The 45786-nt window shown below is 69.7% G+C and carries 43 protein-coding genes, 1 tRNA gene and 1 pseudogene (1 of these 45 cut by a window edge); 15 read left to right on the plus strand and 30 right to left on the minus strand.

What is annotated here, in order from left to right:
- The 10 genes from LW587_RS07110 to LW587_RS07150 all read right to left on the minus strand — a co-directional run.
- Nucleotides 1-56, minus strand: partial view of a hypothetical protein gene (locus LW587_RS07110; protein WP_232628887.1) — the beginning only. Its footprint begins 607 nt before the window's first position; only the first 56 of its 663 coding nucleotides appear in the window; its start codon is at nucleotides 54-56; the stop codon falls past the left edge of the window.
- Nucleotides 57-104: 48 nt separating this feature from the next.
- Nucleotides 105-551 carry a hypothetical protein gene (locus LW587_RS07115; protein ID WP_232628888.1) on the minus strand — a complete coding sequence of 149 codons (447 nt, stop codon included), beginning with the start codon at nucleotides 549-551 and terminating at the stop codon, nucleotides 105-107.
- Nucleotides 538-822, minus strand: coding sequence for a hypothetical protein (locus LW587_RS07120; protein ID WP_232628889.1), 285 nt, complete (start codon nucleotides 820-822; stop codon nucleotides 538-540). Before LW587_RS07120 ends, LW587_RS07115 begins: the two co-directional genes overlap by 14 nt.
- On the minus strand, nucleotides 819-1265 hold the full coding sequence (locus tag LW587_RS07125; protein ID WP_232628890.1) for a MerR family transcriptional regulator: 447 nt from the start codon (nucleotides 1263-1265) through the stop codon (nucleotides 819-821). The genes LW587_RS07120 and LW587_RS07125 overlap by 4 nt, the downstream gene beginning before the upstream one ends.
- On the minus strand, nucleotides 1262-1633 hold the full coding sequence (locus LW587_RS07130; RefSeq protein ID WP_232628891.1) for a hypothetical protein: 372 nt from the start codon (nucleotides 1631-1633) through the stop codon (nucleotides 1262-1264). Before LW587_RS07130 ends, LW587_RS07125 begins: the two co-directional genes overlap by 4 nt.
- Before the next feature lie 615 nt (nucleotides 1634-2248).
- Complete coding sequence (locus LW587_RS07135; protein WP_232628892.1) at nucleotides 2249-2656, minus strand: hypothetical protein; 408 nt, start codon at nucleotides 2654-2656, stop codon at nucleotides 2249-2251.
- A gap of 2 nt (nucleotides 2657-2658) precedes the next feature.
- Nucleotides 2659-3018 carry a hypothetical protein gene (locus LW587_RS07140; RefSeq protein ID WP_232628893.1) on the minus strand — a complete coding sequence of 120 codons (360 nt, stop codon included), beginning with the start codon at nucleotides 3016-3018 and terminating at the stop codon, nucleotides 2659-2661.
- Nucleotides 3015-3155, minus strand: a complete 141-nt coding sequence (locus LW587_RS07145) for a hypothetical protein (RefSeq protein ID WP_232628894.1) — start codon at nucleotides 3153-3155, stop codon at nucleotides 3015-3017. Before LW587_RS07145 ends, LW587_RS07140 begins: the two co-directional genes overlap by 4 nt.
- 146 nt (nucleotides 3156-3301) lie before the next feature.
- Nucleotides 3302-3430, minus strand: coding sequence for a hypothetical protein (locus tag LW587_RS24005; RefSeq protein ID WP_269780303.1), 129 nt, complete (start codon nucleotides 3428-3430; stop codon nucleotides 3302-3304).
- 84 nt (nucleotides 3431-3514) lie between these two features.
- Nucleotides 3515-3676 (minus strand): hypothetical protein, encoded by a 162-nt coding sequence (locus LW587_RS07150; protein WP_232628895.1) that lies wholly within the window; start codon nucleotides 3674-3676, stop codon nucleotides 3515-3517.
- A 642-nt stretch (nucleotides 3677-4318) separates the two neighbouring features.
- On the opposite strand from LW587_RS07150, the gene LW587_RS07155 reads away from it, so the two are divergent.
- The gene (locus LW587_RS07155) at nucleotides 4319-4600 is read left to right on the plus strand and encodes a hypothetical protein (protein ID WP_232628896.1); all 282 of its coding nucleotides are present in this window, start codon (nucleotides 4319-4321) and stop codon (nucleotides 4598-4600) included.
- A 346-nt stretch (nucleotides 4601-4946) separates the two neighbouring features.
- On the opposite strand, the gene LW587_RS07160 is transcribed toward LW587_RS07155, so the two are convergent.
- Genes LW587_RS07160 through LW587_RS07170 form a run of 3 tightly spaced genes read right to left on the minus strand, consistent with a single transcriptional unit; the run spans nucleotide 4947 to nucleotide 7209 of the window.
- Nucleotides 4947-5153 carry a DNA-binding protein gene (locus LW587_RS07160; protein WP_232628897.1) on the minus strand — a complete coding sequence of 69 codons (207 nt, stop codon included), beginning with the start codon at nucleotides 5151-5153 and terminating at the stop codon, nucleotides 4947-4949.
- Nucleotides 5154-5200: 47 nt separating this feature from the next.
- A complete protein-coding gene (locus LW587_RS07165) occupies nucleotides 5201-5941 on the minus strand; it encodes a hypothetical protein (protein WP_232628898.1) in 741 nt (246 codons plus the stop codon).
- Nucleotides 5938-7209 carry a tyrosine-type recombinase/integrase gene (locus LW587_RS07170; protein WP_232628899.1) on the minus strand — a complete coding sequence of 424 codons (1272 nt, stop codon included), beginning with the start codon at nucleotides 7207-7209 and terminating at the stop codon, nucleotides 5938-5940. The genes LW587_RS07165 and LW587_RS07170 overlap by 4 nt, the downstream gene beginning before the upstream one ends.
- Before the next feature lie 169 nt (nucleotides 7210-7378).
- Between LW587_RS07170 and LW587_RS07175 the strand changes: the two genes are divergently transcribed.
- A tRNA-Lys gene (locus tag LW587_RS07175) sits at nucleotides 7379-7451 on the plus strand.
- A gap of 284 nt (nucleotides 7452-7735) precedes the next feature.
- Here LW587_RS07175 and LW587_RS07180 read toward each other — a convergent pair.
- Nucleotides 7736-8110 carry a response regulator gene (locus tag LW587_RS07180; protein WP_232628900.1) on the minus strand — a complete coding sequence of 125 codons (375 nt, stop codon included), beginning with the start codon at nucleotides 8108-8110 and terminating at the stop codon, nucleotides 7736-7738.
- Nucleotides 8111-9066: 956 nt separating this feature from the next.
- Here LW587_RS07180 and LW587_RS24010 point away from each other — a divergent pair.
- A complete protein-coding gene (locus tag LW587_RS24010) occupies nucleotides 9067-9195 on the plus strand; it encodes a hypothetical protein (protein ID WP_269780304.1) in 129 nt (42 codons plus the stop codon).
- Nucleotides 9196-9454: 259 nt separating this feature from the next.
- Here the strand turns inward: LW587_RS24010 and LW587_RS07185 are convergent, their stop codons facing one another.
- On the minus strand, nucleotides 9455-9610 hold the full coding sequence (locus LW587_RS07185; protein WP_232628901.1) for a DUF3309 domain-containing protein: 156 nt from the start codon (nucleotides 9608-9610) through the stop codon (nucleotides 9455-9457).
- Between the two features lie 95 nt (nucleotides 9611-9705).
- Nucleotides 9706-10029 (minus strand): PsiF family protein, encoded by a 324-nt coding sequence (locus LW587_RS07190; protein ID WP_232628902.1) that lies wholly within the window; start codon nucleotides 10027-10029, stop codon nucleotides 9706-9708.
- 673 nt (nucleotides 10030-10702) lie between these two features.
- Between LW587_RS07190 and LW587_RS07200 the strand changes: the two genes are divergently transcribed.
- From LW587_RS07200 to LW587_RS07210, 3 genes are all read left to right on the plus strand, one after another.
- A complete protein-coding gene (locus tag LW587_RS07200; RefSeq protein ID WP_269780305.1) occupies nucleotides 10703-16579 on the plus strand; it encodes a hypothetical protein in 5877 nt (1958 codons plus the stop codon).
- Between the two features lie 351 nt (nucleotides 16580-16930).
- Nucleotides 16931-17233, plus strand: coding sequence for a hypothetical protein (locus LW587_RS07205; RefSeq protein ID WP_232628903.1), 303 nt, complete (start codon nucleotides 16931-16933; stop codon nucleotides 17231-17233).
- 95 nt (nucleotides 17234-17328) lie between these two features.
- Entirely contained in the window at nucleotides 17329-17541 is a 213-nt protein-coding gene (locus tag LW587_RS07210) for a hypothetical protein (RefSeq protein WP_232628904.1), read from the plus strand.
- A 162-nt stretch (nucleotides 17542-17703) separates the two neighbouring features.
- Here LW587_RS07210 and LW587_RS07215 read toward each other — a convergent pair whose 3' ends face one another.
- Entirely contained in the window at nucleotides 17704-19491 is a 1788-nt protein-coding gene (locus LW587_RS07215; protein ID WP_232628905.1) for a M10 family metallopeptidase, read from the minus strand.
- Nucleotides 19492-20003: 512 nt separating this feature from the next.
- Here LW587_RS07215 and LW587_RS07220 point away from each other — a divergent pair.
- Nucleotides 20004-20336 carry a hypothetical protein gene (locus LW587_RS07220; protein WP_232628906.1) on the plus strand — a complete coding sequence of 111 codons (333 nt, stop codon included), beginning with the start codon at nucleotides 20004-20006 and terminating at the stop codon, nucleotides 20334-20336.
- Between the two features lie 47 nt (nucleotides 20337-20383).
- On the opposite strand, the gene LW587_RS07225 is transcribed toward LW587_RS07220, so the two are convergent.
- The 7 genes from LW587_RS07225 to LW587_RS07255 form a co-directional block, all read right to left on the minus strand.
- The gene (locus LW587_RS07225) at nucleotides 20384-21247 is read right to left on the minus strand and encodes a type 1 glutamine amidotransferase (protein WP_232628907.1); all 864 of its coding nucleotides are present in this window, start codon (nucleotides 21245-21247) and stop codon (nucleotides 20384-20386) included.
- A gap of 165 nt (nucleotides 21248-21412) precedes the next feature.
- The gene (locus LW587_RS07230; protein WP_232628908.1) at nucleotides 21413-23545 is read right to left on the minus strand and encodes a protein-disulfide reductase DsbD family protein; all 2133 of its coding nucleotides are present in this window, start codon (nucleotides 23543-23545) and stop codon (nucleotides 21413-21415) included.
- A 203-nt stretch (nucleotides 23546-23748) separates the two neighbouring features.
- Nucleotides 23749-25572 carry a glycoside hydrolase family 15 protein gene (locus tag LW587_RS07235; protein WP_232628909.1) on the minus strand — a complete coding sequence of 608 codons (1824 nt, stop codon included), beginning with the start codon at nucleotides 25570-25572 and terminating at the stop codon, nucleotides 23749-23751.
- Nucleotides 25573-25676: 104 nt separating this feature from the next.
- Nucleotides 25677-25943, minus strand: a complete 267-nt coding sequence (locus LW587_RS07240) for a hypothetical protein (RefSeq protein ID WP_232628910.1) — start codon at nucleotides 25941-25943, stop codon at nucleotides 25677-25679.
- A gap of 65 nt (nucleotides 25944-26008) precedes the next feature.
- Nucleotides 26009-27166, minus strand: coding sequence for an N-acetylglucosamine-6-phosphate deacetylase (nagA, locus tag LW587_RS07245; protein ID WP_232628911.1), 1158 nt, complete (start codon nucleotides 27164-27166; stop codon nucleotides 26009-26011).
- Nucleotides 27163-28179 (minus strand): SIS domain-containing protein, encoded by a 1017-nt coding sequence (locus tag LW587_RS07250; RefSeq protein ID WP_232628912.1) that lies wholly within the window; start codon nucleotides 28177-28179, stop codon nucleotides 27163-27165. Before LW587_RS07250 ends, nagA begins: the two co-directional genes overlap by 4 nt.
- Entirely contained in the window at nucleotides 28176-29072 is an 897-nt protein-coding gene (locus LW587_RS07255; RefSeq protein ID WP_232628913.1) for an N-acetylmuramic acid 6-phosphate etherase, read from the minus strand. Before LW587_RS07255 ends, LW587_RS07250 begins: the two co-directional genes overlap by 4 nt.
- A gap of 368 nt (nucleotides 29073-29440) precedes the next feature.
- Here LW587_RS07255 and LW587_RS07260 point away from each other — a divergent pair, with 368 nt between their 5' ends.
- From LW587_RS07260 to LW587_RS07270, 3 genes are all read left to right on the plus strand, one after another.
- A complete protein-coding gene (locus LW587_RS07260) occupies nucleotides 29441-30259 on the plus strand; it encodes an endonuclease/exonuclease/phosphatase family protein (RefSeq protein ID WP_442919097.1) in 819 nt (272 codons plus the stop codon).
- 68 nt (nucleotides 30260-30327) lie between these two features.
- On the plus strand, nucleotides 30328-31398 hold the full coding sequence (locus LW587_RS07265) for an asparaginase (protein ID WP_232628914.1): 1071 nt from the start codon (nucleotides 30328-30330) through the stop codon (nucleotides 31396-31398).
- 386 nt (nucleotides 31399-31784) lie between these two features.
- Nucleotides 31785-32390 (plus strand): phosphatase PAP2 family protein, encoded by a 606-nt coding sequence (locus LW587_RS07270; protein WP_232628915.1) that lies wholly within the window; start codon nucleotides 31785-31787, stop codon nucleotides 32388-32390.
- 284 nt (nucleotides 32391-32674) lie between these two features.
- On the opposite strand, the gene LW587_RS07275 is transcribed toward LW587_RS07270, so the two are convergent.
- From LW587_RS07275 to LW587_RS07285, 3 genes are all read right to left on the minus strand, one after another.
- A complete protein-coding gene (locus LW587_RS07275; protein ID WP_232628916.1) occupies nucleotides 32675-34219 on the minus strand; it encodes a phospholipase D-like domain-containing protein in 1545 nt (514 codons plus the stop codon).
- Nucleotides 34216-34968 (minus strand): TVP38/TMEM64 family protein, encoded by a 753-nt coding sequence (locus LW587_RS07280; RefSeq protein ID WP_232628933.1) that lies wholly within the window; start codon nucleotides 34966-34968, stop codon nucleotides 34216-34218. The genes LW587_RS07275 and LW587_RS07280 overlap by 4 nt, the downstream gene beginning before the upstream one ends.
- A gap of 105 nt (nucleotides 34969-35073) precedes the next feature.
- The gene (locus LW587_RS07285) at nucleotides 35074-38295 is read right to left on the minus strand and encodes a PAS domain S-box protein (protein ID WP_442919098.1); all 3222 of its coding nucleotides are present in this window, start codon (nucleotides 38293-38295) and stop codon (nucleotides 35074-35076) included.
- 364 nt (nucleotides 38296-38659) lie between these two features.
- Between LW587_RS07285 and LW587_RS07290 the strand changes: the two genes are divergently transcribed.
- Nucleotides 38660-39256: a pyridoxamine 5'-phosphate oxidase family protein gene (locus tag LW587_RS07290; protein ID WP_232628918.1), complete on the plus strand. Its 597-nt coding sequence runs from the start codon at nucleotides 38660-38662 to the stop codon at nucleotides 39254-39256.
- Nucleotides 39257-39348: 92 nt separating this feature from the next.
- Here the strand turns inward: LW587_RS07290 and metC are convergent, their stop codons facing one another.
- Nucleotides 39349-40536, minus strand: a complete 1188-nt coding sequence (gene metC / locus LW587_RS07295) for a cystathionine beta-lyase (RefSeq protein WP_232628919.1) — start codon at nucleotides 40534-40536, stop codon at nucleotides 39349-39351.
- A 443-nt stretch (nucleotides 40537-40979) separates the two neighbouring features.
- Nucleotides 40980-41153: a ribosome modulation factor gene (locus LW587_RS07300; RefSeq protein ID WP_232628920.1), complete on the minus strand. Its 174-nt coding sequence runs from the start codon at nucleotides 41151-41153 to the stop codon at nucleotides 40980-40982.
- A 148-nt stretch (nucleotides 41154-41301) separates the two neighbouring features.
- Here LW587_RS07300 and LW587_RS07305 point away from each other — a divergent pair, with 148 nt between their 5' ends.
- The 3 genes from LW587_RS07305 (at nucleotide 41302) to LW587_RS07315 (ending at nucleotide 43545) form a co-directional block, all read left to right on the plus strand.
- A complete protein-coding gene (locus tag LW587_RS07305) occupies nucleotides 41302-41616 on the plus strand; it encodes a hypothetical protein (protein ID WP_232628921.1) in 315 nt (104 codons plus the stop codon).
- Between the two features lie 70 nt (nucleotides 41617-41686).
- Nucleotides 41687-42559 (plus strand): EamA family transporter RarD, encoded by an 873-nt coding sequence (gene rarD / locus LW587_RS07310; protein WP_232628922.1) that lies wholly within the window; start codon nucleotides 41687-41689, stop codon nucleotides 42557-42559.
- Entirely contained in the window at nucleotides 42556-43545 is a 990-nt protein-coding gene (locus tag LW587_RS07315) for a P1 family peptidase (RefSeq protein WP_232628923.1), read from the plus strand. The genes rarD and LW587_RS07315 overlap by 4 nt, the downstream gene beginning before the upstream one ends.
- Before the next feature lie 132 nt (nucleotides 43546-43677).
- Here the strand turns inward: LW587_RS07315 and LW587_RS07320 are convergent, their stop codons facing one another.
- Nucleotides 43678-45351, minus strand: a complete 1674-nt coding sequence (locus tag LW587_RS07320; protein WP_232628924.1) for an electron transfer flavoprotein-ubiquinone oxidoreductase — start codon at nucleotides 45349-45351, stop codon at nucleotides 43678-43680.
- 216 nt (nucleotides 45352-45567) lie between these two features.
- Between LW587_RS07320 and LW587_RS07325 the strand changes: the two are divergent.
- Nucleotides 45568-45786, plus strand: a pseudogene (locus LW587_RS07325) (uracil-DNA glycosylase); the annotation flags it as partial.

Below are 45786 nucleotides of genomic sequence, written 5' to 3' on the forward strand. Positions count from 1 at the left end.
ATGTCGGCGACGGTGAGGCCGATGCGGCCGGGTCGGAAATCTGGAATCGCGAGCATGTCGCGAAGTTGCGCCCGCGCTCATGCCATGAAAAGGCCGAGCCGCTGTCAGTTTTCCCCAGCGGACAGGATGCGCTGTAATTGCCGTTCGCTGAGAATTATCTCGTGAACGCGCAAAATGTCGAATTGAATCTCGCGTTCCGTGCCGAGATAATTCGAAGGCGGCTCGGATTTCGTCCTGTCGAAGCGCCAGGCCGTGGCCGCATACCGCAACAGCCCGGCGCGGATCTCCGCCGCTTGCCGGGCTACGGGGCGGCCGCCGTGATGCCGCCGCGCCAGCAAGCGGAGCGCTGCATCCCGCCGCCCGGTTGCCTCCCGCCGCCACCACGGCGAGCCACCTGGGCAGACGCTCAGGCCGAAGCAGTCGTCCAACGTCAGGCCCTTTTCCGCGGTCTCGAGATAGAGCTGAAGCCGAGCGGCGATTTCGACCCGGTCCTCGTCGGTCTCGCGCCGGTCGGCCACGCGGCGCAGTAGCTCGAGCTCAGGCCAGCGCATCGGCACGCGTCATCGCCGCGCCGAGTGCCGCCGCGGCGGCGTTGGCCCACGCTCTCGCGTCCTCGGCCGGCATACCGTCGGCGACGTGCGCCATCGCGGCCGCGTCGACCGCGAAGACGGAGCGCCTCGCGACCTCTCGTAGCTGCTGGTCCCTGACCGCGACCTCAGCGAGGGTGAGGCCGATCTGTCGAATCTCGGCCCGGGCACATTCCGCTATCTCGCGCCCGAAGATTTCTGGATCCCGGATCGGCTTCTGCGTAGGATTCGTCATGCAGCCCTGCTCCTCTTGTCGGCCGTGATCTCGATCGCCAGCGCGGCCAGCCGCTGGCACGCGGCCGGATCGGTGAGCGCCCGCTCAAGTGCGGCGCGCGCGGCGGTAGGCAGGTGCTCGAAGTTGATGGCTGGCTGCGGTCCGGCAGGTGCCGGTGCTGCGCCGGGAGGCTCACACCCTGCCGCTGCCGCCCGCACGTGGCTGATGCCTCGATCCCGGAGCAGCCGCTGCACGCCGCGGATCGAATAGCCCTCGACGTGCAGCAGGACGCGGATGCCGAGAAGCAGTTCCACGTCTTCCGGCCGATACCGGCGCCGGCCGGTCTTCGACCGAAGCGGCCGCACCTCGCCGATGCGGGCCTCCCAGAACCGGAGGACGTGCTGCGGGACGTCGAGCGCCGCGGCGACCTCGCCGATGGTGCTGAAGGCAGAAGGGGCCTTCACGCCGGTGCCCCCGCGCCGAGGAAGCGCAGGGCGGCTTTCGCTGCCGTCACGCTGAACGGCCGGCCGTCGCCCGTTGCGGAGCGCAGGATCTCGATCCTAACGTTCACGCTCGCCATCGCCCGACCCGCGGCGATATCCGGCGCATGCCATTCGCCGAGCATGGCGGCGGGAATTCCGAGGACGGCGGAAATCTCCTCATCGCGAGCGCCGTAGGCGGCCATCGCGAAAGCGGTGCGGTTTCTCAGCCCAGCATCACCGGCCGGCATGGCGCCGAGGCGCTGCACGAGGTTCTGAGCCGGCTTCGGCTCGATCAGTGGCGCCCGCTTCCGCCCGGCGCCAGGCCGCTTTCCGCCGCGTCCTTTCGGCATTTCTCTGCCCTCGGTTTGATTGTGGAGTCCGGCACCGAAAAAGTTTTGCGCACGTGAGGTCCCCTGCGGTCCGTCCCCCCTCATCCCCTGGACTTTCGACCCGGTTACCCCCCCTCGACCGGACCGAGCAGGCACAGGCGACAAAGCGGCGAGGTGGGCAGACCTGCGGCCTCTACGCGGCCCGCGGAGCGTTCGCCGTGGCAGCCGCCTGCTCAGCGCGGGCTGTGAGCGCCCTTACGGCGGCGTCGATGTCCGCGAGCTGACCGAGCGGCTCGCCATCCGGCATCCTGACGATCACGGTTCCCGGGCCGCACCGAGTGACGGTGCCAATTCGAATTCCGTCGGCAATTATCTCGATGACCATGGCCGGACTCCATTACGCAACACGCCGCAGACTTAGCACGGAAACTGAGATTTGTCGCTTGCCGTTCCGGTGGTGACTCGACCGTACTGGAGATATCGATTTCGACATCTCGCTTGCCGTTAATTAATGGGGGCACGCATTTCCGAACCGCTCGAAATGGCATCGCACGGTATCGGCTTGGAGCGGCCCACCTCAAATCAAATTGAGCGGATCAGCCAGGACATCAAATCGGGCTTGAGGCCCTGATGCTGTCAGTGCAGGTTGCGGACGAATGGCTCGAGCACCGCGAACGCAGCTCGGTATCCGCTGGCGTAGGCACCTCGAACACCGCCGCCATATCGACCGTGGATGTAAGCGCTGAATTCGCCGAGCGGCGCCGCGGCCGCGGCAGGCTCACGCTGGACGAACGCGCATGCCTGGATCTGGCGTAGAAACGGCACCGGGCCGGAGCGCCGCGCCTCGCTCAACGCCAAGAACTCCTCACGGCTCGCGATCTGGTGGAAGGCTACGAAGCTCGCCTCCTGATATCCGAATTTGAACTCTTCGGCCGGCGGCCCCGGCGGGTCGGTCGAAATGACGAGCTCGGATTTCACCTTCGGCTCAGCCGGCTGCGCATAGGCGGTGGATCGCTTCCGCGGGAAATCGATGACGGTGCCCACGATCAAATCTCCTTCTGAACCGGCTTGCCGCGGCGGCGGCGCACCTCGACGATGACCTTGCGAGCGCCTTCAGGTGGGTCCGTGGGCGGTGTGCGTTCCGTCTTGATCGGGCCAGGGCGCGGCTTGCGCCGGACGACCGGCCTCGCCTCTACCGGCGGCGGCACCGCGAAAATCTGCCGAAATACAGCGGCCGGTAATTTCGAACTGATCGATAGGCGCTGAGCCTCAGCGAGCGCTTCGTCGAGGCTGGCGTGCTCGGGAAGCTGCTTCCCGCGCGGCGGTCTGATGCGACCAGACCCCTTGAACCGGGCGAATACGACGAACTCGCCAGCGCCTCCCGAAGGCGGCTTACGGCTGCTCATGATCTGAATTCCCCAGCGTCGAGCCGATCGAGCAGAGCGATATCCGCCTCGATCCGCTCGGCGATGGCATCGCGCAACGCCTGAAGTTCTCGCCGTTCCGGTGTGTCCGGCCGCATCGCTCGCAGCGCGGCCGTCACGGGGCCAACCTGCCGAGGGCATTTCCGGGAATTGTTCGCCGTGGTATTTCGGTTATCGACCATGGGTGTCCTCGCTGGATTTCCATCGGAGGCCGAGGGGCGGTGGCAGCCGCTTCCTCGGCCGTTTCAATTCTCAGGTGGCGAATTCAGGCGGCCGCATCGGCGGCGCGATCCACATCGAGATCGGCGCGCAGCTCGTCCCCTCTGTCGACGATCTCCTCCAGGAGCTTTTCTGCGCTCGCTGGATCCGACCAGAAGCCGACCTGGCGCAGCACCTCGGATTGGAATTCGGTCAGCCGGTAGCTGATCTCTTCTGTGTCGCAGTGCTCTGCCCAGCGCTGCAGCAGGGCGGGGTGGATCTAGGACACCGTAGAGGCGAGCCGCTCGAGCGTTTCCGCGGCGTCGAGGTTGCGGGCATCCTTCGGGAACTCGACTGCCTTTTCGCGGCGCCACCGCGCGGTCTCGAGCAGCGTGTCGTACAGCGCCTGCATCGCATCATCGAAATATTGGACTTCGGACATAGCTTCGCTCCCTCCGGATAGCGCCGGGCCGCACAGCCGCTCGGTGCAGCCGATTCTGTAGTACGGTGTAAATATTGAGGCGGCCTGTATGATCAAGGCAGCCTTATAACTTAGATATTAGTCATTTGCGCGCGCTTGTAAATAGTCTTTTAATTAAATTAAATAAGGAGATTTCTTGAATATCGATATTCGTGAAATTCAAGAAATTCGGGAAATTCGGCGAACGCCTGTCGCTTCGGAAGAACTACGAGCTCGCTGCCGATCGGCCTCGGCTTGCTCGTTCACGGTCTGATCCCCATCGTGTCGCAAGTCTGTCCGCTCACCCTCTATAGATAGAACGTGCGTGGACAGACTTGCGACAGCGCCCTGTCGGCGTTCCCAAGTGCGTCGGCAGACCCCCTCTGCCTTCCAGGGTGCGGTCGCAGTAAGCGATGCCGCCTCGTAGAGCGCGCGCGGGACGCAGCCACGCTGAGCCCGCTTACGCTCCGCATCGCGAGCGCGCCGTTCTGTGGTCAGCCGAGCCTGTCGAGCCTCACGACATTCATCAATCGCATCGATTGTCCGCAGCCGGAACGCTTCCCGCTCCGCAGCCGTGACTTGCAGCAGCGCACCGAGCTTTGCCGGCCGGATTAGGGTCGATCCATGCGCCGCCTGTCCGCGCTCAATATCTCGGATGATCGTCACCAGCTCATCGGCCGAGAAAGCTCCGACCTCCGCGCGCTCAACAGCGTGCCGAAGCGATTCCACGTTCAGGCCATGCCAACGCAACATCCGCTGGCGTCGAGCGATCGGGTAAGGCCCTGGTGCCGCAGCTGCCAGCGTAGCAGCGAAACACCAAGCGAACAGGTGCGGATCAACAACGAGCCCAAATTCCCGGCGACCGTGAGCAAGCCGAGAAATCTCAGCAAGCCGAATTGCTGCTGAAGAGCGCCTCGCCTTCACGTCACGAGGGAACTTCGTGACTATTGCCGGCACGTCTGTTCCGGGGTATTTAGCTTCAACCTTCCCCAAGGTATCCGCCTTATCGATCGGGCCGGCGTTATCAGCGCCGGCCCTTTCTATTTTCCGGGACGTGCTCATTCCCTATCCTCCCGCGATGCTGTTGCGCGGGCAGTGAGAGCGTCGCGTGCAGCCTTCACTGAAGAAAAGGCGCCGAGGCTATCGCCATCAGGCCCGAAGGCCATGGCGCCTCCGACTGAGGGGCGCACGAAGCCGACAAGACGTCGGCCGGCATAGACCGCCTGATCGCCGCGGCGGGTACCGGGCGCGATCATGCTGCTCTACGACGCGAAGCTGAAGCCTGAGAGCGCTCCCAGTTCCGTAGCTGGCTGAGCGGGTACAGCTTGCGACGGTTGATCACCATCGGCTTTGGAAAGCCGAGATCGTCATCACGATCCCAGCGGTTGAGCGTCGCTGCGCTGATCTTATAGCGACTGCGCACCTCGGCGTTGTTGAGCCAGTTTTCCGTATCGCTCATCGGTCGCTCCTGTTTGCTTGCGAGCGACCATTCAAATAGACGCGTCTTCAGGCCTCTCCTATCGCATCCGTATTCCCAGCGACGGGGCCGAAATACCATGCAGCGTTTTCAGGACGATTGCGACGAGGATCCTGTTTCCAGCGCTGCACAGCGCGATTGAGTGTATTCAAATTCGGTTTTGCCAATCCAGCCGCCTCGTGAACTAAATTGACGAAGCGATGGAGATCGTTAGTTCCTGCAACTGATCCTGCGACCATTCTGCCATGCTGCTCCCATGCTATGAACAACACAGGCCAAATGCTTGAAGTCTCGAGATTGTGTCCAGAATCTCGCCGGGGCGGGAGAAAGTAATAACCCCTCATAAGCGTGTCATTTTTTGCAAGCTTATCAGAGCTGAAGGCAACATTTTCAATTAGTTGTCGCAGCTCCAGCAGGGTTACCCCCCTGTCGCGCCATAACGGGGAGCGATCAAGACCTTTGAGTTGTGGCTCGAATCCCATCAATTCCCACAGCCCATTGAAAGGAATATCGCAAACCGCGTCATCTTCCAGAAGCTTAGCTAACGCGGAAGCAGCAGCAGAGATCTGCGCTAGTTTGGATGCAACCTTATCAGTAGGCCCCATTCGCTTTTTTGCATTGAATGCGATCTCATAGAAAGCCAGCACTCTAGCGAGCGAAGCTGCCGCAAAGCACGCCTGTTCGTGATCCTCGAGCCGGAGGAAGGCGCCGATTTCCTCGACCTGCTCACAGGAGAACGGCAGGCCCTTATATCGCTCCTGCAAATTCATGACGCCCGCCGCTCCAGCTTCACGACTTTAGCTGCACCCTTCAAAAGACCGTTCAGGTGGGCGGCCCAAAGCTCCATGGCGCGTCGCCGTTCGTCGCCGTAGTCGTGCCGCTGATAGACTCCGACGATGCCGCCGTGGGTGCCGCTGACGTGATTCAGCGCCTTCTCAACGACATGCACCGGTACACCGAGGCGGGCGCAACCACTGGCAAACGTCCTACGCAGGTCGTGGAGCCTCCAAGGCGCGCTTTCCTGCCCACCCGGTAGGTGGGCGGCCGCGAGGCGTTGAAGCCGCTCGGTGGCCTTGCTGACGCCCGAGAACGCTGTCTCGCCTGTCGTGGTGAAGAGCAGCCGCGAACGGCTGCCGATCCGGGGCAGTCCGCAGATGATCTCCACCGCCTGCGGTGCGAGCGGCACGACGTGCGCGCGATCATTCTTCGCCCGCTCTCGCGGGATCGTCCACGTTGCGGCGTCGAGGTCGAATTCCCGCCACTCAGCCTCGATCACCTCGGATCGGCGCTGCCCGGTCAGGATCAGCAATTGTACGACGGGGCCGAAGGGGAAGCCAATTTCCTCCGTGGCCTTCCACGTTGCGATCAACTCGGCATCGCTCAGCACGCGGTCGCGAGAAACCTCAGGGGAGGGCGGTTTCAGCCCCGCCATCGGTGAGGTCACGAGGATGCCGCGCTCAACGGTCCATGCGAAAAACCTGCGGAGAGCAGCAAACAAGCGATTCGCGTGAACAGGTGCCCGCTCGGCAACCGCGTCGAGGGCGTCCAGAACGTCGGCCCGGCTGATCGTGCGGATATCTCTTTCCTGCCATTTGTCAGGGCCAGAGCGAGAACGGGGCAGGCGCTTTTCATCGTCGCCCCTGGTGCGCGTCAGAAAAGCTTCGGTCTCCCGCCAGCTTCGATTTCGAGGCTTGGCGTAGCGCTCGATGTAGTCGGCAGCAACGGCACCGAATCGCATCGCAGCCGCGACCTCGTCTGCTTTTGCCGCCTGCTTCTCGTTCGCCGGATCTCGCCCCTCTGCCACCGATCGCAGAGCCTGCCGCGCCGCTTCACGTGCCTCAACAAGCGGGATGCGGGGGTAGGGGCCCAGCGTGAGTTTCTTTGGCTTGCCGTCGAGGCGGTAGCGTACAGCCCACGACTTCGCTCCGGAGGGCTGGATCAAAAGGTAGAGGCTAGGGAGCGCGCCGTCCGGCACCTCCCGTCGCTTGGTAGGATCGGGCTTCGCAGCCTCTACGGACTTCATCGTCAGAACGGCCACGGAGAACCCCGGCTGGCTGTTACCCGGGACCGTCAGCGGCACCGGGGTAACGCTGGGGTAACGGAAAACCCGTGCCCGGCGGTGTTACCCCGTGATTGATGAATGAGCGATCATCCAGCGTCAAGCCTTTTGCTTACAGTGGCTTGCATGATAGGCGATGCACGGATTTGAGCGGCGGCGGAACGGCTTCGAACGGACTTTTAATCTGTAGGTCCTGGGTTCGAGTCCCAGCGCGCTCACCATCTCACCCAGGCTTGTCGGGCAACACAACCCTTTGAATCGTCGAGGGTTTATCCGTTTGTCAGCCACTGCCCGACGGTCCTTTTCGGCGTTCTCCAACGATGAAATCAGATGCGCCTGTGGCCGGTCTTTCGCCACCTATCCGATCTCCTCGTGCAGCTCCTCGACCCGAGGGTGCCCGGCCTGGACGGCTCCGATCCTATCCTTGGCGAGGGCAGCACCAATCCTCAGGACGCTGCCGAGGAAGCCTGGACGAAATGGCGGACCCGCTCGTCGCCGTTTTCGCTCACCCCGCATGGCCGATGGCGCTGACCAGTTGGCTCTGACGGTAGGGCTTCAGCACGAACTGCCCATCGTCGGGCATATCGTCGTTGCTGAAACCACGACGACCGGAGGTCACCACCAGGCGAATGTGGGGCCAGCGCTCGGCAACGCGGGCAGCCAAGGTGAGCCCGTCCATCTGTCCCGGCATGTTGATGTCAGTGAACAGAACCCCGATGTCGGATCGGCTCTTCAAGATGAGCCACGCCGCATCGGCCGTGGGGGCCTCGAGCACCGTAAAACCCTCGTCCACCAAGATATCGACGGCGAGCATGCGAAGAATGTCATCGTCTTCGACAACAAGCACGACGGGGGCGAGGGCGGTCGGATGCGGGCTCATGGCCTGCTAACCGGGCCGACCTGCGATCGTTCAGCGTAGGGTGAAAGACGTTCGGGAAAACAGTCTCTCCCCGCCCCTTGCGCGAATTGGCATTGCGCGTCCCACAAACGTCATTCAGGCTGCCGCAATCGCTGACGAGGCTTGCTCACATCGACCGCTTCCGGCGAGCCTGACGCGGTTCCTTTCGGCTCCGTCGCTCCCGGCGCGGCCGGCCGCAGCCTCGCCGGTTTCCGCGCCTCCACCGGCCCCCAACGAGCGCCGCACGCTCATCCCCCCGAACTGCGCCGTTCGGATCTTTCTCGCTTGGGCGTCGGCCTACAACGTCCTTCTCTTCGCGATCATCGTCCCCCTGTGGCAGAGCCTGCGGTAGGGGGTTCCGTAAGCGCGGCACCCTCGAGAGCGTAGAATGCCGCGCTCTATAACGGTCTGTCTTCGAGGCTGACGAGCCCCGGTCGTCGACGGGGTCGCCTGGGACCACGCGACCATCGCGGTTCACGGCAACGGACTCGGGTGTGGGCACCACGTGGTGACTCGGCTCAACCGGCTCGTCCTGAGACGCGGCGGAGCGAAAAGACCCCGCCGGGCTGTCGCCGGGCGGGGCTGAGGTGGTCGAGCCCTCTGAAAGGGGGCTCAGGGTCAACGGGTGAGCGGGGGAGGTTCGTCCCTCAGACCGGCCAAGACGCGCCGATCCTTTCGCCGGGCCTGCGCGATCGTTAGGCCGAAGGAACGTCGGACCGGGTCGCGGCGGCGGCACCGACACAGGGGCCGAACGTGATGCGGCGGCCGCGTGGGACCGCGTGATCCGGTCGTCCCAGGAAAGCACGCGCCCCCGGACGGCACGGAGCCATGTCCCGACGGTCGGACGGCCGCCGTTGGCTCAGGCCGCGGGGTGCCATAGCTCACACGCTTCGACCGCCCCGCCTCACCGATCGCGACTCCCGTGCTACGGCTGCGCCATGCCTCGTTTTTCGGTCTTCTTCTGCGCCGCCGCCGCTCTGCTCACGGCCTATCTCGCGTGGTCGTACGCGCATGCCCAGGGGATGGACCGCGTGAGCGCGCCCGCCGTGGAGCGACAGCCTCACTGAGTTGCGTCCGCACCCGCAGATCCAGCGGGCGACGCGTGCGACGCCGTCCGCCCGCGGCGGCCGTCACGCCAGCTACCCCCATCGCCCCGAACAGAGCGAGGTCGCGCCACGGGTCGGCCCCGAGGAGGTCGTGCCGAGCCATGCCCCGGCTTGACGGGCGCACACCCGCCCGCCGGGCTCGCACCCTCACCGCACCGGCCTCTGAAACAAGCGCTCGGTCACGGGCTCGGCCAAGCGGAGGCCGAGCCCGAGGGATCGGTCACAGGCGCCCGGTCGCCAGCAGGACGATCAGGATGATGAGAAGGATGCCGCCGAGCCCGAATCCCGGCCCGCGATAGGCGCCTCCTCCCAAAAATCCGCCACCGCCGAAGGCGAGGAGGATGAGCAGGATCAGCAGAATGGTTGTGACGGACATCGTCGACGCTCCCCACGCCCCAGCATCATTGCGTGAGCTTGACGCGTAACCACTGCCGTCACGGATTCGTTGCGGATCTTCGATCGCGTCCTGCGCTAACCCTTCAGGCAGGTGCTCATGAACGCTTTGCGTTCAGCCCCCTTCAGGCTCTTGGCCCCGGCGTCCGCATTGCAGCTCTTCATCTTGGCCTGCTGCGGCGTCAGCTCCTTCTCCGGCGCCGCACTCGCCTTGCCGGCGAGGCACTCGGCGATGAAGCTTTTTCGGGCGTCGCCAGCGAGCTTCTGCGTGCCCGCGTCGGCATTGCAGATCTTCATCCGCTCGCGTTGCGCGGTCTGCGCCGCAGAGGGGGCCGGAGCCTGGGCTGCGGCCGGCAGGATCAAGGCGGCAAGGATCGGGAACAGCAGGAGGGAGGCGCGCATGGGAAGTCTCCGCGAAGGTCTTCTATCGTAGCACGCTTGAAGATCGGCACGCCGTCTCGGATCGACCTTCTGCACAAGCCGCGCGACGCTCGGCCGTCATCGTCAGACCTCTCATACCAAATCCGGTTGATCCCTTCGGGATGGCGGATTTGGGCTTCGCTCAAACGCCGCGCGGGCTTGCCTGATCCGGGCTCCGCTTTGATCAAGCGGAGCCCGTATCAGGGATCGGCCCAAGGCGAGGTGTCGACCGCGCGCCGCCCGATCCATGCCGTTCGGCCGGCTCGGTCCGCGCCACGCGTCCGAGAGGCAAGCCTTGCGGTTCAACCAAGACCTGCATCGGGCCAGAGTGCCGGCCACCTGAACACTGACGGGCCGAGCCAAGCATGGTCGGACCCGAAACCTACCGATCGATCGACCGGGCGGCATCACGATCGGTCACGCGTACAATACGTCGCCTTTGCTGCCCTCTGGGGATCTTTGTACCACTGTCATGCCAATGAAACAGACCAACACTGGCAATGCCTGGTAAATGTTCAAAAAGACCAACAGCATTACTCCCGCCTCATGTCAACTCGCATGCGATTGACAGTCTGCAAAAAATATCGAATTTTGCCGCCGAAATTGGCTCGCTCGCACGCGCCACACAATAAGCAGTCGGGGGGCAGGTACTCACATGGCGATCATTCCGTCCAATACGACATACCTGTACCTGAACGGCAACAACGAAGTAAAAATGAAGATCGAGTGGGTCTCGGGCGCCTCGAACATCATCTACATTCGCCCGGACGGCACCCGCGCGCCGGCCGGCACCAGTTTCCCCCCGGCCGACGATGCCGTCTCCTTCAGGCTTTATTCCGATGGAAGCCTGAACCAGTACAAGAGCTTTGGGACGAACGGGAGCTACACGGAGCTCAATTTCGCCCAGCCGGCTCCCGGGGCGGGGACCACGTTCGGACCGGACGACGCCTACACCCATGGTGCGCTCACGGGCTCCCAGATCCTTCAGGTCCGGCCGGATGGCACCAAGTATCGGGAGGTGAAGACCTTCCTCGATGGCAACCTCGTCACGTACTCCCTGACCGAGATCACGACGCCGGAACACGAGGGCATCCCGCTCCAACTCATCGGCCACTCCGAAAATGGATCCTCGACGATCACGCTGACGAGCAACGCCGCGCCCAGCTCGATCACCACCAGCGGCACCGGGTTCATCAATGGTCTGATCGACATCGACACGGCCCGGCTGATCGGAACGGATGGGGGAAGCCTCATCTCGGATAACGGCGCCATCCTCGTCGGCCAGGACGGGGCAAGCCTGATCGGCCAGGATGGCGGATCGCTCGCCGCGCGCTCCGCGGCCTCGTTGATCGGCAACGACGGCGCCAGCCTCGTCGGCCAGGACGGCGGCACGCTGCTCAATCTCGGCGGTGGGGCGTCCTCCATCCTGTCGGGCGCCTACATGCTCTCCGGCGGCGCGCTGATCGGCAATGACGGCGCCACCCTCATCGGCCAGGACGGTGCGAGCTTTGCCGGCAACGTCATGTCGATGGCGCGCGGCTACCGGGTTCTGTCCGCCACCAGCTTCAAGGACCCGGCCGGAACCACTGCGGACGATACGCTCACGGGCGGCGACGGCGACGACGTGCTGCGTGGGGGCCTCGGTGGCGACCTGCTCGACGGCGGGGCGGGCAACGACACGCTCTATGGCCACGACAGCAACTTCATCCGCAACGGCGGATTCGAGACGGTTCACACCCCTCAATTCGATGCCAACGGCTACGGCTACAACGAGCCGATCGACGGTTGGACGCTGCTCTCCGGCGCGCATCTCGAAGTGTTCACGAACGGGACCGCAGGCGCACCGTCCGAAGGGCGCTACGGCGTCGATCTCGAGGGCAACGCGGCCAACACCAACGTCGCGATCTCGCAGGTGGTCCAGGGCCTCACCGACGGCGCGTCCTACCGGCTCGCCTTCGACGTGCGGGCGGTGGCCGGCGCGGATGCGCGGTTCCAGGTCTTTTGGGGCGGAACGCTCGTGGACCTCACCGCCGCCGGGGCGACGTCCGTCGAGCCCACGACGGGCGTCGTGACCTACACCCTCAACGTCTTCGGCGGCGTCGGGAGCGGGTCCAACGCGAACCGGTTGACCTTCGTCGAGATCGGCGGCGGCGACGCGCACGGGACGCTGCTCGACAACGTCCGGATGTACCGTGACGGGGGCACGGCGACCGCCAACGACCCCGCCCTCGACGGCAACGACGCCTTCCGGCCCGGCACCGGTTCGGATCTCGTTTACGGCCATGGCGGCGACGACACCGCCGCCTTCTCCGATATCGGGCCGGGGACCGATCAATTCGCGGGCGGCTCCGGCATCGACACGCTGATCATGGACTGGTCGAGCTCGACCACGCAGATCGTCTACAAGGGCCTCGCCGCGCCCGGCGGGTCTCAATATGCGCCCCGGATCGGCCAGGCCGAAAGCTATTCGCGCTCGGGCACCGCCTTCAACGAAGCGGGTCAGATCCTCTATTTCAACGAGGTCGAGAAGTTTTTCCTGAAGGGCGGCTCCGGCAACGACGCGTTGCAGGGCGGAGAGTACAAGGATTTCCTGTTCGGGAACGGCGGTGACGACATCCTGAGCGGTGGCGGCGGCGGCGACGAGATCGATGGCGGCGCCGGTTTCGACCGCGCGATCGTCAAGCTCTCCGGAAGCGGCGCCAACACGATCGTCCTCAAGACCGCGATGTCCGGCGGCAGCGTCACGCTGTCGGACGGCACCAAACTGACCTCGATCGAGGCGATCGATCTCGAGGCGGGCGACGGCGACGACCTTCTCGACGTGCGCGGCACGGTCGCCAATCCGACCCATCTGACCGCGAACGAGCCCACCTATCCGACCGTGTACACGGAGTTCTCAGGGCTCGGCGGCAACGACACCCTGGCGGTCGACCTCGCCACCTCGGGTGGGCGCGGAACCTTCGCGACGCCCGGCGCGCATTTCGACGGCGGCGCCGGGACGGGCGACCGGCTGATCATGGATTGGTCGGCGGCCACGTCCAACATCTTTCGCGATACCGACGGCAGCTATAAATCGTTCTGGTATACAGCGACGACCGAGGGCCATAGCTCCATCCAACTCTTCTATACGATGTCGTTCGAGAACGTCGAACGCTTCGACCTCACCGGCGGCACGGGCAACGATACCCTGTTCGGGGCCGCGAAGGACGACCGCATCACGGTGATCGGCGGTCAGGATACGGCGACGCTCGGCGCGGGCAACGACCTGCTCGTCGTCGATTGGTCGAACACCGGCCCGATCCGCGGCGCCCGGGGCGGCGTCACGAGCGGCACCGCCGCGGCGGGCTACGATGGGAGTTTCGGGATCGAGTTCGGCAGCACGGTCGCCTTCACCGGCGTCGAACGCTTCGACCTGACCCTGACCCAGCTCGACGACGAGATCACGACCGGCGACGGCAACGACGTCGTGCGCAGCCTCGCGGGCAACGACACGCTCCGCACCGGCAAGGGCATCGACATCGTCGATGGCGGCAGCGGGGACCAGGACCGCTGGATCGCCGACAAGGCGGTGATGACGGCGAGCCAGGCCATGGTGCTCGACCTGACAGCGACGGGCCTCCAGGCGACCTATCTCACCTCCGGCACCATCAGGGGTATCGAAGCGGTCGAGCTGACGACGGGCGCCGGCAACGACCGCATCACGACGCGATCGAGCAACCTGGCGGACACGCTCGTGACCGGGGCCGGCAACGACTGGGTCAAGGTCGCGGGCGGCGCCGACACCGTCACCATGGGAACGGGCACCGACACGCTCGTCGTCGATTGGTCGGGCACGGGCGCGATCCGGGGTGCCTCGGGCCGCGTCGCGGCGGGCGGCTCCCTGGCGGCCGGCTATGGCGGCACCTTCACCATCGAATTCGGCAGCACCGTTTCCTTCCTCGGCGTCGAGCATTTCGACCTGACGCTGACCCAACTCGACGACACCGTCACGACCGGGGACGGCAACGACACCATCCGGTCCGGCGCGAGCGGCGACACGCTCGACACCGGCAAGGGCGTCGACATCATCGACGGGGGATCCGAGGCGGACGGCACACGCGGCCGCGATACGTGGACGGCGGACAAGTCGGCCGCGACCGTCGGGATGACCATCGACCTGAACGCGCTGCAGTCGAGCTACGTCATCGGCGGCGTGACGGCGACCGTCCGCGACATCGAGGTGCTCGGCCTCGCCGACGACCCGAGCGTTCCGGCGACACGGCGCTTCCTGTCCGGATCGGGCGCCGACACGATCCTCACGCGCGGCGAGGCTTACAGCGACCGCATCGGAACCGGGGCCGGCAACGACCGGGTCAAGGTCGCGGGCGGCGCCGACGACGTGGATCTGGGCGCCGGCTCCGACACGCTCGTCGTCGATTGGTCCCAGACCGGCCCGATCCGCGGCGCGGGCGGGGGCGTGACGGCGGGCAGCCTCGCGGCGGGCTACGGCGGGAGCTTCGGCATCGAATTCGGCAGCGCGGTGGCCTTCGCCGGCGTCGAGCATTTCGACCTGACGCTGACCCATCTCGACGATAGCATCACGACCGGGGACGGCGACGACACGGTCCGCAGCGGCGACGGCAACGACACGCTCAAGACGGGCAAAGGCGTCGACATCGTCGAGGGTGGGGGAGGCGACAGGGACCGCTGGATCGCCGACAAATCCGCCATGACCGCGGCCGAGGCCATGGTGCTCGACCTGACGGCGGCCGGTCGGCAGGCCCTCTATCTCGGCACCGGGTCTGTGGCCGGAATCGAGGCGATCGAGCTGACCACGGGCGCGGGCAACGACCGCATCACGACGCTGTCGAGTTTTCTGGCCGATCGGATCGCGACGGGCGCCGGCACCGACATGGTCACGATCGCGGGCGGGAGTGACACCGTCGATCTGGGCAGCGGCTCCGATACGCTCATCGTCGATTGGTCGAACACCGGACCCATCCGCGGCGCAGGCGGGGGCGTGACGACGGGCAGCCTGACGACCGGATATGCCGGCAGCTTCGCCATCGAGTTCGGCAGCACGCTCACCTTTTCGGGCGTCGAACAGTTCGACCTGACGCTGACGCAGCACAATGACGGGGTGACGACCGGCGACGGCAACGACGTCATCAACGGTCTGGGCGGCGACGACCTGATGATCGGCGCGGGCGGCAACGATACCTACTTCGTCGACAGCCTGGGCGACCGCGTCATCGAAGCGGCCGATGGCGGGAGCGATACGGTCAAATCCGCCCTGTCCTACGTGCTGGAATCGGGGCAGGAGATCGAGACCCTCGCCACGACGCTCGACACCGGCACCGCCGCCCTCGCCCTCACCGGCAACGAGCGCGGCAACACCCTGCGGGGCAATGCCGGCGCCAACATCCTCGACGGCGGCCTCGGCGCCGATACCATGGTCGGCCTCGGCGGCAACGACACCTATCTTGTCGATCAGGCCGGCGATCAGGTGATCGAGGGCGCGGGCAAGGGCCGGGATGTGGTGATGACCCGCGCCTCCTATACCCTGACCGCGGGTCAGGAGATCGAGGAACTCCGCACGGTCGATAAAGCAGCCAAGACCACGATCAGCCTGACCGGCAACGGGTTCGGCAACAAGCTCGTGGCGGATGCCGGCAACAACCGGCTCGACGGCGGCGGCGGGATCGACGCCCTCCACGGCGATGCCGGCAACGACACCTATCTCATCGACAACGCGGGCGACCAGGTCGTCGAGGCCCGAGGGGGCGGCTGGGACTCGGTCGCAACCTCGGTCACCTACAGCCTCGCCGCCGGTCAGGAGGTCGAAGAGCTTCGTGTTCTCCTGTCGGTGGGTGATCGGGACATCGACCTGACCGGCAACGCGTTCGCGCAGACCATCCGGGGCAATGGCGGTGCCAACCGGATCGACGGAGGCGGCGGCACCGACACCCTGATCGGTGGCGCCGGCGACGACACCTACCTCGTCGACGATGCCGGCGATCAGGTGACGGAAGCCGCGGGCGGCGGCCGGGACGCGGTCGCGGCCGGCGTGAGCTACACCCTGGCGGCCGGTCAGGAGATCGAGGAGTTGCGCGTTCTCGCGTCGGTCGGCGACCGGGCGATCGACCTGACCGGGAACAGCCTCGCTCAGACCCTGATCGGCAATACCGGCGCCAACGTGCTGAACGGCGGCTGGGGCAACGACGTGCTGACCGGCCGGGGCGGCGCCGATACCTTTGCGTTTTCCAGCGCGCTGGGGACGGGCAACGTCGATCGCATCACCGATTTCGCGGCGGACGACACGATCCGGCTGTCGAACAGCATCTTCAAGACGTTGGCGACGGGCGAACTCGACCCGGGCCGGTTCAAGAACATCACCACCGGCGTGGCCGATGCGGACGACCGCCTCCTCTACAAGCAATCGACCGGCGAGCTGTTCTACGATGCCGACGGCTTGGGCAGCGGCCTGAAGGTCAAGATCGCGACGTTCGACAACAAGGTCGCGCTCACGGCCGCCGACTTCGTCGTGGCCTGAGGCCCGTCGGACCTCGAACAGATCCCGCCCCGGCTCTACGCCGGGCGGGGCCATTCGGACGAGGGAGCCAGCCTGGCGCCCTCATCCTCCACCGCGTCGCGCTTCGCGCCTGTCCAACCTCGCCGGAGACCGCGCCTTCCGGGCGGCCCCCTCTTCGGAGGCGGATGGCGTGAGACGGCCCTGCGCGCGCCCGTCACGAGGCGAAAACAATCGTCGTCGGCGACACATCGGCGGCACGGCCGCTCCGGATGCGAAGTGTCCATGCGCACGCCGCGAACCGGAATAAAGGCCGCTCGGCGCGCGTTCCCCTTAGACAAACATCGCCTCGGACCATGGGCACGCTTGTCTTCCATGAACGGCACCGACCTCGAAGAATATCAATCGTCAGACGAGCGGCTGGCGGGATATCTCTCCCGTATCTGTGCCCTGATCGAGACGCGCTGGCACAAAGAACGGAGTCTACTGCTTTTGGCGTGCGACAACCCATGGATGAAAATCCTGGGCCTGCTGGTTCGGATCCATGAGGAGCAAGACGAGAGCGCGAATCAAGACGCACACGCGCAGCTGATCTTACAGCTCGGCTTCGAAGTTGCGGCCATCGAAGCCTTGGTGCAGCCCCATTCCGCAATGGAAAGCCCGCACCGCCTGCAATGAGGCGCCAGCGACCGTTTCGCGCTTTCCTGGACGCGGCTCCCAGCAAAATCAGGGGCGCGTCACGGCCAACATCTTCCAGAAACAGGAGAACACCCATGCGCATGACCCAAGAACATCACGGCACGGCGGGCGGGGTGCAGACGGTGCTGGTGCGCATTCCCTGCGAGGCGCCGTCCCAGACCGAGGGCAGCGTCGAGGTGACCGTTCTAGTCCGGGTTCCTGCCATCGAGTCCGACGCTCAGGTCGAAACCGCCGCGCGGGACATGGCCAAGCGCGCGCTGCACGAGGCCCTGTCGCGTTTCCCTTGAAGGGACTACGCCCTTCGATCCGTACGGGATGCCGCAGGATGACGGGGTCGGTGAGGGACCGGCCGTCATCCTGGGTCTGTGCGGCGGCGCGGGCCGGCGCGACCGCCGTCGGCCCCGCCCGGCGAAAGCCGGGGCGGGACATCGACTCAGGCCCGCGTCGCCTCACACGATGAAGAAGTCGGCCGCCGTGAGCGCGACCTTGTTCTCGAACACGGCGACCTTCACCTTCAGGGCCTCGCCCGAACCGTCCGCGTCGTAGAACAGCTCACCCGTCGCCTGCTTGTACAGGAGGCGGTCGTTGGCATCGGCGACGCCCGTGCTGATGTTCTTGAACGCGCCCGCGGCGAGCGGGCCCGGCGCCAGGGCGGTGAAGATGTCGTCCGAGAGCTGGATCGTGTCCTCGGTGGCGAAATCGGTGATGCGGTCGACGTTGTTGGAGCCGAGCGCATTGGCGAAGACGAAGGTATCGGCCCCGCCGCGACCGGTCAGCACATCGTTGCCCCAGGCGCCGTTCAGCACGTTGGCGCCATCGTTGCCAATCACCCTCTGGGCGAGCGCATTGCCAGTCAGGTCGATCGCCCGGTCACCGGCCACCAGGGCGACGCGCAGTTCCTCGATCTCCTGATTGGCGGCGAGGGTGTAGCTCACCGAGCTGGCGACCGTGTCCCACCCTCCGTGCCACGATTCGTTGACGCGATCCCCCGCATTGTCGACGAGGTAGGTGTCGTTGCCGCGCAGGCCGGACATCGTGTCGGCGCCGCTCCCGCCATCGAGGCGGTTGGCGGCCACGTTGCCGAGGATCCGATCGTTGGCGCTGCCGCCCACTACGTTCTCGATCAGGGAGCGGACGTCGTCCTGGTACAGCAGCGCATTGGCCACGTTGCCGGCGGCGAGGGCGTGCCCCCCCGAATAGGCTTGGTGGTTGGCGAGCTGCGCCACCGAGAAGGTCGAGAAGGCGCCCGGCCGGAGATCGATCGAGAGGGCGGTCGAATAGTTCGACAGGTTGTAGGTATCGACGCCGTTGCCGTCCCACAGGGTCATCAGGATCGTGTTGGCGGTCGGCGCGCCCTGGCCGACGCCGTCGATCGCCATCTCACCCGTCTTCGCGTTCCAGGTGTAGACCGTGTTGCCTCGGTGGGTCCCGAAATCGGCCCCATAGAGGAATTGCAAGGCGGTGATGTCGTCCTGCATGAAGGTCTGCGGTTGGTTGAAGCCGTCGCCCTCGAAGGTGATGTCGCGGTTGGCCGGATCGGAGCGGTAGCTCATCAGGCTCCAATCCTGTCCGTCGTGTTCGAGCGGGAGGGCGGCGGTGCCGTAGCGAGGCTTTCCGTCCTCGGGAAGACCGAGATACGCGTTCAGCGGACTATACGTGTAATCGTCGTGTCCATGCTTCAGCCCGACGGCATGGCCGATCTCGTGCATGATGGTCGCCTGGCCCCAGTTGCCCTTGTCCGGGGTCTGGTAAAAGGGCTGCCCAGGAAAGGCGCCGAACCAGACATCGCCGGCCATCGGCTTGCTGGTGGGGAAGTTCGCGTGGGCCGACTTTTCCTCGACCCACCGGGTCTGACTGAAGCGAAGGTCCGCATGCGTATCGGCGGTCTCGGTGATTTCCTTGAAGCTCAGACCCGTATACGCATCGATCAGATCGAGGGCGTAGCGCGTCGCGTCTTGCTGTTGCGGATTGAAGACCGCATGAAGGGCAGGATCGCCAATTTGGTCGATATCCTGTTCGTATCCCTGCCCCTCGTAGAAACTCCCGCTGGTCGGAAAGCTGTAGCTCAGTGTGTCGACCGTCCACTTCGATCCGATCAGGATCGGATCCAATCGGTCGTCGCCGCTGAAATGGTATTGACCATCCCGCTCAAACTGAAAGAGCAGCGCGGTCTTCTGGCTGCCTTTGTTGGGAAGGGCGGCAAGTTCCTGCGCACCATCTTGCAATGCTGTACTCATTATGGCCGTTCTCGCCTATCCAAATGTCACGGGGGATGCGCGGTGTGATAGCGGAACATCGTTAACGCCTCCTGGTGATGGCCTTCGGCGATGGCATCCGACCCGATGGCGCGGCGGGCGAGCCCCCGGCTCGCCCCACCGCGATCCCGGGCACGACATCCGGGCGCGGCTCGCCGGCTTCGACAGGAGAGGATCTCGCGAGAGCGCTAGCCCACGGCGAGACCACGCTCCGCACGCCCGAGCGTCCCCGCATCCGGCGCTCCGGTCGCCTCCGACCGCGCAGCGATCGATCCGAAGTATCAGGCGCCCGCGCCCAAGTGCATGCCAACAAGATCGCCGGCCGGCATGACTTCGCCGGTCAGGCCGGCGTCTGCGATCGGGCGGAACCTGCGACGGGGATCGGCCGCCTGATCGATCGCTGGTCGCTGACGCGAAACACCTGCGCGGACCTGTTCCCTCCGCGGCGCAGGCCGGTATGATCGTGCCGGATCGCGACGCGGGGGGAATCCACCATGACATCGACAACGCCGGAGGGCGCCAAGCCGGGAGACATCGTCACGCCGGACGGCAAAATCCTCTGCCGGGACATGGAGCTTCACGAGTTCGGCTACTTCACGGTCAGCTACGAGCAGGCTCAGATCGCCCGGACATACGGATGGGGCTGCCGGGCCGGCGTCGTCCTCGATGGAGAACATTCCGACGACTGGAGTTGGGACTACGCCGAGGAGGAGCGTCGCAGTGCCCTCGACAACGGGGAGGAGCCGCCCCGGGTGCGGATCTATCGCGAGCCGCCGGCCTCCTGCCCCATCGAGGCGCCGCTCTCCTGCCGGGTCGGCGCGCGGTAGCCGGACCCGCAGGACGCGCCGGCCGCTCGGGGAAGGGCGGGGCCGGATCAGGCCGGGACAGGCGCCCGCAGCAGGGCGATGAAGTTCGCGATCTCCCGCTGGCGGCATCGGTCCTCGATGACCTGATCGTCGAGGCCGAGCCGCCAGGCCAGGTCACGGCGGTCGGGCTCGCGGTGGAGCGCCGCGATCAGGTCGGCCTGCCCCTCGACCGCGGCGCGGCTCTCGGCGAGCCCCATCTCGACGAGATCGTCCGCCTGGCGGCGCAGGGCGCCCGCGACCTCGTCGAGGTCGATCTCGGGATGGTACTGCACGCCCCGGAACAGCCCGCCCTCGTAGCGGATCTCGGCGGCCTGGACGGTGGTCGCGCGGTTGCTCGCCAGCAGAACCGCCCCGTCCGGCAGCGTCGCGACCTCGTCGGTGTGGATGCTGGGCGCATCGTAGGCGGCGGGCCGGCCCGCCAGCATCGGATGGGCGCGGCCGGCCTCGGTCGGGGTGATGCGCCGCGCGAAGCCGGCCTCCGGACCACGCCGGTTCGGGCGCACGGTTCCGCCGGCGGCGACGGTCGCGAGCTGCAGGCCGGCGCAGGAGCCGAAGGCCGGCGTGGCGCTGGCGAAGGTCGCGCGCATGAAGGCCACGGCGCGGCGCACCTCCGGGGTCTCCTCGTAGACGGCCAGCGGCGACCCGGTCAGGAAGACCGCGTCGTAATCGGCGAGCGCGGTGCCCGACGGCAGGGCGGCATCGGCGTCCGCCGGCATGATCCGGTGGCAGGTGGCCCCCGGCGCGAGGCGGTGGAGGATGGCGAGATAGGTCTCGCCCGACGAGCGGCCGACGCTGGCGCGCCGCTTGTCCCGGGCCTCGGGCGGTTCGCTCTCGGCGACGAGAAAACGAAGCCCGGCTGATGTCGCTGGCACCGGTGATGACGCTCCGGGGAGCCATTCCCCGGGACCCGAACCGATGGGTCTGCGCGGGCGTTCCGGGGCGGGCGGTCCTGCCGCAGGGGAGGCCGGGCCCGCGCGGTCGCCGGCTCCGTCATCCCCGGGATCGAGGCGCGTCGGGCGGGCCGGTCGGCGCGGCCCTCACTCCACCGCCCGTGGCCCGACCATCTTGTCCTCCCGCGCGGCGAGATCGGCCCCGCCGATCGCCGCGAGCACGGTCGCCTCGGTGAGGATCTGGGGCAGAACCCGGCCCTCGGCCCGGCCGCGATAGACGAGATAGAGCGGCACGCCGCTGCGGCCGTATTGCTCGAGGAAGCGGGTGATCTCCGGGTTCTGGTTGGTCCAGTCGCCCCGGAGCGTGGTCACGGAGGCCGCCCGGAAGGCGGTCTGCACGGGATCGCGGGCGAGGACCGTGCGCTCGTTGACCTGGCAGGTGATGCACCAGGCCGCGGTCATGTCCACGAACACCGTGCGTCCCTCGGCGCGCAGGGCGTCGAGACGGGCCTGGGTGAAGGGCTCCTCTCCGGCCACGAGCCGCGCCGAGGCCGGGCCGGCCCGGTCGCCGTCGAGGGCGACGACGAGGCCGAGGGCGGCGGCGAGCGACAGGATCGCCGCCGCGCGGCCGAGTCCGCCGCCGAGGCGGCCGGCGGGGCGGGCCCGCTCCCAACTCCACGCGGCGAACCCGACGAGCACGAGGCCGCCGAGCGCCGCGAGAAGCCCGTTCGGTCCGACCTGCTGGGCCAGCACCCAGACGAGCCACGCCACCGTCGCGTAGACCGGGAAGGCGAGCGCCCCCTTCACGAGGTCCATCCAGGCCCCCGGCCGCGGCAGCAGGCGGAGGGCCCCCGGAAAGGCCGTGAGCGCCAGGAAGGGCAGGGCGAGACCGAGACCGAGGCTCGCGAAGACGGCGAGCCCCACGAGCGGCCCCTGGGTGAGGGCGAAGCCCACCGCCGCGCCCATGAAGGGGGCGGTGCAGGGCGTGGCCACCACCGTCGCCAGCACGCCCGTGAAGAACGAGCCCTGGTAGCCCGCCCGCCGGGTCAGCCCGTCGCCGAGCCCGGCGATGCCGCTCCCGACATGCACGGCCCCCGACAGGCTGAGGCCCACGGCGAAGAGCCCGTAGGCGAGCAGCGCCACCACGATCGGCGACTGCAGCTGGAAGCCCCAGCCGATTCCGGCGCCGCCCGCCTTCAGGGCGATCAGGAGGCCCGCGAGCCCGAGGAAGCTCGCCAGGACGCCCGCGGTATAGGCGAGCCCGTGCCATCGCACGCGGCCGGGCGCCGCGCCGGCCTGCCGCACGAGGCTCAGCACCTTGATCGACAGGACGGGGAAGACGCAGGGCATCAGGTTGAGCAGCAGCCCGCCGAGGATCGCGAGTCCCACCGCGCTCCACAGGGTCAGGCTCTCGTCGGCCCGGACCGCCGGGGCAGACGCGGCCGGAGCCGGTGCTGCCAGGGCGGGTGCCGGCTCCGGCCCGATCGCGTAGGCCGTTCGGGTCTCGCCCAGATCGAGGGCGAGGACGCCCGCCAGGGCGTCGGGCGGCTTGTCGCCCGGCGTCAGGGTGAGACGCAGGCCGCCGCCTTCCGTGGAGAGCGTCTGCGCGGCGGCATGCTCGAGCGCATCCTCGGCATAGGGGAAGAAGGCGGCCGCCCGCACCGCCGGCGCGGAATCCGGCCGGTCGAGATGCAGGACGATCCGGTCGCCCTCCCGGGTGGTGCGGACCGGGAACGGGGCGGGTTCCGGCAGGGCGGCGCGAGCCCGGGCGAACAGGGCCGCCTGAGCCGAGTCGGGCTCGGCCGCGGCGGCGACCGGCCGGTCGAGGGCGAGCTCGGCCGAGCCCGGGATGCAGATCTCCTCGCAGACGAGATAGGACAGGGTGCCGGCGAGCCGCACCGTGCCGCCCACGGGCAGGGCCGCCGGCACCGTGAGCGGCATCAGCAGGGTGACGTCGCCCTCGTAGCCGAAATTCATCAGGGTCTGGACCGGGATGCGCTCCGGCGCCGGCCATCCGGTCGGGCCGACGGCGAAGCCCTCGGGCAGGCGCCACGCCATCTCCGGCGGCAGGCCGGAATCGCCGGGATTGCGCCAGTAGACGTGCCAGCCCGGCTTCATTGCGAGGGTCAGGCCCAGCGTCGCCGTGCGGCCGGGCACGAGGGCGGTGTCCTCGGCGACGAGGCGGGCCCGCACGAGATCCTTCGGGGCCTTGCCGGCCTGCGCCGCGGCGAGGCCGGGAGCGGCGAGCGACAGGGCCAGGACGAGGAGAAGGCGGAGCATGGTCGGTCTTGCGGCGAGCCCCGGCGCCTTGCGCCGGCCCGAGCAGGATTAGCAGAGGCGTGGGGATCGAGGGAGAGCGGGGCCGCCGCGACCCCTCGAAGCGCCGGGCCGGCCCCGCTCAGACGGGTCGGCGACGCGGATCACCCATCCGCGAGGGCCCCCGCGACGGCGGGGCGGGGCGCGACCTCCCGGCCGAGGTGGTCTCAGGCGTCGTCGCGCAGATGCGCGAGCCGCACCGCGCCGTTGATGAGCGCCATATGCGTGAAGCCCTGGGGGCAATTGCCGCGCTGCTCGCCGCTCCCGGCCTCGATCTCCTCGGCGAACAGGCCGAGATCGTTGCCGCGGGCCAGAAGCCGGTCGAACAGGGCGGTGGCCTCCCCTTGGCGTCCGCTGAGCGCAAGGCAGCCGACCCGCCAGAAGGCGCAGGCCGTGAAGGTCGCCTCCGCGCCCTCCAGGCCGTCGTCGAGGCGGTAGCGGTAGAGGAGGTCGCCTGCCCCGAGTTGCTCGCCGACCCGCTCCAGGGTCGCGGCCACGCGGGGCGAGCGGGCGTCGAAGCCGCGGAACAGGACGGCGCGCAGGACCGCCGCGTCGAGATCGTCCGAGTCGTCATCCATGGTGTAGGCGCCGACCCGCTCGTTCCAGCCCTGGGCGTGATACGCGGCGCGGATCTCCTCGGCCGCCCGTTCCCAGGCCGCGATGGTCTCGGGGCTCGCGAGACGGTGCTCGGGCACGGATCGGGCGATGCGGGCCGCGCAGTCGAGCCCGACCCAGAGCATCGCCTTCGTGTGCAGGATCTGGCGCATCGGCCCGCGCAGCTCCCAGATGCCGTGATCGGGGGCGTCGCGCACGCGGAGGATGTGGTCGGTGAGGTGGGCCAGGGCCTCGGGCAGGTGGTCGTTGACCTTCACGGGCGGGTCGAACTCGACCGCCTCCAGATAGTGGTGCAAGGCCGCCAGGAACTCGCCGTAGATGTCGAACTGGCGCTGGTCGGCCGCCGCGTTGCCGATCCGCACCGGACCGGTCCCGCGCCAGCCGCGCAGGTGGTCCAGGATGTCCTCGGCGGGCATCGGCCCTTCGAGGGCGTATATCAGGCGCAGGTCACGGCCCCGGCTCGGATCGGCGTCGCGCAGGAAGCGCAGGAACTCGGCGGCCTCCCGGTCGTAGCCGAGATTGACGAAGGCCGTGACGGTGAAGCTCGCGTCCCGCATCCAGACGTAGCGGTAATCGTAGTTGCGGTTGCCCGGCACGGCCTCCGGCAGGCTCGTCGTCGCGGCGGCCACGATCCCGCCGGAGGGACCGTGGGTGAGGAGCTTGAGGGTGAGCCCGCTGCGCAGCACGGCCTCATGATACGGCCCCCGGTAGGTGCAGCGGCCCGACCATTCCCGCCAATAGGCGTCCGTCTCCGACAGCCAGGTCTCGACAAGCTCGAGCCCCGCCGTGCCGTCGGCACCGTGCGACAGGACGAGATCGGCGCGGGCCCCGGCCTCCAGGCGAAAGGCCGCCTGGGCGTCACCCGCTCCGATGTCGAACGGGACGGAGGCGGCGGCCCGCAGGGCGTCGCCGCCGCCGCGGAACAGCACCGTGCCTTCGGCCTGAGCCTGCGCCTCGGTCGGGGCCCGGGCGTAGTCGAAGGTCGGCCGCACGCTCCAATGCCCGCAGACCTGGCCCGCCTCGCAGACGAGACGGCGCACGACCCGGGCCTCGGCCCGTCCGTCCGGCCCTTCCTCCGGCACCGGGTCGTGGCGGGCGAGCGGCATGAAGTCGGTCAGGGTCGCCCGTCCGGTCCGCGTGACGAACAGCGTCTCCAGGATGGTGGTGCCGGGCCGGTAGCGGCGCTCGGTGCCGAGCAGACCCTCGAGGACGAAGCGGCAGGCACCGCCCCGGTCGCGGTCGAGCAGGGCCAGGAACACCGCTGGCGCGTCGTGGCGGGGCCAGCACAGCCAGTCGAGGGAACCGTCGCGGGCGATCAGGGCGGTGGTGCGGGTGTCGCCGATCACGGCGTAATCGGCGATCGGCTTGTCCGTCACGGCCTCGTCCCGGTTGCCTCGGCTCGCGCGGCAACGCCTCGGCTCAGGCAGGGTTGCCCCGACCGGGGCCCTGCGACACCGGCGCGGGTCGGCCGTCCGGCGCCTCAGAAGCGGTGGCGGCGGTGCGGTCCGATTCGGCGGGGGCGCCCGTAGGAGGACCGGAACGAGCCGCGGGTGCCGTAGCTGCCCGGGCGGCGGTAATTGCCGTTGTTGACGCCCGCCGAGCGATCGTTGCCGGTGGCGCTCGCGCCCGGGGAGAGGCCGCTGCCCGCATCGCCCCCCGCGGCGCCCTGGGCGAGGACGGGGCCGACCCCGCCGAGCAGGAGCCCGGCGGCGAGGGCGAAGAGACCGAGACGGGTCGCGTGCTTCATCGGGTGGATCTCCAGCGGGAATGGGAGGGGCAACCGCGCCCGACCGCCGGTGTTCCCCCCGCCGCTCAGCCCGCACTCGGCGCCTGCCCGCCGATCCAGGTTCCGGTCACGGTGAGGTCCGGCCCGAGGGCGACGAGGTCGGCGGCGAAACCCGGCGCGATCCGGCCGAGCCGTCCCTCGAGCCCGAGGAAACGGGCCGGCGTCAGCGACGCCATGGCGAGGGCCTCCGCCAGGGAGGCGCCGCCACGCCCGCTCATGTGACGCACCGCCTCGACCATGGTGATCGCCGCGCCCGCGAGCGTGCCGTCCTCCCCGGTCAGCCGATCGCCGTCGCGGCGGATGCGGCGGCCGAACAGGGTGAAGCCCGGCGCCGGTCCGGGATCGCCGACCGGCGGCATCGCATCGGTGACTAGGAAAAGGCGGTCCGATCCCAGGAGACGAAGGGCCAGCCGGAGCTGGAGATCGCCGACATGATGGCCGTCGGCGATGATTCCGGCGAAGGCGCGCGGATCGGACAAGGCCACGCCGACCGCGCCGGGCGCGCGCGGGCCCAGCTGCGACATGGCGTTGAACAGGTGGGTGAAGCCGGACATTCCCTCGTCCAGCCCCCGCCGGATCGCCGCGCCGTCATCGGCGGTGTGTCCGGCGCAGACGAGGGCGCCACGGGCGACGAGGTCGGCCACCGCGCCCGGTGGGACTTCCTCGGGAGCCAAGGTCACGAGGGTGAGGCCCCGCGCTCCGAGCCCCGTCAGGAGCGCCGCGTCGCCCTCGCCGAAGCCCGCGATCCGGGCGGGATCGTGGATGCCGATGCGCTGCGGGCTCAGGAACGGCCCTTCGAGGTGAATGCCGAGAATGCCGGGCACGCCCGCCCGGATCGCGGCGGCGACGCCCTCGATGGCCGCCGCGATGGTCGGCCGCGTGTCGGTAATGAGGGTCGGCAGCAGCGCGGTGGTGCCGCCGCGGCGATGGGCGGCGGCGATGCGGGCGATGCCCGCGACGCTCGCATCGTCGTTGAGCAGCACCCCGCCGCCGCCATTGACTTGGACGTCGACGAAGCCCGGCGCCAGAATCGTGCCCGGCGGCAGGCGGGTCACCGGCAGGTCCCGGGGCGGGGCGGGGGTGAGGTCGGCGATCCGGCCCTCGCGCAGCACGAGGGCCAGCCCGGTCCGGAACGCGTCGCCGTCGAAGACCCGCTCGGCGGCGAGGACGCGGCCGCCGCTCACAGGGTCTCGGTGATTTTGGTGAGGCCGGCCGGCGCGTCCGGGTCGAGGCCGCGGCGGCGCGCCTCCGCCTCGATCGCCCGGTAGGCCGGGACCAGCATGGCGATGGGGTCGCAGGCCGGGTGCCCGTCGCCGAGCCAGGGCAGGGTGCCGTCGGGCCCGCCGCAGGCCTGCACCCGCAGGCCGTCCCGGCGCAGATCCCGGACGAGGCCGTCGATGCCGTCGGCCATCGCGTCCGCCTGCCGCAGCGCCAGAACCGGCGTGGCCGCCGAGACGGAGGCGCGGGGCCCGTGGCGCAGCTCCGCCGCCGAGTAGCCGAGCGCCGGCAGGCGCAGGGTCTCGGCGAGCTTCAGGGCGATCTCCCGCACCGTGCCGAGTCCGTGCCCGCGCCCGGTCACGAAGGCGGCGGGCGCGCCGCCGAGATCCGCACCCCAGGCCGACCAGTCGAGGTCCTGCGCCCGGGCGAGGCGCTCGGGCAGGGCCGCGAGGCCCGCCTCGAGAGCGCCGTCGCCGGCCCAGGCCGCCACGAGGGCCGCGCCCGCGATCATCGAGTTCGTCACCGTCTTGGTCGCCGCGACCGCCCGCTCCGGGCCGGCCAGGATCGGCAGGACGAGATCGCTCGCCGTCGCGGCAGGGGATTCGGGATCGTTCACGAGGGCGAGCGTCAGCGCACCGCCCTCCCGGGCGGCCCGCGTGGCCGCCACGAGATCGGGCGAGCGGCCCGACTGCGAGACGACGACGAACAGGGCGCCCTCCATCTGCGGCGCACGGGCGTAGCCGGTCACCACGGAGGGCGCCGAGGCCGAGACCGGCAGGCCGAGCCGGGTCTCGATGAGATAGCGCAGGGCGACGCCGGCATGGCCCGAACTGCCCCGGCCGCACAGAACGACGAACGGGAAGGGTCTCGGCCGCAAGCTCTGCGCGATGCGGGCGGCGGCGCCTGATTCCAGCAACGCGGCGGCGGCGGCGGGGATCTCGGCGATCTCCCGCGCCATGAAGGTCGGCGTCGCGGTCATGGTCCCGTCCCCTCGGATGGCTCGGCGAGCGCCCGGCGCAGGTTGCCGTCGTGGCGGGTGAGGCGCTGCTCGGCCTGGGCGCGGCTCGCCCCGCTCGCGATCAGCACGGCGAGCTTGATGTCGCCCCCGGCCTCGGCGCTGGCACGGGTCGCCTCCGCCGCGCCGCAGCCGGCGAGTTCGGCCACCATCGCGACGCCGCGCGCCCGGAGCTTGCGGTTGCTCGCCCGCATCGCGACCATGCGCCCGCGATAGACCCGGCCGAGGCGGATCATCAGGAGCGTCGAGAACAGGTTGAGGATCACCTTCTGCGCGGTGCCGGCCTTCATCCGCGTCGAGCCCGCCAGCACCTCGGCCCCGGTCGCGGCCAGGATGCCGTGCGCGGCCACCTCCAGGATCGGCGTGCCGGGATTGTTGGCGATGCCGACCGTGACCGCGCCGCGGGCGCGGGCGGCGGCCAGCACCGCGAGGGTGAAGGGGGTGCTGCCGCTCGCGGCCAAGCCCACCACCGCGTCGTCGGGGCCGATCTCCGCCCGGGCGACCCAGGCCTCGCCGTCTCCCTCCGAATCCTCCGCGTCCTCCACGGCCCGGAGCAGGGCGCCCTCGCCCCCGGCAATGGCGAAGGCGAGCCGCTCGCCCGGCCAGTCGAAGGTCGGGGGCAGTTCCGCCCCGTCCTGCACGCCGATCCGGGCGGAGGTACCCGCGCCGACATAGACGAGCCGCCCCCCCCGCCGCAGACCGGCCTCGGCGGCCTGCGCCGCCACCGCGATCGCCGGCAGCGCCGGGCCCACCGCCGCCACGGCCGCGAGTTGTCCCTCCCACAGCGCCCGGAGGATGTCGCCGCCCTCCCAGGCGTCGAGATCGACGTAGCGGGCGCTGGCGTCCTCGGTCCTCATCCCTGCCTCATCGCACTGACCCGTTCCCGGAGGCCCCGTCCGCCGGGGTCCGGCTCCCGCTTCATCAAGCGACGTCACCGGCACCGCGATCCCGCGGCCCCGACCCGTCCGTGCCGGGATATGGCGCAGGCGGAGGCCGGCGGGAGGGCCGCGCACCGGACTTCGCGGCAGGATCGGCCAAGAGACCGCGCAGCGATCGGTGCCGAGGGATCGGTAGACCGCGAAGCGATCGGTGCCGAGGGATCGGTTCCGGCCCCGCGGCGTTCGGTTGGCGCGATGCCGCCGGGGGCGGGCAAGCGGGCAGGCAAGCGCGGGCGCGAACGCGGGCCCTATTGCGGGCCCCATCGCGGGCCAGTGGGGGAGGACAGGTGGCGCAGGGCTCGATCGAGACGAAGCGGGCCGGTCCTGCGGCACCGGCGGAGAGGGCCGCCCCGGGGGCTCCGGTGCGGCTCCTGACCTACAATGTCCGGCATTGCCGCGGCACCGACGGTCGGGTCGCCCCGGAGCGGGTGGCCGCGGTGATCGCCGCGACGGGCGCCGACATCGTCGCGCTGCAAGAGGTCGATGTCGGGCGGGCGCGCACCGGCGGCCTCGACCAGGCGGACGAGATCGCCCGGCTCGCCGGCCTCACTGCGCATTTCCACCCGGCGCTGCATATCGCGGAGGAGCGCTACGGCGACGCCGTGCTCACCCGCGGGCCCTCCCGGCTGGTGCGTGCCGGGCCGCTGCCCGGCCTTCTCCGGCGACCGGGCCTGGAGCCGCGGGGCGCCCTCTGGGTGGAGGTCGCGGTCGACGGAAGGCCGCTTCAGGTCTTCAACACCCATCTCGGCCTCCTCGGCCCGGAGCGCCTCGCCCAGGTCGAGGCCCTGCTCGGTCCCGAGTGGATCGGCGATCCGGATTGCCGGGCGCCCGTGGTTCTGCTCGGCGACTTCAACGCCACTGTCTGGTCGCGGGCCTACCGCCGGCTTGCCGGCCGCCTGCGCGACGCCCGGCGCGTGGCGGCGCACCGGGACGGGCTGCGGCGGGGCGCGACCTTCCCGAGCCGCTTCCCCCTGGTGCGCATCGACCACGTCTTCGTCGGCGAGGGGATCACCGTCGAGCGCGTGGCGGTCGTGGACGGCGCCGGCCCGCGCCGGGCCTCTGACCATTTGCCGGTGCTGGCCGACATCCGGATGGAAAGGGGTTGAGGGATCGCGCTCGGCCTCGCATGGTGACGGCCCGCATACGGTCGACGGCGGAGGAGAGCGTTCAGACGATGACGAAGGCAATCGGGAACCTGACCGGGCTCGGCCTGATGGCCGCCGCCACGCTCGGCTCCGGGATGGCCGCGGCCCAGCCGGCCAAGGCCCCGGCGCCGCGGATCGCGGTGGTCGCGACCGGCGGCACCATCGCGATGAAGGTCGATCCGGTGACCCATGCCCCGGTCCCCGCGCTCTCCGGTGAGGACCTGGTCTCGGCGGTGCCGAAGCTGAAGGACATCGCGACGATCGAGGTGACCGAGTTCAGCAACGTGCCGAGCGACTACATGGGCCCCGACCGCTGGCCTGCTTTGTCGCGCCGGATCGACGCGATCCTGGCCGATCCGGACGTGCGCGGCGCGATCGTGCTGCACGGGACCGACACCCTCGACCAGACCGCCTATTTCCTCGACCTGACCCTGACGAGCCGCAAGCCCGTCGTGCTGGTGGGCGCCCAGCGCAACGCCTCCGACGCGGATGCCGACGGGCCGCGCAACTTGCTCAACGCCGCCCGCCAGATTCTGGCCGAGGGTGCCGCCGAGATGGGCGTGACGGTGACGCTCAACCACCGCATCAACGCCGCCCGCGAGGTGCGCAAGACCCACACCAGCAACGTCGAGACCTTCAATTCCGGCGAGGCGGGCATCCTCGGCTATGTCGACGAGGACCGCGTCGTGTTCAGCCGCAAGTCGCTGCGGCGCCAGACCCTTCCGCTGCCGGATCGGATGCCCCGGGTCGATCTCGTGGCGATGTATGCGGGCGCCGACGGCTCCCAGGTGCGGCACGCCGCCGAGAGCGGGGCCGAGGCGATCGTGGTGGAGGCCTATGGCTGGGGCAACGTCAACGCCGAGATGCACGACGCCATCGCCGAGGTAATCGCCAAGGGCGTGCCGGTGATCGTGGCGACCCGCGTGCATGACGGGCGCGCCCTGCCGGTCTACGGCTTCAAGGGCGGCGGCAGCACCCTGCGCAAGGCCGGCGCGGTCTTCGCGGGCGACCTGACGCCCGACAAGGCCCGCATCCTGACCCTGATCGCCCTGCCGGACAGCAAGGACCGCGCGGCGCTCCAGGCGCTGTTCGACCGCTAGGGTCGAAACCCAATCAGCGTGATCCCGCGAGGGGCCGCTTCCGACCGAGGCCGTGTGAAACGCGGAGGCTGCAGGAGGATCTCCCCTCGCACATCTTGGGGCAGCGCCGTGATCGGCTTCCTGGCAGCCTCTCGGCCGCCGTTCGAGCTGCTCGAATGGCAGTGGCGCAGAAGATTGTTCTACGACCTTCCCGTCGGAGCGGAGAAGCCCGCTCACGCCCCCAAAGGTCTTTCGAACCGTCAAACCGCCGGGGCTTCAACCCGAAAGGATCGGCTGTTTCCGAGCGCCGGCGTCCCCCGCTCGAGCGATGCTCCCCGAACCACCCGTAACGGCCACGCATCGGTTCCGCCGCTCGCGCGTTGAGGGCCATGCTTGCGGAACATGATGTGCGAGACGCGACCGAGCGTGCGGCGGCCCGGACCGGATCCCTGGAGGCGGCGGACATCCGCGCCGGCGTGGCGCTGGCGCGCGGCAAGGATCATCCGGTGATGCCGGCGGTGATCACGATGGGCGAGGTCGGGAGCTGGCAGGCGCTGCTCGCGATGTCCGCCGGCACGCTTGCCTGGGGCCTGCTCACCCGCGACCGGGCGCTCGCCGAGACCGGGGGGCGGATGCTCGCGGCGGGCACGCTGGCGAGCCTCGTCAAGACGAGCCTGAAGCGCACGCTCCACCGCACGCGGCCCAACGTCCTGATGGATACCGGCCGATACGCCCGCGGCCCGTTCGGGCCCAATGACGGGCCCTGGCAGTCCTTCCCCTCCGGCCACGCGGCGCTCAGCGTCGCCGTCGCCCGCGCGGTGGCCCGGGCCCGGCCGGGCCTGAGCGGGCCGGCCTACGCGACCGCCGCCGGCGTCGTGGCGGTGCAGCTCGTACGCGGCGCGCATTTCCCCGCCGACGTGGCGGCCGGCGCCCTCATCGGCCTCGCCGCCGAGGCGGCGACGGACCGGCTGGTCTCGGCGCGGCTGCCGCAGCGGGCCGAGCAGGCCCCCTGATACGGGCTCCGCTTGATCAAAGCGGAGCCCGTATCAGGCAAGCCCGCGCGGCGCTTGAGCGACGCCCAAATCCGCCATCCCGGAGGGATCAACCGGATTTGGTATGAGGCCCGGCCAAGGTCCTACCAGGCGAACGGATCTCCTGGCCGCGCGCGAGGAGAGGGCTTCGGGCCGCGCACAGGGCATGATGCGTGCAGGGTTCTCCCCCTCCGGCAGGCGCCTTTGGCGACCGATCGACCGGGAGGGGGCAGCGCCGCCACCCATCCGGTCGGACCAAGAAAAGTCTACGCCTCGACCGTCGTGCCGGGCTGGGCCGTCATCGACCCCTCCGGCACCAGCCCGCCGCCGGCCGCGCGCAGGGCCCTCCGCCGCCGCCAGGGGCGCCAGGCATCGGCGGTGCCGGCGGGATCACCGAGGTGGAAGGTCTCGACGAGGCGGGCGATGGGCCCGCGGGGGGAGGGCACGAGGGGGCACAGGCGCGGCGCGGGCATCAGAGCGGGATCGTCGAGGACGGCTCGCAGGGAGCCGCGCGCCCGCACGGCCTCCGCGAAGGTATCCGTGGGGCAGCCGCCGTGATGGCCGAGCAGGGCATGGAGCACACGGTCGAGGGCCGCGCGCCCCCGCGCATCGCCTTCGGGAATCTCGATCGAGAGATCGCACTCGGTGTCGTAGCCGAAGGAGCGGTTGTTGAGGTTGGTCGAGCCGATCCGCAGGAAGCGGCCGTCGATGATCGCGACCTTCGAATGGATCAGGATCGGCCGGCCCTTCGGCGTGTGCGGTGCGACGATCCGCAGGCGTCCGAAACGGTCGGCCCGACGCAGGCCCGCGATCAGGCCGCGGCGGGCGCTGTCCATGGTCAGGCGGTCGAAGCCGTTGGGGCTGCGCTCGGACAGGACGATGACGATCTCGGGGCCGTCCGGCTCGGACAGGCGCGCCCGCAGGGCCTCGGCGGCGAGCGGCGCGGCGAGGTACTGGTTCTCGAGATAGATCGTCTCCCGGGCGCCCCGGATCGTCGCGAGGTAGAGGGCGGCGTTCTCGGTCACGGCCGACCGGCCGTCCACCGCGGGCTCGGTGCGGGAGAGGGCGACCTCGACCTCGGTGAGGAGCGGGGCGACGGCCTCCGGCCAGGGGTCGCTCGCCCGGTCCGGATCGGCCAGCGGATGCGAGAAGACCTCGCCGGTGGCCCGGCGCCAGCGCTCGTGGGCGAGTTCGCTGAGCGCCCCCGCGGCGGGGCCGTCGACCAGCATCATCACGTCGTGCCGGGGCGGGTATTCCTCGCCCGACGGCAGGCGGCGGCGCGGGTCACGGTCGCGGTGAGCGGGGGTGTCCCAGCGATTCACCTCGAAATCGCTGCCGCCGCAGAAGGCGATCCGATCGTCGATCACGAGGATCTTCTGGTGCTGGCAGGCGCCGAACGGCAGCGTGCCGTCGATGCGGAAATCGATGTCGGGTCCGAGGCTCTCCCGAACGGTGTCCGGCGTGTGGTCGTTGCCCGCCGAGATCGGCCAGGGCATGTCCCAGATCAGGATGCGGATGGCGAGTTCCGGCCGCTCGGCCTTCAGCGCGCGCAGCAGGTGGGCCATGCTCTCCCCGGCCTCCGGATCGGAGGGGGAGGGCAGCAGGCGCACGCGCGGGTCGAAGCTCCAGCCGATCAGGGTGATGCTCGCCCGCGCCTTCACCAGCGCGCTCCGGGCGGCGGCGAAATAGGCCGCCCCGTCATGGAGCACGGCGACACGCTCCGCACGCTCCCGCCGCCAGCAGGTCACGCCCGGCCGCAGCCAGTTTCCGGAAACCGGAGCCCCTTCGCCCGCCTCGATGTCGCGCCTCATGCGAATTCCGATCGCTCCCCACCTGCCGCGTCCGCCGGAACGGAATGCCCCTCGCGCCGCTCCGACGCCCCCCCTGGTCCCGCCTCGAGCTTGGCCTTGACCCGCCGTCGGGTCAGTTCGACGGCGACGACGGTCGCCACGAGGCCGAGGCCGAGGCCGAGGGTGATCCAGTGGGTCGGCTCGTCGCTGCCCGCCCGGCGGCCGATCGCCCCGAGATAGACGCAGACCACCGTGCCCGGCAGCATCCCGATCACCGTCGAGACCAGATAGGCCGTGGTGCCGACATCGGTCACGCCGAGGGCGTAGTTCTGCGCGTTGAAGGGCACGAACGGGCTCAACCGCATCAGTGTGAGCAGCCGCCAGCCGCCGTCGCCGACCGCCTCGACGGTGGCGCGCAGGCGCGGCTTGCGGTCGATCAGCCGTCGCAGCCGATCGCGGAACAGGTAGCGGGCGGCGAAGAAGGCGAGCCACGAGCCGAGGGTCGCCGCGACCAGCACCACCGGCATCACCGCCCAGCCATAGGCCACGGCCCCCGCGATGGTGAGCGGCGTGCCCGGCACGACGAGGAGCGTGGCGAGGAAGAACAGGGCGCCGAAGATCAGGAGCCCGTAGGGGCCGAAGCCGTTGGCCCAATCCGAGAAGGCGCGCAGCCACGCATCGACGGGCAGGAGAGACCAGGCCCCCACGGCCAGGGCGGCGGCGGCCGCCGTCACAAGCCAGGTGCGGGCCCAGTGGCGGGCGTTGTCCATGATCGCGTGCTGCTCGGAAACGGTTACGCTCGACAAGTCCGGGGGCCGCCGAGTCGTTCCCGGATGTCCCCTCCGTCCCGAAGCGAAACGCCGGCCCGAACGCCGTCACCAGCCGTCGATCATTTCCTTGATGCGGGCGGCGAGCGTCTCCATCACGAAGGGCTTGGTGATCACCGCCATGCCGGGCTCCAGATGGCCGTTGCCGACGACGGCATTCTCGGCATAGCCCGTGATGAACAGGACCTTGAGGTCCGGCCGCCGCTCGCGGCCGGCATCGGCCATCTGGCGGCCGTTCATGCCGCCGGGCAGGCCGACATCGGTGACGAGCAGGTCGATCCGCACGTCCGATTGCAGCACCTTGAGGCCGGCGGGCCCGTCCGCGGCCTCGATGGCGGTGTAGCCGAGATCCTCCAGCACCTCCGTCACCAGCATCCGCACCGTCGGCTCGTCGTCGACGATCAGCACCGTCTCGCCCTGCTCGGCCCGGGGCGCCGAGGCGAGGTCGGGATGCGGCTCGACCGCGTCCGCCGCGCCGTAATGGCGGGGCAGGTAGAGGCACATGGTGGTGCCCTGGCCGACCTCCGAGTAGATCCGCACCTGCCCGCCGGACTGGCGCACGAAACCGTAGATCATCGACAGGCCCAGCCCCGTCCCCTGGCCGATGGGCTTCGTGGTGAAGAACGGGTCGAACGCCTTGGCCTGCACCTCCGGGCTCATGCCGGTGCCGGTGTCGGTCACGCAGAGCGAGAGATACTGGCCGGGCTCGAGGTCGCGGGCGCGGGCGCCGTGCCCGTCGAGCCATTTGTTGCCGGTCTCGATGGTGATGCGCCCACCCTCCGGCATGGCGTCGCGGGCGTTGATGCACAGGTTCAGCAGCGCGTTCTCGAGCTGGCTCGGATCGATGAGCGCCGACCAAAGCCCGCCCGCCGCCACCACCTCCAGGGTGATCCCAGGCCCGATGGTGCGCCGGATCAGCTCCTCCATGCCGGCCACCAGCCGGTTCACGTCGGTGGGCTTCGGATCGAGCGTCTGGCGGCGGGAGAAGGCGAGCAGCCGGTGGGTCAGGGCGGCGGCGCGCTTCGAGGCGCCCTGCGCGGCGTTGACGTAGCGGTCGATCTCCGTGAGCCGCCCCTGGGCGAGGCGGGTCTGCAGCAGCTCGAGCGAGCCGGAGATGCCGGTCAGCAGGTTGTTGAAGTCGTGGGCGAGCCCGCCGGTGAGCTGGCCCACCGCCTCCATCTTCTGCGACTGGCGCAGGGCCTCCTCGGTCCGCATCAGCTCGGCGGTGCGCTCGGCCACCTGCTGCTCCAGGCCGGCATTGAAGGCCTCCAGCTGGGCCTTGGCGCGCAGCTCCGCCTCGATGTTGCGCGCCTCGATCACCGTGCCGACCGGCCGCCCGTCGGCGTCGCGGATCGGGCTCGCCGTGAAGGCGACGGGGTAGAACGTGCCGTCCTTGTGGACGAAGATCTCCTGGCCCTGCTCCTGGTTGTTCTCCGGGAAGGCTTGGTCGATCGGGCATTCGTGGAGCGGGTAGGGGGTTCCGTCCGGCCGGGTGTGGTGGACGACGTCGTGCAGCGTCTTCCCCTGGGTTTCCTCCAGGGTGTAGCCGGTCAAGCGCTCGGCGGCCCGGTTCATGTAGGCGCAGTGCTGGCGCTCATCCATCATGAAGACGGCCTGGGTTGCGTTGCCGAGCACCGCGTCGAGGCGGCGGGTCGTCTCGACAAGCTGCTCCTCGATCGCCTTGCGGGCGGTGATGTCGATCGCCGTGCCGACGACCCGCAGGCAGCGCCCGCTGCCCCCCGGGGCGTCGTCGAACACGCCGCGCCCCTTGGCGGCGACCCAGCGCACGACGCCGTCCTCGCGGCCGATCGTGCGGTACTCGACGTCGTAGAGGGCGCGCCGCTCCGGATCGGCGGCGGCGGCGTAGGCGGCACTGGCCTGCTCCCGGTCCTCCGGATGCAGGCCGGCATAATAGTCGTCCATCGAGACCGGCCTGTCGGGCGCGATGCCGAACATCGCCTTGACCCGGGCCGGCCAGTACAGCGTGCCGGCCACCGGATCGACGTCCCACAGGCCGACCTCGGCGTTCTCGACGGCGAGCCGCTGGCGCTCCTCGCTCTGCGCGAGCGCCAGTTCGGCGGCGCGGCGCTCGTCGATGTCGACCACCGAGCCGATATAGCCCAGGAAGTCCCCATCGGCGGAGAAGCGCGGGCTCGCGGTGTCGATCGCCCAGCGGTGGCGCCCGTCGACGTGGCGCAGGCGGTATTCCAGGCGGAACCCCTCCCGGCGGGCATTGGCGGCGAGGAAGGTCTCGCCGGACCAGCCGCGGTCGTCCGGATGGACGGCGTCGAGCCAGCCGAGGCCCAGCGCCTCCGCCTCGGTCTGGCCGGTGAACTCGTACCAGCGCCGGTTCAGGTAGAGGCAGGCCCCCTCGGCGTCGGTCACCCACATCATCACGGGGGCGTCGTCCGCCATGGCGCGGAAGCGGGTCTCGCTCTCGGCGAGGGCGGCGGTGCCGCGCACCCGCTCGGTGACGTCGGAGCCCTCGACGAAGACGCCGGTGACCGAACCGGCCGCGTCCCGCATCGGCTGGTAGGCGAAATCGAGGAAGCGGGGCTCGGGCGCCGCGCCCGGCTCGCGCAGGAGCACCACGGGCGCGGCGTGGGCGGTGAAGCCCTCGCCCGTGCGGAAGACGGCGTCGAGGCGCTCGAAGAAGCCCTGCCCCTCGACCTCGGGCAGGGCCTCGCGCACGGGTCGGCCGAGGATGTCGCGGTCGGCCACGAGCCGGCGATAGGCGGGGTTGGCGAACTCGACGACGTGATCCGGGCCGGTGAGCACGGCGACGAAATTCGGGGACAGGGCGAACAGATGCGTCAGCCGCTCCCGCTCCGCCCGGGTCTGCCGGCCGGCCTTCACGGCGGCGGTGGTCTCGGCGCAGGCGCAGAACATGCCGGTCACCGCCCCGGTCTCGTCCCGCACCGGGGTGTAGCCGAAGGAGAAATGCGTCTCCTCCGGGAAGCCGTTGCGGTGCATCACGAAGGCGATGTCGTCCATGTGGACCGCCTCGCCCGCATAGGCGCGCGCCAGGATCGGCTGCACCTGATCCCAGATGTCGTGCCACAATTCCTCGAACGACCGTCCGAGCGCCCGGGGGTGGCGCGTGCCGCACATCGCGGCGTAGCCGTCGTTGTAGAGGGTGGTGTGCGCCTCCCCCCAGACGATCAGCATCGGCTGGTGCGATCCGAGCATCAGCCCGACGAGGGTCTTGAGCGCCGGCGGCCAGGCCTCCGGGAGGCCGAGCGGGGTCGCCGCCCAGTCGAGGGCACGCATCAGGGCGCCGGTCTCACCGCCGCCGTCGAGGAAGGAGGGCCGTCCGGTCACGCCGCGGCCTCCGCAGGCGGGCGCCGTCCGTCGGCCAGTGCGGCGGGGGCGGGAGGGCAGCGAAGCAGGGGGCGCACCATGGAGGACGTCGGCAAGGGGAAGCGGGACCGTTCGAGAGCGTTCAACGCGGCGGCGGGCCAGGGGTGCCATCGGTCGCACCGAACCGTGACGGATCCGTCCGGATCGGCAGTGAGACCACGAATGCGCACAAAGCACGGCGCGCCGGTCGATCCGCCGCTCCGGACCCGGCTTGCACGGGCCTGAGCCCCGCGACAGCATCGCGCGGACCTCTCAACCCGCTCGGAGACCCGGCGTGGACGCGCTGCCTTCCTTCTACGACGATCTCGACGGCTTCCGCACGGAGGGGTGGCGGCGGCTCGCCGGTGGGGCGCAGGACCGCCGTGGCCCGTTTCACACCCCCGCCCTGGCGACCGTCGACGCGGCCGGACGGCCACGGCTGCGGACGGTGGTGCTGCGGGGGGCCGATCCGGAGGCCGGCACCCTGCGCTTCCACTGCGACGCCCGCTCGGACAAGGCCCGCGAGATCGGCGCGGGATCGGGCGCCGCCCTCCACGTCTACGATGCGGGGGCCAAGCTTCAGCTGCGGGCGGAAGGGAGCGCGCGGCTCCATCGCGGCGACGCGCTGGCGGAAGCTGCCTGGACGGGCGCGCAGGCGATGAGCCGCGTCTGCTACGGCATCGATCCCGCCCCCGGCACGAGGCTGCCCGCGGGCGACGCTTACACCCTGCCGGGGGAGACCCCGGAGGCGGAGATCGGCCGCGAGAATTTCTGCGCCGTGGTGGTGCGGGTGGCGCGCCTCGACCTCCTTTACCTCGACCGGCGGGGCCATCGCCGGGCGGTGTTCGCGCGCGACGGCGACGGGTGGACCGGGAGCTGGGTGGCGCCTTGAGGCGCCGTCCCGAGAAGCGGACGCCGGCTCTCGGGCCGATCCGGCGCGGGATCCGGGAGAGCCGGCCCGGATCCGCGCTCAGGCCGATTGACCTAGGACAGCGCCCGCATCCGCGCGAACCCGGCGTCGAGATCCGCCTTCAGGTCCTCCGGGTCCTCCAGTCCGATATGGAAGCGCAGGGCAGGCCCGCCGGATTGCCAGCGGGTGGCGGTGCGGTACGGGGTCGGATCGAACGGGATGACGAGGCTCTCGAAGCCGCCCCAGGAGAAGCCCATCCCGAACAGTTCGAGCCCGTCGAGGAAGGCGGCAAGCGCCTCTTCCGAGACCGGGTTCAGGATCACGCCGAACAGGCCCGAGGCGCCGGAGAAGTCGCGGGTCCAGATGGCGTGGCCGGGATCGTCGGGCAGGGCGGGATGGAGCACCCGCAGCACCTCCGGACGGGCCTGAAGCCACTGGGCCATGGCCAATCCGCGGGCACCGTGCTCGCGCAGCCGCAGGCCCATCGTCCGAAGCCCCCGCAATCCCAGGAAGATGTCCTCGGGGCCGGGGCAGTTCGCGAAGTGCTCGTAGGTGCGCTTGAGGGCCGGATAGTGCTTCGCGTTGGCCGAGACGAGGCCGAGCAGCAGGTCGGAGCCGCCGCTGAGATACTTGGTGCCAGCCTCCACCGCGAGATCGACGCCGCGCGCGTGCGGCGGGAACAGCAGCGGGGTCGCCCAGGTGTTGTCCATGACGACGGTGCCGCCGCGGGCGTGCATCGCCTCCGCAATGGCCGGCACGTCCTGCATCTCGAAGGTCTGCGAGCCCGGCGCCTCGACGAGCACCGCGCGGGTGTTGTCGCGCATGAGCGCGCCGATCCCGGCCCCGACCAGGGGATCGTAATACTCGACTTCGACGCCGTATCGCTTGAGCACCCCGTCGCAGAAGATGCGGGTCGGGCGGTAGGCAGAATCGGTCACGAGCAGGTGGTCGCCCGCGCTGACGCAGGTCATCAGCGCCAGGGTCAGGGCCGAAAGGCCCGACGGCGCCAGCACCGTGCCGGCCGCCCCCGCGACCTCGCTCCAGGCCTCGCACAGGGCGTCCATGGTCGGCGTGCCGGACGTCCCATACTGATACTGGCCGCGCCGGTGCTTGATGTCGTCGTAGGTCGGGAACAGCACCGTCGAGCCGCGGTAGATCGGCGTGTTGACGAAGCCGTGCTGGCCGGACGGATCGCGGCCCGCGAGCACGAGGCGGGTGTCGGCGCCGAAGCGGTCGCGGTCGCGGGGAGGGGTCTTGGACATCGGCCTCGGGCAGGCGGGAGGATGGAACGCGCTGCCCTTTCAGCCTCTCGGCCCCCGGAGCGTCAAGGCGTCTGGAGCCGTGCCTCATCACGTTGAACCGTGACCACGACTCTCCGCCTTTGTTTTGGCACTCTCAACTTGAGTCGAACCAGCATCCCCATCGGCGGAGAGCCTTCGAGTTGAGGAGCGCCTCGACCCCATCCTGACGAAGCACCTCGCGAAGCCGCCCGACAGGCCGGGGAGTGCGAACCCGATCCGTTGGGGCGCGACGTCCAGACGCGGCGCCCGTTCGGGACGCCGGGGCCGCTGGGCCGGATCGAGAATGCCGTCCCACACCCGTCCCACACCCGTCCCCTGGCGGCACCTTCCCACAATCACGGGAGCCGAAGCGGGCGGTGCGAGGGGCCGGAGCGCCCGTCGTCCGCCCTCGCACCGGGAGGAGATCAGCCCCGCTCGCCCTCCGGGTCGTCGGCCGCCGCCTCCTCGTAGGCCTGGAGCCAGGCCGCGCGGTCCTGCGAGCCTTCCGGATAGGGGCAGGTCTCGATGGCCTTGCCGTAGAGCCGCGCGTTGCGCCCCTGGATGAAGGGGCTGTCGCTCGCCGTCGCCTGCACGTTCATGGTGGGGTTCCTCGTCGCTGTTGTCCTGAAAGGAGCCGGCCCGGGGCCGGCCCCACGTTCGGTTCGTTAACAGGGGCGGCGCTAACCTTGTTTCCGGGGTCGGCGTATCGGCTCCGCGTACGTGTCTGCGTTTCGGGAAGCGTTCCTCGTGAGTCTGTTGCGCGTCCTCGCCTTCGGCACGATCACGGGCCTCGGCAGCCTCAGCGTCGCGCTCGTCAGCGCCGACCGGCTGGCCCATACGGCGGCTCCGCCCGCAGCCCCGAGCCTGCGCGCCGCGATCCCGTCCGCCCCCGAACCCACCACCACCGGCAGCGTGAGCGCGGGCCCCGTCAAGGCCGGCACGGTCACGCAAGGCCCGGCGACGCCCGAGCCGCCCAAGGGCCGCATGGTGAGCGGCTTCGACACCGAGCGTCTCAACGCGCTCATGCGCGGCGAGGCCGCCCCGGCCGCCCGCAAGCGCTGACCGGCGGTCCGAGCCGGGCTACAAGCGGCCCCCGCCGCGCCGCCGGCCGGAGCCGATCCGGGGAGCCGTCTTGGGCCTGATCTACGCGCTCGCTGCCTATCTGAGCTGGGGACTCGTCGTCCCGGTGCATTTCCGGCTCCTCGCCGGCCTGCCCTCCGAGACGATCCTGGCCCAGCGCATCGTCTGGTCGGCGGTCTTCGTCACGGGGCTGATCGCGCTGCTGCGCCGCAGGCTGGCCAACCCGTTCCCGCTGCGCCCGCGCCACGCCCTGCTCGCGGTCTCCGCGGGGCTGATCGCCGTGAACTGGCTGCTCTACCTGCGGGCGGTCGAGACCGGGCACATGCTCGATGCGAGCCTCGGCTACTACATCAACCCGCTCGTCTCGGTGGTGCTGGGCGCGGCCCTCCTCGGCGAGCGCCTGCGGCCGGTGCAGGGGATCGCCGTCGGCCTCGTGGTCCTGGGCGTCGTGATTGCGGTCGTGATGGCGGGGCGGCTGCCGCTGCTGTCCCTCGGGCTCGCGGTCAGCTTCGCGCTCTACGGCCTGATCCGGAAGGTCGTCGGCGTCGACGGCATGGTCGGCTTCTGCGCCGAGACGTTTTTGTTGTTGCCCGCGGCGTTGGGTTACCTGCTGCTCTCGGAGACCGAGGTTCCCGACGACCCGTGGACGATGGTGCTGCTGATCCTCACCGGCGTGACCACGGCGCTGCCGCTGATCTGGTTCGCCGCCGCGGCGACCCGGCTCACCCTCACCAGCCTCGGCCTGATGCAGTATCTCGCCCCGACCGGCCTCATGCTGCTCAGCACCCTGGTCTACGGCGAGACCCTCACCGCCGACCGCATCGTGCTGTTCGTCATGATCTGGCTGGCGCTCGCGCTCTACGCCACCGATGCGATCCGCCACGGCCGCAGACAACGGATCGCCCCGCAGGAGAAGGTCCGATGAGCCGGCTCAACCGCATCACCGATCTCTCCGGGATTCGCGTCGGCCAAGCGGGCGACGCGCGGGTCGCCAGCGGTGTCACCGCGCTGATCTTCGAGAGGCCCTTCGTCACGGCGGTGGACGTGCGCGGCGGCGGGCCCGGAACCCGGGAGACGGACCTGCTCGACCCGGCCGCCACCGTGCCCGCCGTCGATGGGCTGGTGCTCTCGGGCGGCTCGGCCTTCGGGCTCGACGCGGCCGCCGGCGTGGTGGCGTGGCTCGCCGAGCGGGGGCGCGGCTTTGCCGTCGGCGAGGCGCGGGTGCCGATCGTGCCGAGCGCGATCCTGTTCGATCTCCTCAACGGCGGCGACAAGGCCTGGGGCCGGTTCCCGCCCTATCGCGAGCTCGGCCACGCGGCGGCGGAGAATGCCCAGGACGGCGCCTTCGCCCTGGGCTCGGTCGGCGCCGGACTCGGCTGCCGCACCGCCAATCTCAAGGGCGGGCTCGGCTCGGCTTCGGCCGCGGTGGCGGGTCTCCGGGCCCAGGTCGGCGCGCTCGTCGCCGTCAACGCCTTCGGCCGGGTGACGATGGGGCAGGGGCCGCATTTCTGGGCCGCCCCGTTCGAGCGGGACGGCGAGTTCGGCGGCCTCGGCCTGCCCGCGGCGATGCCGGCGGACGCCCTCACCTGGCCGCGGGAGGCGCGGCCGGGGGCGAACACGACGCTGGCCGTCGTCGCCACCGACGCGGTGCTGACGAAGGCGCAGGCCAAGCGCCTCGCCATCGCGGCCCATGACGGCCTCGCGCGGGCGATCCACCCGGCCCACACGCCGCTCGACGGCGACGTGGTGTTCGCGGTCTCGACCGGCGCGGTGCCGCTCGCCGACCCGATCGCCGACCTCGCCCGGCTCGGCGCCGCCGCGGCCGACACCCTGGCCCGTGCCGTGGCGATCGGGGTCCACGCGGCGACGCGGATTCCGAGCCTCGACCTTCCGGCCTGGCGGGAGCTTTAGCCGTTCGGGATCGCAGTCGGATCCTTCCTTCGGAAGAAGGCGGGGCAGCGTCCCGCCTTCCTTTCACCAGAGCTCCGCCCCGGACCCGCGAAAGGACTTGGTCCTTTCGAAACCTCGACTCTGCGGAGCAGATTACAGGTTCGTGTAGTTCGGCCCGCCCGGTCCTTCGGGCGTGACCCAGTTGATGTTCTGGTTCGGGTCCTTGATATCGCAGGTCTTGCAGTGGACGCAGTTCTGCGCGTTGATCTGGAACCGCACGCCGTCGGAGGCCGCCTTGTCCTCGACCCACTCGTAGACGCCGGCCGGGCAATAGCGGCCGGAAGGGCCGCCGTAGACGTCGTGCTCGGAGGTCTTCTGCAGGCCCAGATCCTTTACCTTGAGGTGGGGCGGCTGGTCCTCTTCGTGATTGGTGTTCGAGAGGTAGACCGACGAGAGCCGGTCGAAGGTCAGCTTCCCGTCGGGCTTCGGATAGGTGATCGGCGTCACCTCCGCGAGCGGCTTGAGGCATTCATGGTCCGGCTTGCCGTGGGAGAGCGTGCCGAACACCGAGGCCTCGGCGATCGTGTTGGTCCACATGTCGAGGCCGCCGAGGCCGACGCCGACCAGGGTGCCGTATTTCGACCAGAGCGGCTTGACGTTGCGCACCGGCTTGAGGTCGCGCCCGATCGGGCTGTCACGCCAGCCCTGGTCGTAGGCGGTGAGCTCGTCGCCCTGGCGGCCCTGGGCCAGCGCCTCGAAGATCGCCTCCGCCGCCTGGATCCCCGAGAGGATCGCGTTGTGCGAGCCCTTGATGCGCGGCACGTTCACGAAGCCCGCGGAATCGCCGACGAGGCAGCCGCCGGGGAAGACGAGCTTGGGCACCGACTGCCAGCCGCCCTCCATGATGGCGCGTGCGCCGTAACCGATGCGCTTGGCGCCCTCGAAGACCTCGCGGATCATCGGGTGGGTCTTGAAGCGCTGGAACTCCTCGAACGGCGACAGGGTCGGGTTCTCGTAGTTGAGGTGCGTGACGAAGCCGACCGAGAGGAGGTGGTCGTCGAAGTGATAGAGCCACGAGCCGCCGCCGGCCTTGTTCGGCAGGGGCCAGCCCATGGTGTGCTGGACGAGACCCGGCTCGAACTTCTCGGGCGCGAGCTGCCAGAGCTCCTTCACCCCCAACCCGTATTTCTGGTGGTCGCTGTTGCGGTTGAGGCCGAACCGATCGATCAGCGTCTTGGTGAGGGAGCCGCGCGCGCCCTCGCCGAACACCGTGTACTTCGCGCGCAGTTCCATGCCGCGGGTGAAGTCGTCCCGCGGTTCGCCGGTGCGGGAGATGCCGAGATCGCCGGTGGCGACGCCGACCACCGCGCCGCGGGCGTCGCTGAGCACTTCCGAGGCCGGGAAGCCCGGATAGATCTCGACGCCGAGCCCCTCGGCCCTGGCACCGAGCCACTTCACGGTGTTCGAGAGCGAGCCGACGAAATTGCCGTGGTTCGACAGAAGCTTGGGGAAAAACACGTTCGGCAGGGTGAGGCCGCTGTTCTTGGTCAGGAACAGGAACTCGTCGCGCTCCACCGCGGTCTTGAGGGGGCGGTCGGGGTCGTCGCGCCATTCGGGCAGCAGCGTGTCGAGGCCGAGCGGATCGACCACGGCGCCGGAGAGGATATGCGCGCCGACTTCACCGCCCTTCTCGACGACGACGACGGAGATCTCCTCGCCCTTCTCCACGGAAAGCTGCTTGAGGCGGATCGCCGCCGCGAGGCCTGCGGGCCCGGCGCCCACGATCACCACGTCGAAATCCATGCCTTCGCGTTCGGGCAGCGCCATCCTCGTTCCTCCTGCGGCCGCGCGCCCCGCGCGTCGGCCCGCTTCACGGTCAAGATGTCTCTCAAGCGATTCCAAGGTAGGAAGGCAAGGCCGTCCGGGTAGCGGCAGACCCGCGCGGCAGCGGCGCACATTGTGGTGTGCGCAAATCCGCCCGCGGCGATCCGTTCGGACCGGACCACGTTGTCCACAGGGCGCCCTCGCGCCACATGGAACCTGATGGAACCCATGAGCGCGAGCGACGCGAACGCCGACACCAGGGCGGACCTGATCTCCTACCTCGACTTCCACGTCGAGGCCGGCGTCGACGCGGCCCTCGACGAGCGCCCGCACGACCGCTTCGCGGAGGCCGAGCCGGCGGCGCCGGAGGCCGCCCCGGCCCCGCCGCGACGGGAGCCGGCTCCGCGCCCCGCCCTTGCGGGCCAGGCGGGCCAGGAT

Origin of the sequence: Methylobacterium sp. Leaf118, from assembly GCF_920984675.1 — a bacterium.
Lineage (GTDB): Bacteria > Pseudomonadota > Alphaproteobacteria > Rhizobiales > Beijerinckiaceae > Methylobacterium.

What these genes read in the sequence shown, in the direction of transcription:
- LW587_RS07155 (WP_232628896.1), top strand. Translation starts at nt 4,319, where the DNA reads ATGCGCCGCCTGTCCGCGCTCAATATCTCGGATGATCGTCACCAGCTC.
- LW587_RS07140 (WP_232628893.1), bottom strand. Translation starts at nt 3,018, where the DNA reads ATGAGCAGCCGTAAGCCGCCTTCGGGAGGCGCTGGCGAGTTCGTCGTA.
- LW587_RS24010 (WP_269780304.1), top strand. Translation starts at nt 9,067, where the DNA reads ATGCCTCGTTTTTCGGTCTTCTTCTGCGCCGCCGCCGCTCTGCTCACG.
- LW587_RS07255 (WP_232628913.1), bottom strand. Translation starts at nt 29,072, where the DNA reads ATGAGGACCGAGGACGCCAGCGCCCGCTACGTCGATCTCGACGCCTGG.
- LW587_RS07160 (WP_232628897.1), bottom strand. Translation starts at nt 5,153, where the DNA reads ATGAGCGATACGGAAAACTGGCTCAACAACGCCGAGGTGCGCAGTCGC.
- LW587_RS07220 (WP_232628906.1), top strand. Translation starts at nt 20,004, where the DNA reads ATGACATCGACAACGCCGGAGGGCGCCAAGCCGGGAGACATCGTCACG.
- LW587_RS07120 (WP_232628889.1), bottom strand. Translation starts at nt 822, where the DNA reads ATGACGAATCCTACGCAGAAGCCGATCCGGGATCCAGAAATCTTCGGG.
- LW587_RS07215 (WP_232628905.1), bottom strand. Translation starts at nt 19,491, where the DNA reads ATGAGTACAGCATTGCAAGATGGTGCGCAGGAACTTGCCGCCCTTCCC.
- LW587_RS07150 (WP_232628895.1), bottom strand. Translation starts at nt 3,676, where the DNA reads ATGTCCGAAGTCCAATATTTCGATGATGCGATGCAGGCGCTGTACGAC.
- LW587_RS07190 (WP_232628902.1), bottom strand. Translation starts at nt 10,029, where the DNA reads ATGCGCGCCTCCCTCCTGCTGTTCCCGATCCTTGCCGCCTTGATCCTG.
- LW587_RS07205 (WP_232628903.1), top strand. Translation starts at nt 16,931, where the DNA reads ATGAACGGCACCGACCTCGAAGAATATCAATCGTCAGACGAGCGGCTG.
- LW587_RS07230 (WP_232628908.1), bottom strand. Translation starts at nt 23,545, where the DNA reads ATGCTCCGCCTTCTCCTCGTCCTGGCCCTGTCGCTCGCCGCTCCCGGC.
- LW587_RS07285 (WP_442919098.1), bottom strand. Translation starts at nt 38,295, where the DNA reads ATGCGTGCCCTCGACTGGGCGGCGACCCCGCTCGGCCTCCCGGAGGCC.
- LW587_RS07300 (WP_232628920.1), bottom strand. Translation starts at nt 41,153, where the DNA reads ATGAACGTGCAGGCGACGGCGAGCGACAGCCCCTTCATCCAGGGGCGC.
- LW587_RS07180 (WP_232628900.1), bottom strand. Translation starts at nt 8,110, where the DNA reads ATGAGCCCGCATCCGACCGCCCTCGCCCCCGTCGTGCTTGTTGTCGAA.
- LW587_RS07250 (WP_232628912.1), bottom strand. Translation starts at nt 28,179, where the DNA reads ATGACCGCGACGCCGACCTTCATGGCGCGGGAGATCGCCGAGATCCCC.
- LW587_RS07315 (WP_232628923.1), top strand. Translation starts at nt 42,556, where the DNA reads ATGAGCCGGCTCAACCGCATCACCGATCTCTCCGGGATTCGCGTCGGC.
- LW587_RS07320 (WP_232628924.1), bottom strand. Translation starts at nt 45,351, where the DNA reads ATGGCGCTGCCCGAACGCGAAGGCATGGATTTCGACGTGGTGATCGTG.
- metC (WP_232628919.1), bottom strand. Translation starts at nt 40,536, where the DNA reads ATGTCCAAGACCCCTCCCCGCGACCGCGACCGCTTCGGCGCCGACACC.
- LW587_RS07165 (WP_232628898.1), bottom strand. Translation starts at nt 5,941, where the DNA reads ATGAATTTGCAGGAGCGATATAAGGGCCTGCCGTTCTCCTGTGAGCAG.
- LW587_RS07200 (WP_269780305.1), top strand. Translation starts at nt 10,703, where the DNA reads ATGGCGATCATTCCGTCCAATACGACATACCTGTACCTGAACGGCAAC.
- LW587_RS07210 (WP_232628904.1), top strand. Translation starts at nt 17,329, where the DNA reads ATGCGCATGACCCAAGAACATCACGGCACGGCGGGCGGGGTGCAGACG.
- LW587_RS07280 (WP_232628933.1), bottom strand. Translation starts at nt 34,968, where the DNA reads ATGGACAACGCCCGCCACTGGGCCCGCACCTGGCTTGTGACGGCGGCC.
- LW587_RS07240 (WP_232628910.1), bottom strand. Translation starts at nt 25,943, where the DNA reads ATGAAGCACGCGACCCGTCTCGGTCTCTTCGCCCTCGCCGCCGGGCTC.
- LW587_RS07130 (WP_232628891.1), bottom strand. Translation starts at nt 1,633, where the DNA reads ATGCCGAAAGGACGCGGCGGAAAGCGGCCTGGCGCCGGGCGGAAGCGG.
- LW587_RS07275 (WP_232628916.1), bottom strand. Translation starts at nt 34,219, where the DNA reads ATGAGGCGCGACATCGAGGCGGGCGAAGGGGCTCCGGTTTCCGGAAAC.
- LW587_RS07115 (WP_232628888.1), bottom strand. Translation starts at nt 551, where the DNA reads ATGCGCTGGCCTGAGCTCGAGCTACTGCGCCGCGTGGCCGACCGGCGC.
- LW587_RS07185 (WP_232628901.1), bottom strand. Translation starts at nt 9,610, where the DNA reads ATGTCCGTCACAACCATTCTGCTGATCCTGCTCATCCTCCTCGCCTTC.
- LW587_RS07265 (WP_232628914.1), top strand. Translation starts at nt 30,328, where the DNA reads ATGACGAAGGCAATCGGGAACCTGACCGGGCTCGGCCTGATGGCCGCC.